General features: G+C 38.9%; 50 protein-coding genes. 41 read left to right on the forward strand and 9 right to left on the reverse strand.

What is annotated here, in order from left to right:
- Positions 1-476: ISL3 family transposase (locus tag ADH02_RS07415; protein ID WP_048781743.1), on the reverse strand; the 476-nt coding region annotated here is incomplete at its 3' end.
- A 129-nt stretch (positions 477-605) separates the two neighbouring features.
- Positions 606-1,349 carry a gamma-glutamyl-gamma-aminobutyrate hydrolase family protein gene (locus ADH02_RS07420; RefSeq protein ID WP_048783892.1) on the reverse strand — a complete coding sequence of 248 codons (744 nt, stop codon included), beginning with the start codon at positions 1,347-1,349 and terminating at the stop codon, positions 606-608.
- A gap of 157 nt (positions 1,350-1,506) precedes the next feature.
- Here ADH02_RS07420 and sufC point away from each other — a divergent pair, with 157 nt between their 5' ends.
- From sufC to pip, 18 genes are all read left to right on the forward strand, one after another.
- Entirely contained in the window at positions 1,507-2,277 is a 771-nt protein-coding gene (gene sufC / locus ADH02_RS07425) for a Fe-S cluster assembly ATPase SufC (RefSeq protein WP_048783816.1), read from the forward strand.
- A 10-nt stretch (positions 2,278-2,287) separates the two neighbouring features.
- Positions 2,288-3,580: a Fe-S cluster assembly protein SufD gene (gene sufD, locus ADH02_RS07430; protein ID WP_048783818.1), complete on the forward strand. Its 1,293-nt coding sequence runs from the start codon at positions 2,288-2,290 to the stop codon at positions 3,578-3,580.
- Complete coding sequence (locus ADH02_RS07435; RefSeq protein WP_048783820.1) at positions 3,573-4,805, forward strand: cysteine desulfurase; 1,233 nt, start codon at positions 3,573-3,575, stop codon at positions 4,803-4,805. The genes sufD and ADH02_RS07435 overlap by 8 nt, the downstream gene beginning before the upstream one ends.
- Positions 4,792-5,232: a Fe-S cluster assembly sulfur transfer protein SufU gene (gene sufU, locus ADH02_RS07440; protein WP_048783822.1), complete on the forward strand. Its 441-nt coding sequence runs from the start codon at positions 4,792-4,794 to the stop codon at positions 5,230-5,232. Before ADH02_RS07435 ends, sufU begins: the two co-directional genes overlap by 14 nt.
- A 15-nt stretch (positions 5,233-5,247) precedes the next feature.
- The gene (sufB, locus tag ADH02_RS07445; protein ID WP_048783824.1) at positions 5,248-6,642 is read left to right on the forward strand and encodes a Fe-S cluster assembly protein SufB; all 1,395 of its coding nucleotides are present in this window, start codon (positions 5,248-5,250) and stop codon (positions 6,640-6,642) included.
- 221 nt (positions 6,643-6,863) lie between these two features.
- Positions 6,864-7,010 (forward strand): hypothetical protein, encoded by a 147-nt coding sequence (locus ADH02_RS09555; protein WP_160312872.1) that lies wholly within the window; start codon positions 6,864-6,866, stop codon positions 7,008-7,010.
- Positions 7,011-7,351: 341 nt separating this feature from the next.
- The gene (locus ADH02_RS07450) at positions 7,352-7,549 is read left to right on the forward strand and encodes a hypothetical protein (protein ID WP_048783826.1); all 198 of its coding nucleotides are present in this window, start codon (positions 7,352-7,354) and stop codon (positions 7,547-7,549) included.
- An 18-nt stretch (positions 7,550-7,567) separates the two neighbouring features.
- Entirely contained in the window at positions 7,568-7,750 is a 183-nt protein-coding gene (locus ADH02_RS07455; RefSeq protein WP_048783828.1) for a hypothetical protein, read from the forward strand.
- Between the two features lie 50 nt (positions 7,751-7,800).
- Complete coding sequence (locus ADH02_RS09560; protein ID WP_160312873.1) at positions 7,801-7,968, forward strand: hypothetical protein; 168 nt, start codon at positions 7,801-7,803, stop codon at positions 7,966-7,968.
- 562 nt (positions 7,969-8,530) lie between these two features.
- Positions 8,531-8,689 carry a hypothetical protein gene (locus ADH02_RS09600; RefSeq protein WP_192831710.1) on the forward strand — a complete coding sequence of 53 codons (159 nt, stop codon included), beginning with the start codon at positions 8,531-8,533 and terminating at the stop codon, positions 8,687-8,689.
- 108 nt (positions 8,690-8,797) lie between these two features.
- The gene (locus ADH02_RS09605) at positions 8,798-8,968 is read left to right on the forward strand and encodes a hypothetical protein (protein ID WP_192831711.1); all 171 of its coding nucleotides are present in this window, start codon (positions 8,798-8,800) and stop codon (positions 8,966-8,968) included.
- Positions 8,969-9,117: 149 nt separating this feature from the next.
- Positions 9,118-9,351, forward strand: a complete 234-nt coding sequence (locus ADH02_RS07460; protein ID WP_048783830.1) for a hypothetical protein — start codon at positions 9,118-9,120, stop codon at positions 9,349-9,351.
- A gap of 73 nt (positions 9,352-9,424) precedes the next feature.
- Positions 9,425-9,616, forward strand: coding sequence for a DNA-binding protein (locus ADH02_RS07465; RefSeq protein ID WP_048783832.1), 192 nt, complete (start codon positions 9,425-9,427; stop codon positions 9,614-9,616).
- A 538-nt stretch (positions 9,617-10,154) separates the two neighbouring features.
- On the forward strand, positions 10,155-10,550 hold the full coding sequence (locus ADH02_RS07470) for a hypothetical protein (protein ID WP_048783834.1): 396 nt from the start codon (positions 10,155-10,157) through the stop codon (positions 10,548-10,550).
- A 17-nt stretch (positions 10,551-10,567) separates the two neighbouring features.
- Positions 10,568-11,461: an SPFH domain-containing protein gene (locus ADH02_RS07475; protein WP_048783836.1), complete on the forward strand. Its 894-nt coding sequence runs from the start codon at positions 10,568-10,570 to the stop codon at positions 11,459-11,461.
- Between the two features lie 2 nt (positions 11,462-11,463).
- Positions 11,464-12,561: a hypothetical protein gene (locus ADH02_RS07480; RefSeq protein ID WP_048783839.1), complete on the forward strand. Its 1,098-nt coding sequence runs from the start codon at positions 11,464-11,466 to the stop codon at positions 12,559-12,561.
- Between the two features lie 116 nt (positions 12,562-12,677).
- Positions 12,678-13,271: a uracil-DNA glycosylase family protein gene (locus ADH02_RS07485; RefSeq protein ID WP_048783894.1), complete on the forward strand. Its 594-nt coding sequence runs from the start codon at positions 12,678-12,680 to the stop codon at positions 13,269-13,271.
- Positions 13,268-14,224, forward strand: coding sequence for a prolyl aminopeptidase (gene pip, locus ADH02_RS07490; RefSeq protein WP_048783840.1), 957 nt, complete (start codon positions 13,268-13,270; stop codon positions 14,222-14,224). Before ADH02_RS07485 ends, pip begins: the two co-directional genes overlap by 4 nt.
- 43 nt (positions 14,225-14,267) lie before the next feature.
- On the opposite strand, the gene nrdI is transcribed toward pip, so the two are convergent.
- Positions 14,268-14,723, reverse strand: coding sequence for a class Ib ribonucleoside-diphosphate reductase assembly flavoprotein NrdI (gene nrdI, locus ADH02_RS07495; RefSeq protein ID WP_048783841.1), 456 nt, complete (start codon positions 14,721-14,723; stop codon positions 14,268-14,270).
- Positions 14,724-14,861: 138 nt separating this feature from the next.
- Here nrdI and ADH02_RS07500 point away from each other — a divergent pair, with 138 nt between their 5' ends.
- Positions 14,862-16,436 carry a peptide chain release factor 3 gene (locus ADH02_RS07500; RefSeq protein WP_048783847.1) on the forward strand — a complete coding sequence of 525 codons (1,575 nt, stop codon included), beginning with the start codon at positions 14,862-14,864 and terminating at the stop codon, positions 16,434-16,436.
- A gap of 60 nt (positions 16,437-16,496) precedes the next feature.
- Here ADH02_RS07500 and ADH02_RS07505 read toward each other — a convergent pair whose 3' ends face one another.
- Complete coding sequence (locus tag ADH02_RS07505) at positions 16,497-17,339, reverse strand: DegV family protein (RefSeq protein WP_048783849.1); 843 nt, start codon at positions 17,337-17,339, stop codon at positions 16,497-16,499.
- A gap of 153 nt (positions 17,340-17,492) precedes the next feature.
- On the opposite strand from ADH02_RS07505, the gene ADH02_RS07510 reads away from it, so the two are divergent.
- From ADH02_RS07510 to rpsO, 5 genes are all read left to right on the forward strand, one after another.
- Positions 17,493-19,070, forward strand: coding sequence for a helicase HerA-like domain-containing protein (locus tag ADH02_RS07510; RefSeq protein ID WP_048783850.1), 1,578 nt, complete (start codon positions 17,493-17,495; stop codon positions 19,068-19,070).
- 15 nt (positions 19,071-19,085) lie between these two features.
- Positions 19,086-19,640: a DJ-1 family glyoxalase III gene (locus tag ADH02_RS07515; protein ID WP_048783852.1), complete on the forward strand. Its 555-nt coding sequence runs from the start codon at positions 19,086-19,088 to the stop codon at positions 19,638-19,640.
- 163 nt (positions 19,641-19,803) lie between these two features.
- Positions 19,804-20,238: a Fur family transcriptional regulator gene (locus tag ADH02_RS07520; protein WP_048783855.1), complete on the forward strand. Its 435-nt coding sequence runs from the start codon at positions 19,804-19,806 to the stop codon at positions 20,236-20,238.
- Between the two features lie 24 nt (positions 20,239-20,262).
- Positions 20,263-21,864, forward strand: coding sequence for a polysaccharide deacetylase family protein (locus ADH02_RS07525; protein ID WP_048783857.1), 1,602 nt, complete (start codon positions 20,263-20,265; stop codon positions 21,862-21,864).
- Between the two features lie 133 nt (positions 21,865-21,997).
- On the forward strand, positions 21,998-22,267 hold the full coding sequence (rpsO, locus tag ADH02_RS07530) for a 30S ribosomal protein S15 (RefSeq protein ID WP_005606669.1): 270 nt from the start codon (positions 21,998-22,000) through the stop codon (positions 22,265-22,267).
- A gap of 169 nt (positions 22,268-22,436) precedes the next feature.
- Here rpsO and ADH02_RS07535 read toward each other — a convergent pair whose 3' ends face one another.
- The 4 genes from ADH02_RS07535 to ADH02_RS07550 form a co-directional block, all read right to left on the reverse strand.
- Positions 22,437-23,420, reverse strand: coding sequence for a LacI family DNA-binding transcriptional regulator (locus ADH02_RS07535; RefSeq protein WP_048783859.1), 984 nt, complete (start codon positions 23,418-23,420; stop codon positions 22,437-22,439).
- Between the two features lie 90 nt (positions 23,421-23,510).
- Positions 23,511-24,386 (reverse strand): carbohydrate ABC transporter permease, encoded by an 876-nt coding sequence (locus ADH02_RS07540; RefSeq protein WP_048783861.1) that lies wholly within the window; start codon positions 24,384-24,386, stop codon positions 23,511-23,513.
- Positions 24,386-25,312: a carbohydrate ABC transporter permease gene (locus ADH02_RS07545; protein ID WP_048783863.1), complete on the reverse strand. Its 927-nt coding sequence runs from the start codon at positions 25,310-25,312 to the stop codon at positions 24,386-24,388. The genes ADH02_RS07540 and ADH02_RS07545 overlap by 1 nt, the downstream gene beginning before the upstream one ends.
- Before the next feature lie 120 nt (positions 25,313-25,432).
- Complete coding sequence (locus ADH02_RS07550) at positions 25,433-26,731, reverse strand: ABC transporter substrate-binding protein (protein WP_048783865.1); 1,299 nt, start codon at positions 26,729-26,731, stop codon at positions 25,433-25,435.
- Positions 26,732-27,069: 338 nt separating this feature from the next.
- On the opposite strand from ADH02_RS07550, the gene malQ reads away from it, so the two are divergent.
- The 7 genes from malQ to cls all read left to right on the forward strand — a co-directional run bounded on the left by malQ (position 27,070) and on the right by cls (position 38,740).
- Positions 27,070-28,611, forward strand: coding sequence for a 4-alpha-glucanotransferase (gene malQ / locus ADH02_RS07555; RefSeq protein WP_048783867.1), 1,542 nt, complete (start codon positions 27,070-27,072; stop codon positions 28,609-28,611).
- 28 nt (positions 28,612-28,639) lie between these two features.
- Complete coding sequence (gene glgP / locus ADH02_RS07560) at positions 28,640-30,901, forward strand: glycogen/starch/alpha-glucan family phosphorylase (protein ID WP_048783869.1); 2,262 nt, start codon at positions 28,640-28,642, stop codon at positions 30,899-30,901.
- A 30-nt stretch (positions 30,902-30,931) separates the two neighbouring features.
- The gene (gtfA, locus tag ADH02_RS07565) at positions 30,932-32,374 is read left to right on the forward strand and encodes a sucrose phosphorylase (RefSeq protein WP_048783897.1); all 1,443 of its coding nucleotides are present in this window, start codon (positions 30,932-30,934) and stop codon (positions 32,372-32,374) included.
- 239 nt (positions 32,375-32,613) lie between these two features.
- Complete coding sequence (pnp, locus tag ADH02_RS07570; protein WP_048710775.1) at positions 32,614-34,725, forward strand: polyribonucleotide nucleotidyltransferase; 2,112 nt, start codon at positions 32,614-32,616, stop codon at positions 34,723-34,725.
- Positions 34,726-34,913: 188 nt separating this feature from the next.
- Complete coding sequence (locus ADH02_RS07575; protein WP_048783871.1) at positions 34,914-36,587, forward strand: ribonuclease J; 1,674 nt, start codon at positions 34,914-34,916, stop codon at positions 36,585-36,587.
- 20 nt (positions 36,588-36,607) lie between these two features.
- A complete protein-coding gene (locus ADH02_RS07580) occupies positions 36,608-37,213 on the forward strand; it encodes an energy-coupled thiamine transporter ThiT (RefSeq protein ID WP_048783873.1) in 606 nt (201 codons plus the stop codon).
- A 66-nt stretch (positions 37,214-37,279) separates the two neighbouring features.
- On the forward strand, positions 37,280-38,740 hold the full coding sequence (gene cls, locus ADH02_RS07585) for a cardiolipin synthase (RefSeq protein ID WP_048783876.1): 1,461 nt from the start codon (positions 37,280-37,282) through the stop codon (positions 38,738-38,740).
- A gap of 302 nt (positions 38,741-39,042) precedes the next feature.
- Here cls and ADH02_RS07590 read toward each other — a convergent pair whose 3' ends face one another.
- Entirely contained in the window at positions 39,043-39,387 is a 345-nt protein-coding gene (locus ADH02_RS07590; protein ID WP_048783877.1) for a hypothetical protein, read from the reverse strand.
- Between the two features lie 230 nt (positions 39,388-39,617).
- Between ADH02_RS07590 and ADH02_RS07595 the strand changes: the two genes are divergently transcribed.
- The 10 genes from ADH02_RS07595 to ADH02_RS07640 form a co-directional block, all read left to right on the forward strand.
- Complete coding sequence (locus ADH02_RS07595; protein ID WP_048783878.1) at positions 39,618-39,944, forward strand: hypothetical protein; 327 nt, start codon at positions 39,618-39,620, stop codon at positions 39,942-39,944.
- Positions 39,931-41,895 (forward strand): V-type ATP synthase subunit I, encoded by a 1,965-nt coding sequence (locus ADH02_RS07600; protein WP_048783880.1) that lies wholly within the window; start codon positions 39,931-39,933, stop codon positions 41,893-41,895. The genes ADH02_RS07595 and ADH02_RS07600 overlap by 14 nt, the downstream gene beginning before the upstream one ends.
- Positions 41,896-41,912: 17 nt before the next feature.
- Positions 41,913-42,395 carry a V-type ATP synthase subunit K gene (locus ADH02_RS07605; protein WP_005605008.1) on the forward strand — a complete coding sequence of 161 codons (483 nt, stop codon included), beginning with the start codon at positions 41,913-41,915 and terminating at the stop codon, positions 42,393-42,395.
- A 14-nt stretch (positions 42,396-42,409) separates the two neighbouring features.
- Complete coding sequence (locus ADH02_RS07610) at positions 42,410-42,994, forward strand: hypothetical protein (RefSeq protein ID WP_048783883.1); 585 nt, start codon at positions 42,410-42,412, stop codon at positions 42,992-42,994.
- 11 nt (positions 42,995-43,005) lie between these two features.
- The gene (locus ADH02_RS07615) at positions 43,006-44,007 is read left to right on the forward strand and encodes a V-type ATPase subunit (protein ID WP_048783885.1); all 1,002 of its coding nucleotides are present in this window, start codon (positions 43,006-43,008) and stop codon (positions 44,005-44,007) included.
- Positions 43,997-44,308, forward strand: a complete 312-nt coding sequence (locus tag ADH02_RS07620; protein ID WP_048783887.1) for a V-type ATP synthase subunit F — start codon at positions 43,997-43,999, stop codon at positions 44,306-44,308. The genes ADH02_RS07615 and ADH02_RS07620 overlap by 11 nt, the downstream gene beginning before the upstream one ends.
- Positions 44,309-44,342: 34 nt before the next feature.
- Positions 44,343-46,124, forward strand: a complete 1,782-nt coding sequence (locus ADH02_RS07625; protein WP_048783888.1) for a V-type ATP synthase subunit A — start codon at positions 44,343-44,345, stop codon at positions 46,122-46,124.
- Positions 46,117-47,493, forward strand: coding sequence for a V-type ATP synthase subunit B (locus ADH02_RS07630; RefSeq protein ID WP_048783889.1), 1,377 nt, complete (start codon positions 46,117-46,119; stop codon positions 47,491-47,493). Before ADH02_RS07625 ends, ADH02_RS07630 begins: the two co-directional genes overlap by 8 nt.
- Positions 47,494-47,498: 5 nt before the next feature.
- Positions 47,499-48,131, forward strand: coding sequence for a V-type ATP synthase subunit D (locus ADH02_RS07635; RefSeq protein ID WP_048783890.1), 633 nt, complete (start codon positions 47,499-47,501; stop codon positions 48,129-48,131).
- A 193-nt stretch (positions 48,132-48,324) separates the two neighbouring features.
- Positions 48,325-53,533 (forward strand): SpGH101 family endo-alpha-N-acetylgalactosaminidase (locus tag ADH02_RS07640; RefSeq protein WP_048783891.1); only part of this gene is annotated, 5,209 nt, incomplete at its 3' end.

A 53,533-nucleotide genomic window follows, 5' to 3' on the forward strand; every position in this document is an offset into this window, starting at 1 on the left:
TGTAATGGTTTAATGGTCAATAATCGTGCTGTATCATCTATGATACGTCTTACAGTATGAACTGAAACATTTGTTTCTTTTGCAATATATGTTTCAGATACTGTTTCACTTATTTTTGCCTTAATTTCATTTTTTAAACGTTTCGAAATATGACAATGTTTTTCTACGATTCTACTAGTGTCTGCGGTAAATGAAGAGCCGCATTCTTTACAGAGAAATCTCTGCTTGCGTAGATTTAAGTAGGCCGGTAGGCCTGAAACAGAACAGAGAGTGATACGAGAAGTTTTCGTGCCATTTTTGACGATATTATTATTTTGGCTAACACATCCACAAACGGTACAAAATTCTGGTTTATGCGTATATGTAGCTGAATAAAATAAAGATTTTCTCTTTTTAAATATCTTCTCTTGAACTGTATTATCCCAGATAATGTTTTTATCTTTGATTTGTAGCGTAGCTTCTAGTATATTGTTCATATGGTCATCATCCTTTTGTATTAGGTTTAGGCGCTTTTAATATAATGGATGTTGGCCTTTTTGTATACACTAAAATAGGGTTGATGGAAAATTTCCATCAACCCTAAAAATTATAGAACCGTTTTTTTATTATGCATTTTGTATTGAGCGATTCACGCGTTCTACAAAGTTATCAAATAACCCTTGCATCACATTGCTATCTTCAATTAAGAGTTCAGGATGCCATTGAACGGCAACCACGCTTTGGTCTTTAGATTTAGACTCGAACGCTTCGATGATACCATCCGTACTCCAAGCAACAGGAACAAAATCTGCAGCTAATTGTTTAACCGCTTGATGGTGATAAGAGTTCACAGGAGTGGTTGTTCCTAGTACACGAGAAAGCTCGCTACCACTTGCGATTTGAACCGTATGCGTTGGTTGGCTTGGCATTGTTTTTTGTGTATGTTTCACAGAAATATTTTCATATTGTGATTCGATGTCTTGGTAGAGTGTTCCGCCAAGAGCGACGTTTAGAATTTGTAATCCGCGACACACTGCAAAGATTGGTTTGTGTTGTCTATAAGCTTCTTTAATGAGCTCAATTTCAAACGCATCACGAGCAGGATAAGTACGTGCCAAATTAAGATGTGGTTCTTCGCCATATAATAATGGAGAAACGTCTTGTCCACCCGCTAGTAGAAGTCCATCAACCCGAGAGATGAATTCTTTTGCAAATTCTGGGTTACTGATGGGAATGATGACAGGAATCGCTTTTGCCTTTTCAAGACCACGAACAAAACCATTTGGTGCATACGATAAAATGTAGCGATCTTCTTCCGTGTTATCTTGGCGATGATTTCCTGCAATACCAATAAGTGGATAAGTTTGCATGTGCATCAGCCTTTCTTTTAAAAATATGTTCCATCATACCTCATTTTCATGAAAATGAAAAGCATTATTACACGATTTCAAAGCGCGGCTATTTGCGAATCGTTCTCAATTAGGATAAAATATAACAGAATAGAATGATTATAAAGGAGAATGAATCGTGGCAACTTTAGAGATTAAAAATCTACATGTATCGATCGAAGACAAAGAAATTTTGAAGGGCGTTAATTTGACGATTAACACTGGAGAAATTCATGCAGTGATGGGACCAAACGGAACTGGGAAATCAACACTTTCTGCAGCGATTATGGGTCACCCAAGCTATGAAGTAACAGAAGGAGAAATCCTATTAGACGGCGAAAACGTCTTAGAAATGGAAGTAGACGAACGAGCTCGTGCAGGTCTATTTTTAGCGATGCAATATCCAAGTGAAATCGTTGGGGTGACAAACGCAGAATTTATGCGTTCAGCTATCAACGCTCGTCGTGAGGAAGGCGACAAAATGGGAGTTCGTGAGTTCATCAAGAAGTTAGATGAAAAAATGGCTTTATTAGATATGCCAGAAGAAATGGCAGAACGTTACTTAAACGAAGGCTTCTCAGGCGGGGAGAAAAAACGTAACGAGATTCTTCAATTATTAATGATTGAACCTACATTCGCGATTCTAGATGAAATCGACTCAGGATTAGATATCGACGCACTAAAAGTTGTTTCTCGTGGAGTAAACGCAATGCGTGGAGATAACTTCGGATCATTAATTATTACGCACTACCAACGTCTTTTAAACTACATTGAACCAGATGTGGTGCATATTATGATGGACGGACGTGTCGTGATGACAGGAGATGCTTCTCTTGCTCGTCGCTTAGAAGCTGAAGGATACAAAGGAATCAGTGAAGAATTAGGAATCAAGATTGAACATCAAGAGTAGGAGTGAGATTGTGGCAGAGACAAAATTAACCATAACACCAGAAGAAATCACCGCATTCTCTCTTACAAAGAATGAACCAGAGTGGTTTCTACAAACACGATTAAAAGGGTTAGAACTGGCTAAAACGCTAGAATTACCTTTTATCGAACGGGTGAAATTCCACCGTTGGAACTTATTCCAATCAGCAATCGGTGAAGGGACTTCAATGATTGAAGAACTTCCAAAAGTGATTCCAACAGCAGCCGGAAGTGCGAAAATTGTACAACTCGGTGCGGTATCTTACTGGGAAGAAATGAATGTTGAAACAGCATTGAAGGACGTTCTCGTGATGGATTTATTCGATGCCCTGGAACAATATCCAGAGCTCGTGAAACCTTACTATATGACAAAAGCAGTGCCAGTTGATGAAGATAGTTTAACGGCTTATCACGCTGCGATGGTCAACTCAGGGGTATTTATTTATATTCCAAAAAATGTAGACGTAAAAGATATTATTGAATCTCATTTTGTTCAAAATAATTTAGTGGACGAAGCATTCGTGAAACACGTGTTAATCGTGGCAGACGAAAACAGCTCAGTCTCATATGTAGAACGCTTTGAAAGTGTTGGTGACAAAAAGAATACAGCTAATATCGTTGTAGAAGTCATCGCGAAACAAGGTGCGAAAGTTCAATTTGCGGCTGTGGATACTTTAGGTCAATCAACAGATGCATATGTGAACCGTCGTGGCTACCTTGAAAAAGATGCAACGATTAACTGGGCACTTGGCATTATGAATGACGGAAATGTGATTGCAGACTTTGACTCTGAATTACGCGGAGACGGTTCTCATTCTCAAGTGAACGTTATCGGTATTTCAACAGGACGCCAAGTACAAGGAATCGATACACGTGTGACAAACTATGCGCCACATTCAGTAGGCCATATCTTGCAACACGGTGTTATTTTAGATAAATCAACCTTAACGTTTAACGGAATTGGACATATTATTAAAGGTGCGAAATTCGCAGACGCGCAACAAGAAAGTCGTGTATTGATGCTTTCAGAAGGCGGACGTGGAGACGCGAACCCAATTCTATTAATCGATGAAAATGAAGTAACGGCTGGACACGCAGCGAGCGTGGGGCAAGTGGATGATGAACAATTATTCTACTTAACTAGCCGTGGAATCTCAGAAGCAGAGGCAAAACGACTTGTGATTCGAGGATTCTTAGGAGCCGTAATTCGTTCAATTCCTTCAAGCACTCTTCAAAAAGAACTTGTAGATATGATTGAACAAAAGTTGGTTGCTAGCTATGATTAGTAAAACGATTCGAGAAGACTTTCCGATTTTAAAGCGTGAAGTTAACGATGAAGTGCTTGTCTATTTAGACAATGCTGCGACAACTCAAAAGCCACTTCCAGTCGTAGAAGCCGTTGAGAAATTTTACGCGACCCACAATGCTAATATTCATCGTGGGGTACATACATTAGCACAAGAAGCAACAGACTTATACGAAGCGGCTCGAGCTAAAGTGGCGAAATTTATCCATGCAGCCAGCACAAAAGAAGTGCTCTTTACACGTGGAACGACAACCAGCTTAAACTGGGTGGCACAAGGATTTGCTCCAGGACGCTTGCAAAAAGGGGACGAAATTTGGATTAGCCATGCCGAACACCATTCAAACGTGGTGCCTTGGCAACAAGTAGCCAAACAAACAGGAGCCGTCTTACGTTATTTTTCATTAACGAAAGAAGGCGAATTAGACCTCGAAGCATCAGGAAAATCTTTGACTGAGAAGGCAAAAATCGTATCGATTAACCACGCCTCAAACGTTCTTGGAACGGTAACGGATGTGAAACGCGTAGCCGAAATGGTGCACGCAGTAGGAGGCGTCCTTGTTGTGGATGGTGCTCAAGCAGCGCCGCATCAAAAGGTGGACGTCCAAGCGTTAGACTGTGACTTCTATGCTTTTAGCGGACATAAGATGCTGGCTCCAACAGGAATTGGCGTATTATATGGAAAAGAAGCTCTTCTTCAAGAGATGAATCCAGTCGAATTCGGCGGAGAAATGATTGATTTTGTGTATGACCAGGAGAGTACATGGAATGAATTACCGTGGAAATTCGAAGCAGGTACTCCAAATATTGCAGGAGCCATTGGATTGGCCGCTGCCATTGATTATTTAGAAGAAATCGGCATGGAGAATATCCATCAGCATGAACAAGAAATTGTTGCATATCTTTTACCGAAGATGCAAGAGATGGAAGGTGTGACAGTCTACGGGCCAAGTGACCCAGCACAGCATTCTGGAGTTATTAGTTTTACGATTGATGGCATCCATCCACACGACATTGCAACAGCGCTCGATATGGAAGGATTTGCGGTTCGTGCAGGACATCATTGCGCGCAACCTTTGATGCGATGGCTCGATGTACCAGCAACATGCCGTGCAAGTTTTTATATTTATAACACGCTTCAAGAAGCAGAACAGTTTTTAGAAGCATTAGAAAAAGTAAAGGAGTTTTTCCAATATGGCCTTATCTAAATTAGATCAGCTTTATCGTCAGGTGATTCTGGATCATTCGTCTCATCCGCACCATAAAGGATTGGTAGATGATGCGAGCATTCCAACGATTGAATTTAATAATCCAACGTGTGGAGATGTGTTGCAGTTGCAGCTCGTTGTAAATGACAACGGCGTGATCGAAGATGTTCACTTTGACGGACACGGCTGTACGATTAGTATGGCGAGTGCCAGCATGATGAGTGATGCGATTATTGGAAAGACGGTTGACGAAGCGGTCGCTCTAGCAGAAGATTTCTCAAGTCTAGTGCAGGGTGAAACCGTGGATGAAGAACCTTTAGGGGATGCGGCGTTACTGGCCGGTGTTCAAAAATTCCCAGCGCGTATTAAATGCGCCACTCTTGCGTGGAAAGCATTAGAACGTGCCGTAGAAAATGAGAAAGCATAAGAAAGTGGTGACAAAATGAGTGGAGTTCCTGAATTAGCTGATTACAAATATGGCTTTCATGAGGATGTAACACCTGTTTATGAAACAGGAATGGGATTAAGCGAGGAAGTCGTTCGTACGATTTCACAAGTGAAAAACGAGCCACAATGGATGCTTGATTTCCGATTAAAATCATTGAAGGCATTCGAAAATATGCCAATGCAAACATGGGGTGCGGATCTATCAGATATTGATTTTGATGCGATTACGTACTTCAAACGTGCCAGCGATAAGCCAGCGCGTTCTTGGGATGATGTTCCTGAGAAGATTAAAGATACTTTCGAGAAAATCGGAATTCCAGAAGCAGAGCGTGCGTATTTAGCCGGAGCTTCTGCGCAATTCGAGTCTGAAGTGGTTTACCATAATATGAAAGAAGAGTTCGATAAACTCGGAATCATCTTTACAGATACAGACTCAGCGTTAAAAGAATATCCTGAACTATTCAAAAAGTATTTTGCAAAATTAGTACCACCAACAGACAATAAATTAGCTGCGTTAAACTCAGCAGTATGGTCAGGTGGAACGTTCATCTATGTACCAAAAGGCGTGAAATGTGATGTGCCGCTTCAAACGTACTTCCGTATCAACGACCAAAACATGGGACAATTCGAACGTACGCTTATCATCGTAGACGAAGGAGCCAGTGTACACTATGTAGAAGGATGTACAGCGCCAACGTACTCTTCAAACAGCTTGCATGCAGCGATTGTAGAAATCTTCGTTGAAGAGGGTGGCTACTGCCGTTATACAACGATTCAAAACTGGTCGGATAACGTGTATAACTTAGTAACGAAACGTGCCAAAGCTGCTGCTCACGGAACCGTTGAATGGATTGATGGAAACCTTGGAGCGAAGACAACGATGAAATATCCTTCAGTCTATCTAGAAGGACCATACGCAAAAGGTACAATGTTATCCATCGCATTTGCCGGAGAAGGTCAACACCAAGATACAGGTGCGAAGATGATTCATAACGCGCCACACACCTCAAGTTCAATCGTTTCAAAATCGATTGCTAAAGATGGTGGAGCGGTGAACTACCGTGGTCAAGTAACATTTGGGAAGAAATCAGATTATTCAATTTCTCATATCGAATGTGACACGATTATTATGGATGATAAGTCGAAATCAGACACGATTCCATTTAACGAAATTCATAATGACAAAGTAGCACTCGAGCATGAAGCGAAAGTGTCAAAAATCTCAGAAGAGCAGTTGTTCTACTTGATGAGTCGCGGAATTAGCGAGTCAGAAGCAACGGAGATGATCGTTATGGGATTCGTTGAACCATTTACAAAAGAACTTCCAATGGAATACGCTGTTGAACTAAACCGTTTAATCGCGTACGAGATGGAAGGGAGCGTAGGTTAAAGATGCAAATAGCCAAGAAACACTGTTTTATAAGGTTTTTTGGCTATTTATATTCATAATTCTATTGAATATAATCTTTAGTAATTATATGATTGTAGTAGTTCAATGATAAATAAAAATCGAGGTATATGTTCTTGTTTAGTGAAGCATAAACATTTTGAAGAATCAGTAAAGTTTTGTATAATTATGGTGTAAAATCTAAAGTAAGGTAGGTGTGGAATTTGGAATATTTTGTGTTAAACGATGACAATAAACGAGAACCAAAAGAGTTGTTCAAAGAGCTTTCTGAAAAATGCAAGGAAGAGAAAATCAAAAAAGAAAAAATCAAAGAAGAAAATAAACAAACTCCAGCACCTAGCGAAAGCTAAGTGCTTTTTTGGTTTAATAAGAATAAGATATAATTCAAGAAGTTTTTGATTATGACCTCTTAACTGAAAAAGGATATTTCAGTTTAAGGGAAGCGGTTGAGAATTTTGGAAACACATCTTTCTACCATCACGTAAAGGTTAACCGTTTTGAAGATGAACTAAAGAAACTAAGCATTTAATATATGTGTTGGCAAAACTATATAGATTGTTCTATATAGTTTTTTTGATTTTTAAGTAGATATGATAATCATATTGATAAATATAACAATAAAAAGTACAATAATGTTAAAGAATTTATAGATGATGTCGGTCGTTTAGGGATATTTATGGAGGTGTTATAATTGTCATTAACTTATGAAAAAATTTGCAATAGACTTGGTTTTGATTTAGATACGTATTTCGATGAAAAAGATAAAAAAGATGAGAAAAAAGAATGGACAGAAGATGATAATGATGACTTGTATCCATTTAATATCATGACCCCAGAAGAAAAAGATTTTTATGCAGAGTATCGTATGAAAAAACTTGGATTAGTTTAAATATCGAGGAATATGTTTATGCTTGACGAAGAATATGTAAAACGGGAAAAACGAGCAGCTAAAGGATATAAGGAATATTTAGCCAAACGCCCAGAATTCAAAAAAGAGATGGAAAAGCTTCGACATTCGTGGCTAAATAATGAAATCACGCCCGAAGAATTTAGAAAAAGAGCTCTTGAAATCGGTAAAAAATATAGATAAGAAGCTATAAGGAAGAAATAACAAAGTTCTGAAGTATTGGAGGAAATGCTATGTCCCTAATAAAAGGAATCCCAGATGTTGAAATGTTGGATTTCTCAAAAATGTCTGATGAACAATTGTTGGAAATTAGAATAAATATTGATTTAACATCTAGGGAAGAAACAAACGTATTTTTGAAAGAATTAAAGAAAAGAAATCTTGAATACCGTAAAAATTAAGCATCTAAGAAGTAGTTAGGTGTTTTTTTCATTATTACTGGGAAGGTGGATTCTAGATATGGACTCAAATTTATATTTATTCAATTAAACATCTTTAAGGCGAACGAAAAGAGTAATATGGAACTTTGATAAAATATAATAGGTACAGGAGGAAGAGAGGCAACATAGATACATCTATAAAACAGAAAAATATTTTTTTATTATTAAATAACGGTTCTAACCAGAAACAGGAACAGCAACAAGCTCCATACATAAAGTGGGAGCGGACCCGATCCCGACCCTTTGCCGACCTCCCAGGCAGTATTGTACATATTCTCGTGGGAAATTCATTCGAAGGATATAAGTGGGAATAGTAAAGGGATTTAAAAGGTATAGAGCTACAAATATATCCGTTATAAAAAGAGGAAACTCGGTTGTAAATGTATAAAAAAAGAAAAGTTAGCTTAGGCGCCGGATAAAAATCCTTTTGGTGCCAAACCAACTTTTCTTTTAATTAAATTTATCATATAAACTATTATTTCATCAATAAAAAAGTAGAATTTAAATTTAAGAGGTGGTGTGAATGAAAGTTAAATATAAAGGCGAGTCAACATCCTATGGATTAGAACAAGACGAAATTTATGAAGTAATATCTATCGAAAACGATTTTTACAGGATTGTTGACAAATCAAATGAAGATTATTTATATTCTAAAGACTATTTTGAAATAGTTGAGGAATAACTAATCCTTTAATAGTTAAATAAAAGAAGAACGTAAGATAGATAAATTAACCAAAAGAGGTTGTATATTAACGGAATATACCGTGTACTACTAGGGAGGGGGAATAAAATGAAAGTAGTATATTTAGGTCCTACAGAGTCTCATACTCTTGAACATGGAAGAGTATATGAAGTATTGTCCGAGGAAGATGGATGGTATAGAATAATAGATAAATCAGGAGAAGATTATCTTTATCCTAAAGATGATTTTATAATACTAGAGGACTCACATAAAATTTGATGAGTATCTGTGTTGTAAAATAGAAAATTTAACTATAAAAACAGGTAGTGCACTAACTGAATATGCCGAAAAATTTCAAAAAAGTAGAAATTAAGAATAGAATTGAAAGGTAAAGTGTTTGAAAGGAGTTTGAATGAAAGGATAGATTTATGGATAATAAAGTGTATGATCGTTTGAAATATTTTTCAGATACGCTTTTGGAACGATATGAAAAACAATTCAACATTTCTTTAGAAAATGCTATTTTCTTTAACCCTGTAAACATAGAACAACATCCAGAAGAAGTAGAAGAAGCTATTAAGCAATTAGAAGATTCTATAAAAACAGGAGTTCCATTAAATGAAGATGATATCCAATGGTATAATGCTGATGTTATTTATTAAAACTAACAAATTCTTGTTTTTAGAAAAAATAATAGATGAGCGGTTAGAAAATGATATGAGATAGGAGCTAAAGATGAAAGTAGATACAAAACAGATTGAATGGTTATTAAATAATGTAACTCAATATAGAATAAATAAAGATACAAGGGTTAATTTATCTATTTTAGGCAGATTAGTAAGAGGTGAGCGTAAAATAGAAAATTTAACTATAAAAACAGGTAGTGTACTAACAGAATATGCCGAAAAACTTCAAAAGCAGGAGTAACTCCTGCTTTTTGACTGTCCTTGAAGTTTTAATAATGAAAAAAATCAATTTAAATGTATTTTTCATCCTTACCGTGAGGGTGGAAAGTTGACCATCAATAGGATACTTTATAGCTAATTACAATCAATAAGTTAAACTATAAAAAGCTATAAGCTAGCGTTTGTTAAGTGCTGTAAATTACTATAAAATATTTATTTTTAATGGAAGGTAGCGTCGGATAGATGCTGCTAATAGTCAAGAAACACCGGTTATATCAGGTTTCTTGGCTTTTTTAGTAGAAATTTACAGATAAATAACAAGGAGAGTTTAATATGCGAAGAGTGTAAATTATAATATATTTTTTTAATTTTATATTTTCTTAATATTATCTGCCCAGAATTTTGGATATTTTCATATAAAATAATCCTTGTTATATCAATGTTTTCGAGCAAAAATGCACTTTAGGTGAAATTTTACATTTTACGAGATATTACACTTGTATTATATTCAGAACGTGTTATAATATGGTCATAAGAGATATAAAGAAAGGAGAATGGGTATGAGAAAACAACCATGGTCGAACGAAAATAAGACTGAACGGATTAACTTTACGATTGAGCCTTCTTTGAAAGAAGCGTTTTTGAAGATTATCTCAACAGACGTATCAACTTATTTTCGGTCGATCATCGAAAATGAAGTAGAAAGTCATCAGAAAAAAGTTGAAAACTGGCCTGACGCGATTAAAACATTATTGCATGGACAGTTTAAGGCGTTCTCCGAACAAGTCTTCGGAACGTTTAATTACCGAGGACGGAACTACCCATACAAAATCTTGGATGTTATGTCAGTCGAAGAAGGACAACCACTTGAAGTCATTGACTACGAGGATGGGTTGGTATATGTAAAAGTGATTGAGGAAATCAATCCAGAAAAATTAGTATATGTAACTATTTAGAAAGAAGGAAATTTAAAATGCCAGTAACAATCTTAATTATCGCCGTAGTATTAATCTTATTAATTATTGCTTTCAAATCAATTCGTATCGTTCAACAAGGACACAAAGCAGCTGTTCAATCATTCGGACGTTATGTTGGAGAATTAGGACCAGGGTTACACTTTGTAACACCAATCATTCGTAACATTGCTTACGTTGTGGATATGCGTCAACGTTCATTAGACTTAGATCCTCAAGAAATCATCACAAAAGACAACGTTAACTTAACAATTGACGCTTCAGCTAAATACCACGTTGATAATCTTGAAGAATACTTATATGGAAACACAAACCCAGAAGGATTATTACTTTTAGATATCCAAAACGAATTACGTGACATTATTGGTACAATGACAATGGCTGAAATCCTTGGTGGTACTAACAAAATCAACACTGATTTAAACCAACGTGTATTCGGTAAAACAGACTCTTATGGGGTTACAATCGACCGTGTAAACATCGGTGAAGTAATTCCTCCACAAAGCATCGTTGAAGCGATGAACAAACAAATCACTGCTGACCGTGAACGTGATGCTGCGTTAATCGCTGCTGACGCTCGTCAAAAAACAGTTGAAATGGATACAAGAACTCAAAACAACAAATTATTAGCAGATGCTCGTGCACATGCTGAAAAAATCGCAATTGACACTCAAGCAACTGTTGCTCAATTAACAGCTATCAACAATGCATTAAACGAATCTAACTTAAATGCTGCTGCGTTAGAATACTTAGCAATCGACGCTAAAAAAGCTCTTGCTGAAGGTCCAAACAATACAGTTGTATTAATGGATGGTCAAAACAACGCAAAAATCGCTGAAAACATTGCTTCATTAGCATCAGGACGTAAAGTTTGGGACGAAGCAGGTAAATAATCATGAAACAACAAGCTAACAAATCTTTCTTTGGGTTGAAATGGCTTGCGGTACTGATTGCCACATTATTGTTAGTAGGAACCTTTGCACGTGTTTCAACAGTCAATGCTGAAACACAACTAAAAGACATCACAAAGATGAAGATATTAGGTTCCTATAATGAAAAAATCGACTTTGTGGATGGGGAAGATTATAATCAGACAGTTACCATTAAGTTGACTTATAATAACCCTCAATATTCTGAGGTTAAAGTTCCAGTTCAAATCAAAAACCTTCCAACAGGGAAGGGTGGGATTCGACTTTCCGTATATCGAGATACGGATAATAGCCTCTGGTTACTAACATTTGTTGAGACCGCTATAGACCACAATGTTATCGATTATCAACAAATCCCTATTGAAGATGGAAAAGTGACGAAAGTGCTTCAATACACAGCTACTGACGAGAATCGAACAAAATTTCTAGAAGACTTAGCAAATGCCAAAGAAAAAGGGGAAACTACTACGGCTGAGCAAGCTTCGAACTCAAACGAAAAGAGTTCAAACTCGAGTGACTCGAAAGGGAACGCAAAAGGCTCTGAAAGCAAAGATATCTTTGATAAGATTGATAACTTCTTTGATCAACTGGATACGGACAAAATTGGGGAAGGTGTCGGTAAAGGAGTATTCTATATCGTCATTATTCTTGTAGTGTTCTTTGGAATTAAAGGAAAACAAAATAAGGCGCGCAAGAATAATCGGAGAGCTCGAACTGGAAATACGCGTTCTGCTCAAAGAGTTGCCGCTAATGCTCCTGCAACTAGAGCACAAGGCACAAGCACTCCAGTAGTCGCTACAGAAGCTGTACCGCAACGTGTATATCGTCCGCGAAATAAAGTTTCAGATCCAAAACTTCGCTCACAAGCGAAAAAACAAGCAACAAAACAAGCGCTACAATCGGCTTCAAGTCGTTCAAATACTTCAAGAGAAATGTATGTTGATACCCGTGCTACAAGACCGGTTTCATACCGTCCAGCATCAAAAGAAAAATCACATACATTACCACGAGTGCTTTCAAGCAAAACACTCCCTCGTACTTTGAAAACACCGCGCTTAAAATAAAATAGTGGAAGCACCTAATCTCACATGTGAGGTTAGGTGTTTTTTTGCATAAAGTCGTCAAGCATTTGCACAAGTTGCACTATCGGAGTATGCTTAGTGAGAAGGGTGGAATGAACATGACGAAATTAGAGGAATTAATCAAAAAAATTGAGGCTGATCCTCAAAATGCAGAGTATACAAAAGAAGGCATAGCGCCTTTATTTTCTGCACCACGTAAAGCAAAGATTCTGATTGTAGGGCAAGCGCCTGGAATTAAAGCGCAAGAGAGTCGCTTATTTTGGAATGACCAAAGTGGCGATAACTTAAGAAGCTGGATGGGAGTAACTCGTGATTTCTTCTATCAATCCGATTTATTTGCGGTTGTTCCGATGGATTATTATTATCCAGGAAAAGGCAAATCTGGCGACCTTCCACCACGCAAGGGTTTTGCTGAGAAATGGCACGAAGAAACGCTAGCCTTAATGCCGGATATTGAACTGATTGTTTTAGTTGGAAAATATGCGCAAGATTATTATTTAAAAGATACGAAGAAGAAAAATTTAACGGAAACGGTGAAGGCGTATAAAGAGTACTTACCAAAAATGTTTCCACTCGTACATCCATCGCCCTTAAACCGCAGATGGATGGCAAAAAATCCGTGGTTTGAAAAAGAAGTCTTACCTGAATTTCAAAAGAGAGTACAAGAAGTGATTAAAGGAGCCAAGAAATGAGAACAGAATTATATCCAGAAATCGAAATCTACAAGGAACACATGATTCCAGTGAGCGACTTGCATACGATATATGTAGAAGAGTCAGGAAATCCTCTAGGTCTTCCTGTTGTCGTCTTACACGGCGGACCAGGAGGGGCATCCTCTCCTGCGAATCGTCAATTCTTTGATCCAGAATTTTATCGCATCATCCAATTCGACCAACGTGGATGCGGAAAAAGTACGCCGTTTGCGTCTCTTGAAGAAAATACGACGCATGATTTAGTGGCTGATATGGAGAAAATTCGTACAGCACTAGGGATTGAAAAATGGCTTGTCTTTGGTGGTAGCTGGGGGACAACGCTAGCCTTACATTACACGATTACACATCGTGAACGCGTCGTAGGATTAATGCTTCGTGGGATTTTCCTTGGTCGTCAAAGCGATGTGGATTGGTTATACCAAGATGGAGCATCACATTTTTATCCAGAGAACTTCGAGAAGTTTAAAGCGCCGATTCCAGTTGAGGAACAAGGAGAGTTAGTCAACGCGTACTACAAACGCTTGACGTCAGAAGATGAATCGATTTGCTTAGAAGCTGCGCGTGCGTGGGCAGAGTGGGAACATGGGCTCGTGAAGTTGATTCCGTATGATCCGATTGTCTGGGATGAAGCGGGGATTCGCGGAGCACTGACAATTGCGCGAATGGAATGTCATTTCTTCTACCATCATTGCTTTGTGGAAGACGATAATTACATCTTGAATCGTGCAGAGGCCTTCAAGGGGATTCCAATGCATATCGTACATGGTCGTTATGATGTGGATTGCTTACCGAGTGCTGCGTTTGAACTCGCTCAAGCAGTCGATGGCGCAGAACTCGTCTTTGCGCAAGCTGCAGGGCATACCGCGATGGAACCAGCAACCATTGAAGCGTTAGTTGGATTTAGTGAAAAATGCAAAATCTATTTTAAATAAAAAGAAAGGCTCGTAGAATGGATCTACGGGCCTATTTATGTGTTTAGATTTTTTCAAGAAGCATTGCGGCAATGCGCTCCACATCGCGGTTACTTCCACGTAGCTCAAATTCATCGAGCACTGGAAAGCCAAAGCGCTCAGAATATTGACGGGCGGTGAGGCAAAATTGCTTATTAAAGTTACGATTTCCGCTGCCAATGACACCAAAACAATGTGCGTAATTATGTTCATAGGCTAAGAAATCACCGAGTGGATTCGTTAAGACTTCAACGTCTCCGTTATCCACGCCATTTCCACCCTCTAAGTAAGTTGGAAGAAACGTAACGAATGGTTTGCCTACTTTGAAGTAGTCTTCTTGGCCTTTGACAAGGTCTTTCACATTCGTTAGTGTCACGTTTAAAGAGGGCTCCATAAAGCGTAATTGATCTCTTAAACGTGTGACAAAGTTATGTGTATTTCCTGTTAAGCTAATATAAATGATGGGTAATTCTTTCGACATTGAGCGACCTCCTGAAAGACATTTTACTGTCTATAAGTATACCGCACTTTCTCAAATCCTTCTAGAGGGTGTTTTTAAACTTTTAAAAATTGTGAAAATCAGCTATAATACTTGAGAATAAACACGAAGGAGATACTCATGTCACACTTAAAAGAAGAAGTTCAATCTCGCAAGACCTTTGCGATTATTTCCCACCCGGATGCTGGGAAAACAACGATTACAGAACAATTACTCTTATACGGGGGTGCGATTCGTCAAGCCGGTACCGTAAAAGGGAAGAAAACAGGGAAGTTTGCAAAATCTGACTGGATGGAAATCGAGAAGCAACGTGGGATTTCTGTTACGAGTTCAGTAATGCAAGTGGAATACGATGGAAACCATATTAATATCGTGGACACACCAGGGCACGAGGACTTCTCAGAAGATACGTACCGTACATTAATGGCCGTGGATAGTGCCGTGATGGTCATCGACAGTGCTAAAGGGATTGAGCCGCAAACGAAGAAATTATTCGAAGTTTGTAGTATGCGTGGAATCCCAATCTTTACATTCATTAACAAATTAGACCGTGATGGACGTGAACCATTAGAATTAATCGCGGAACTTGAAGAAGTATTAGGCATTGACGCGTATCCAATGAACTGGCCAATGGGGATGGGGAAAACATTCCTTGGATTATATGATATTTACAACAAACGTGTAGAATTGATGCATCCAGAAGAAAACGAGGATAATGACTTCTTACCATTGAACGAAGATGGCGAAGTGGACGGCGATTATGCGTTCAAACAATCTACGCTTTATAGCCAAGCTATCGAGGACGCACAACTCTTATTAGAAGCAGGAAATGCGTTTGATGAAGAGAAGATTGCGGCTGGTAAATTAACGCCTGTATTCTTCGGTTCAGCCTTAACAGGATTCGGGGTTCAAACATTCTTAGATGCATTCGTTGACTTTGCGCCAAGTCCATCTGCTAAGAAAACTGAATCAGGAGAACTCATTGACCCACTACAAGAACAATTCACAGGATTCATCTTCAAGATTCAAGCAAACATGAACCCAGCGCATCGCGACCGTATCGCATTTGTACGTATCTGTTCAGGAGAATTTACTCCAGGGATGGATATTACTGTGAACCGTTCGCAAAAGAAAATGAAATTATCACATACAACACAGTTTATGGCCGATAGCCGTGAAACGGTGAAAGCTGCCGTTGCAGGGGATATCATCGGACTTTACGATACAGGGAACTTCCAAATCGGAGATACGATTTACTCAGGGAAGAACGCTGTTCAGTTCGAACCACTACCACAATTTACGCCTGAACTCTTTAATAAAGTTTCTGCGAAAAACGTGATGAAACAAAAATCATTCCATAAAGGAATCGAGCAGTTAGTACAAGAAGGAGCCATCCAATTGTACAAGACGTACCATACAGGAGAATATATCCTTGGTGCCGTTGGTCAACTTCAATTCGAAGTGTTTCAATACCGCTTGTTAAATGAATATAATGCAGAGGTAGTTATGACTCCAATTGGAAGTAAGATTGCTCGTTGGATTGACGAAGAACAACTGGATCCAAATATGTCATCAAGCCGTAACTTATTATGTCGCGATAGATTTGACCAACCAGTCTTCTTATTCGAAAACCAATTTGCATTAAACTGGTTCAAAGATAAACATCCAGAAGTCGAATTAAAAGCATTATTCTAATCAAAACAACAAAAGCCTCTCTAATCCAAGTGATTAGAGAGGCTTTTCGTATTTTTTTAATTAAGCTTCGTATCCCATTAAGATTCCGCCTTGTTCCGCATAGTAGCTGCAGACACCGCTTGTATGGATGCTTGATACATCCGCCTCTGGGAATTCGCTATGAACGGCTGCTTGAATTAAGCCGCAGATTTCTGGGTTACTGCAGTGGCTAATGACCACGCGGCCACCTTTATAGCCATTTTTCTTCATTTCAGCCCAAACTGCTTGAACAGCTTTCTTTTGACCTTTTGCTTTGTGAAGAAGGTTTAAGGTTCCTTCTGGAGATGCGTTACCGACTAAGCGGATATTAAGCATTCCAATGACAGCACCGACTAATTTATTTAAACGACCATTTTTCACTAAGTTATCGACACGAGCTAGTGCGAATAATAGTTTTGTACTTGCTAAATAATCTTTTAACGCAGATACGACTTCTTCAAAAGAGAGGCCTTGTGCGATGAGTTCATTGGCTTTTTGTACGAAAAGAACCATTTCACCGCTGGCTGAAAGACTATCGAACACTTCGATATTTGTTTCAGGTGCTTCTTCTAAAAGCATGTTTTTTGCGAGTTGCGCACTGTTTTGGCTTCCTGATAAGCCACCCGTAATCGTAATGACGATGACATTTTCTGCATCTTTGTAAGCTTCAAGGAATGCATCTGGGCTAGGGCAAGCTGAAGCTGTTTGGTCTTTTGTTTGATACATTTCAATCATCATAGCATCGATATCTAAAGAGGCATCATCTGTATAGTGTTTGTCACCTACTTGAACTGTTAGCGGTACGTTAATGTACTGTGTATCTGGAGCAAGATTCTCGATTTTGCGTAAATCACAACCTGAATCTGCAATAATTTTCCATTTCATAATGGGTTCTCCTTTGAATTATATTTCTATTCTAAATAAATATACTTTGAATATCAAAACAAGTCAAATAATCTAGATTTTTCCTTTCATTTTAGTAGCATTTTAGCGCTTTCTGTAATATTGTAGAAGTGTAAAAATAAAAGGAGGAGTTTTATGACTCAAACTATTTCTTTCGGATATGGTTCAAAACCAGCTCAATTTATGGCGAATAAACTAAACCGTCACGGTGTCATTGCAGGGGCCACAGGTACAGGTAAAACTGTAACGTTAAAAGTATTAGCGGAGCAATTAAGTGAAGCAGGAGTTCCTGTATTCTTATCAGATATTAAAGGGGACTTAGCAAGCCTTGCTGAAAAAGGCGAAGTAACTGAGAAAATTGCAGAACGTTTGGCAAAAGTTCATGTAGAAGACTTCGAACCAAGCTCATATCCTGTTGCTTTCTGGGATGTCTTTGGGGAAAACGGAATTAACATCCGTACTACAATCTCAGAAATGGGACCAATTTTATTAGCTCAATTATTAGGTTTAAACGAAACTCAAGAAGGTATTTTAAACATTGCGTTTAAAGTAGCCGACGACCAAGGATTATTATTAATCGACATTAAAGACTTACGTGCAATGTTAAATTACGTAGGCGCACACGCTGGGGAATTACGTAACTTATACGGTAATATCGCACAACAATCAATCGGTTCTATTTTACGTAGCTTACTAGTATTAGAACAACAAGGTGGAGACAAATTCTTCGGCGAACCCGCATTTGAAATCAATGATTTATTCAAACAAGATCAAAATGGTCGCGGAGTTATCAATATTTTAGCGTCTGAAAAATTATTCCAAACACCAAAATTATACGCAACATTCTTATTATGGTTCTTATCAGAATTATACGAAAACTTACCAGAAGTTGGGGACTTAGATAAACCAAAATTAGTCTTCTTCTTCGATGAAGCTCACGTATTATTTGGACAAAGCAATGCGGCGGTTCAAGAGAAAATCGAATTAATCGTTCGTCTTATCCGTTCTAAAGGAATTAGTATTTTCTTTGTAACACAAAATCCAACTGATATTCCAAATGCCATCGCGAGCCAATTAGGGAACCGCGTGCAACACGGATTACGCGCATTCACTCCAGCTGAACAAAAGAACGTAAAAGCAGTGGCAGAAACGTTCCGTCAAGAAGATGGACAAGATTTAGTAACGGTGATTACAAATCTTAAAGTAGGGGATGCAGTTGTTTCAACACTTCAAGAAGATGGTTCTCCAAGCTTTGCAGAAGTAGTTTCGATTTACCCTCCTAAGAGTAAATTAGAAGCAGGCGATCCGCTTGTTCGTCAACAACTTATCAACCAATCAGCATTCTACGATAAATACGCAGAAATGTTTGACCGTGAATCTGCTCATGAACAATTAGCTGCTTTAGATGAACAATTCAAACAAGAGCAAGAAGCAGAATTAGCGCAAAAAGAAGCAGAAAAACAAGCAGAATTAGAGCGTAAAGAGGCTGAAAAACAAGAAGCTCTTGCACAAAAAGAAGCTGAAAGACAAGCAAAATTAGAAGAAAAAGAACGCGAACGTGAACAAAAAGAATTGGAACGTCAAGCGCGTCAAGCCGCTACAAAACGCGGAGATTCAGCAATGGACCGCTTCACTAAGAACGTTATGTCAAGTGTGGGTCGTGAAGTTGGCCGCGTAATTACACGTGGAGTTATGGGCTTATTCAAAAAATAAGAGGAGGCCAAAAGAATGGCAAATGTCGTTGTATTTTTCGCGCAAGGATTTGAAGAAATCGAAGGCCTTGCAACGGTTGATATTTTAAGAAGAGCCGATCATACGGTGCATACAGTAGGGCTTGGAAGTGAAGTCATCACTGGAAGTCATCATATTCCGGTAAAAATGGATGATGTCCTTGATACATTTTACTGGGCAGATATCGATGCACTCGTGCTTCCAGGGGGGCTTCCAGGAGCAACTCATTTAAGAGACGATGAATTCCTTATTAAGAAACTAAAAGAGTATTTTAAAAAAGGAAAAATCATCGCTGCGATTTGTGCAGCGCCAATTGCGTTACATCGTGCAGGTCTACTAAAGGACAAGAAGTTTACTTGCTACCCTGGAGTAGAAAAAGACATCAATCAAGGAACGTATACAGGAAAGCTTGTGGAAACAGATGGAAAACTCATTACGGGATGTGGACCAGCTGCAACATTTGAATTTGCCTATACGATTGCTGAAGCGTTGGGTACAAATACCAGTGCTCTTCGCGAAGGAATGCAATATAACAAACTTCTCAAAAAATAAAATCTGGGAAACAGACTCGTCTCGATAGGGGCGGGTCTTCTTTTGTTACAAAAATGTTACAATATTACAAATTCGTTAACTCAAACACTTGCATTTTACCCGGAAATTTGAGAAAATAATTAGTGACCATATAAAACTAAGTACATAGAAATCAGGTAATAGTATGCATAAAGATGAATTAAAGGAAGTTGTTGGTCAACTTCGTAAAAAAGGAGTCAGAATTACTCCTCAACGTGTTGCAATGCTTGAGTTTTTAGCAAGTGTACACACGCATCCAACGGCTGAAGAAATCTTCAAGGCGTTGACAAAAGATGATCCACAAGTCAGTGTGGCAACTGTATATAATAATTTAAATCTATTTATTAAAGAAGGCGTCGTAAAAGAATTGACGTATGGGGATAGCGCGAGTCGCTATGACTTTGATTTAGGACAACATTATCACGCCGTATGCGACGTGTGTGGGAAAGTGGTGGACCTTTATTACCCAGTACTCGAAGACGTTGAAAAAGCTGCAGAACAGCTAACAGGATTTAAAGTAAGAGGGCATCGTATGGAAGTGTATGGAGTGTGCCCAGAGTGCCAAAAGAAGCAAAAATAGTATTCGATTAAGGGGTATAGGAGTATGGAGAAGGTCATTCAACGAAGATCCAAAAGTGGCAAAAATGAACACTCAAAAAAGGAAAATAAATATACTCAAGCTCCAGAAGACTTCGAAGAAACAGAAGTTGTAGACGAGGAAACTCTGGAGGAGCTGGAAGAAAAAGAACTCTTTGGTGGGAAAAAGCCTAAAAAGAAAAGACCTAAGAAAAAAATGAATAAAACGATTTTCTGGGTTATTGGGATTTTAACTTTTCTTATTTTGGTTTTCGAATTATTAACGATTCATAGCATTATGGCAAACCAGTTCAATGAAGAAGAATACAAGCGCATTATTCAAGTGGAACAAGAGGATGCCAAGAAATACAACGAGAATTTAACCGTTAAAGATGACACTCAAGGCAAAGTAGAAGTGCAGGAGTTAATTCCAACAGATGATTCTGGAAATCCGATTGAGGCCATTGCGACTCAAATGGACGCATTGAAACAAGAAGTTCTTGAAAAGTATGCAGGCGCTACTAAGAAGACACTTATCTTCTTCAAGGCGTATCAAACAAAAATCATCTCAAACGTGAACGATATTCACTACTATGTGTCTGTTTATCAACAAAAAGACAGTGGTTTTGAACAATTAGAGTTTAAAGAGCTCTCACATCAATTAGTATTTGCGGATACATTACAGCCGTTTGAGATTGCAAAATTATTCAGCAATGAACTAGCAGTGTCTAACTTCTTTGTAAAGAAGGCACTTGATGAGTCTAAAGCCAATGGGTTAACAGATGAGCAAACTGCTAAAGTTACTGCGCAATTTATGGACGGAAACTGGAAGAAGTTAGATGCTTCGATTATCCAAAATGGTATCCGTGTAAAATATAAAGACGCTAATGACCAAGATGCAGAATGGTCAGTACCATTTACTGAGTTATTTGCATTCATGAACGAAAACATGATTCCTGAAACGGAAAAAGATAATTACGAAGCGTACCTAGCGACTGTAAAAGATAAACTAGGGAAGAAGAGAATTGCACTATCCTTTGACGATGGCCCACGTGCAGAAACAACACCAAAAGTGTTAGAAATCTTGAAGAAATATAACGCTCATGCAACGTTCTATATCGTAGGAAGCCACGTAGAGGGCAATGAAGCTCTCGTGCAACAAGTTGTAGCAGAAGGCCATGAACTTGGAGACCACAGCTACAGCCATCCGTTATTGACGAAGAAATCAGCTGATGAAGTGTATAAAGAAGTTCATACGACTTCTGATTTAATCGCGAAAGCAAGCGGAGGTTTGCGACCAATGAGTTTACGTCCGCCGTATGGTGGGTTTAATAAGATGGTATCAGAACAAGCTGGTATCGCGATTGTAAACTGGTCAATTGATTCCCTAGACTGGAAATATAGAGATGCTGCGAAAACAATCGAGCGCGTTAAAGAAACGGCTCATAATGGCGGAATTTTATTAATGCACGATATTCATGAAGAGTCTGTTGAAGCTCTTCCAGCTGTTATTGAATATTTACAAGCGGAAGGGTATGAATTAGTGACGGTCACTGAGTTAATGGGAGATCAACCATTAAAATCAAATTACGTTTACTTTGACCGTGTAGAGAATAAACAAGTGCAGTAAGAACACTTGCATTTTTACTCAAAATAAGGTACATTAATTAAGTGCTTAAAGCACAGACCTTTTACAGAGTTTTGCGAATCACCAACGCTTTACTCAGTACAAGGCATAAATTAAAAGAAAGAGGTGTTTAGAAATGGCTATTTCTAAAGAAAAGAAAAACGAAATCATCAAAGAGTATGCGTTACACGAAGGAGACACTGGTTCACCAGAAGTACAAATCGCTGTATTAACATACGAAATCAACCACTTAAATGATCACATCCGTGTTCATAAAAAAGACTTCCACTCAAACCGTGGATTAATGAAAAAAGTTGGTCACCGTCGTAACTTGTTAGCATACTTACGTAACAAAGATGTTCAACGTTACCGTGAACTAATCAACCGTTTAGGATTACGTCGTTAATTTTAAGCCAATTGAGAACTCCCAGGCATTCGTTCTTGGGAGTTTTTTGTTGCTGTGAAACTTTGTAGTGGTTAAACGATATAGCATATAAACTATATTGCGACAGGAAGAAACATACAAAAAGGGCACAAGATCCAATCGTGGAGTCTTGTGCCTTCTTTTATTTGAATTATAGTTCTTTAATCGAGTGTGAAACGATTTGACGGTAACACATCATATTCTTGCTATTATTCGATTTAATCACATTGCGTAAGATTTTAAATGCGGAACGTCCTAATTCGAGCGTATGCACGTCTACATAAGCATCGATTTGAACAGAAGGGCGTACAGAGTCGAATGTAATAATCGGCATCTGAATGTGCTTCTCATTCAAATAACGCGCGGCTCCTTCTGCAAAGAGGGAGTCGGCTGTCACGAGTCCATCAATCGTTCCGGCTTCTAGAAGCTCTTTAATCGTCTCGTAACCACGCTCAATCGTAAATTCATCTACTTGAGCAATGAGTTTCTCGTTAACGGTAAGTTCGTATTCTTTTAAGGCTTTGATATAACCCTCGAGACGTTCTCTGGATACGAAAAGTTGGTCACGACCACCGATAAAAGCAATCGATTTGGCGCCTTTATTGATGATGTATTCAGTAGCATCAAGTCCCGCTTTTTCATTGTTATTATCGACAAATGAAATCAGAGGGGAAAGTGTCTTACCGATAATCACCGCTGGGAATTCTTGTTCAATCGCAAAGTTCACAAGAGGGTCTTCTAATTCCCCGTATAGGAAGATTAGACCGTCCACGCGTCGTCCTAAAATCGTATCCTTTAGAATAGCTAAACGCTGATGGTTATCTTGTCCTGTGCATAATTGGATTGAGTACTGATGGTCCGCTGCAATTTGCGCAATCCCTCGAATGACTTCCGGGAAGAAGGAGTTTTGATAAAACGCATCAGAGTCTAATGGAAGAACTACACCAATGACATTCGTTTTATTACTTGCTAAGCTACGTGCATTGACGTTTGGATGATAGTTTAAGGATTCCATCGCCTGACGCACTTTCTTTTTAGTTGCGTCGCTGATGCTTGATTTATCTTGCAACACGCGCGTCACTGTTGAAGGGGAAACCCCTGCAAGCTTGGCTACGTCTTTAATGGTGGATGCCATCTGTATTCCTCCTTTCTTGTAATAAATGATTTCTAAAAGAAAACACTGGATACGAACTTACAAAAATCCATATCCAGTGCCAAAATGGTTCTAAGATTTAATCGCTCCGTCAACCATACCTTTCATGATATGTTTTTGTGCGAGAATGAATAGGATAATAACTGGTAACATAATGAGTAATGTTGAAGTTAAGATCATATCCCATTGTTTTGTAAATGAACCGGCGAAGTTTGAAACCGCGATTGGTAATGTTTGAATCGCATTTCCTTTACCGAGTAATAGAAGTGGTAATAGGAAGTCGTTCCAAATCCAAATTCCGTTCAAGATTAAGATTGTAACGTAGATTGGTTTTAAGATTGGAAGAACTACGTAGAAGAATGTTTGCATTTTGTTACATCCGTCTAATTCAGCAGCTTCTTCGATTTCTAAAGGAACCCCTTTAATGAATCCGTGGAACATGAACACTGAAAGTGACATACCAAAACCAGTGTACGCTAGGATAATCCCTGGGTAAGAACGTAATAAGCTGAATCCGAAGATTGGCATTGTAATTGCGTCACTCATGATTTTGAACCAAGTTACTAATGGATACATTACAACTTGGAAAGGAATTACCATTGAAGCAACGAAGATGAAGAAAATCACTAATGAAGATTTAGAACGGTAACGAACTAATCCCCATGCAGCAAGAGCAGAGAATAAAGTGATTGTAAATAATGAAATCACAGTAATAATTGTTGATGCTAAGAATGATGAAGGATAGTTAATCGATGGGTTTTTCCAAATTGTAACAATGTTTGTCCAAAGTTGTCCGAAGCTTGCAGGTAATGCAAGAGGGTCAGCTAAGATATCAGCAGAACTTTTCGCAGAGTTAATCACTAAAAGAACGATTGGACTCAAGAAAAGTAAGAATAGGAGAAGTCCTAAAATTTCGAGAAGTAAGATTCCGAATTTTTGTTTTTTCATTATAAGTCAATCTCCTTTCGTTTAGTGATAGATGTTTGGATTAAGCTGATCACTACTAAGATGAAGAATAAGATAACGGCACGAGCTTGTCCTTGAGCCATTAAGTTGTCTCCCGAAGCAGTGTTGTAGATATTCATTGTAATGAACTCTGTACTTTGAATCGCTTTATCATGCCATAGTAGTGATGGTCCACCACCTGTTAATGAGAAGTTTACATCGAAAATCTTGAATGAGTTAGTGATTGTCAAGAAGAGTGACACAGTGAACGCTGGCATTACCATTGGGATGATAATGTGACGTAGACGTTGCCATGCATTAGCACCGTCAAGTGAAGCAGATTCTACAAGACTTGAAGGTACGTTTTGTAATGCAGCAAAGTAAATCATCATGATATAACCTGCATATTGCCATGTGTTAGTGATAATTAAAGCAGCAACGGCTAATTTCACATCTCCAAGGAATAGGTTATTAATTAAAAAGTCGCTTCCGATCATTTGACCTAAAGCAGGGAATACTGAGTTATAAATGAATTGCCAAATGTAACCTAGTACAAGACCCCCGATTAAGTTTGGAATAAAGAATCCAGCACGGAAGATGTCTTTAAGCTTAATTTTACTTGAAACAAGTAGAGCTAAGCCGAATGATACAACGTTAATCACGATTACGTTAAATAATGCGAAGATTACTGTGATCATTAAAGAGTATTGAAAACGTGTGTCCGCTAAACTGTCTGTAAAGTTTTTAAGTCCCACAAATTGTAAGTTAGTTTGTGTAACGCTCTTCCAGTCAGTTAATGAGTAGTAGAACCCTAAGAAGAAAGGCACGATAATAACAAGTGCAAAGATGATAAATGCAGGTAACACTAAGCGGTAAAAATTGCGTTTTGCACGAGCTTCTCTGCTTAAAGCTTTCTTATTCTTAGACATATAAGAGTTCCTCCTTTATTTAGATTGAAGCGGTGAGGGTAGTCACCGATTTGGTTCTATTGTAGCACATAACCCACAGTCACTAAAAGTGGCTGTGGGCCAATGCAACAATATTAATGATTATTTTTTAAGTAAGCTAGGAACTTCTTTGATTTGGTTGATAATCAATTCTTGGAATTTAGCTTTGTCGATTTGACCTTGAGCATATTGTCCATAGATTGGTCCTAATTTGTTCATTAAGAAGTTGTCAGGCATGAAGTATGGGTTATCAAATGAGTAAACAGGTTTCTTCGCGCTAATCCATTCAGCTAAGAAGCGAGATAATGGAGCTGATGGTTTCTCAGTTGTGTTAGAGAATGGAGAAATCATGTTAGCTTTGTTTACGATGTAGTCTTGACCTTCTTTAGTATCAACTAAGTCATTGAAGAACTTGTTGATGTATTCTAAAGCTTTAGTGTCTTTGTTAACTACGTAGTAAGATGGAGCACCGATGAATAATCCGTCAGCGTTTTTATCTTTACCAAGAGTTTGATAAGGGATGAATCCCATTTCGAAGTTAGCGTTTAATTGTTTTAGGTTAGGGTCTTTCCAGTTACCTTGGTGTAGGAAAGCAGCTTTACCTGAAGCGAACGCTGAGTCCATATCTTCTTGTGTGCCAACTGTTAAGAGTTTTTTCTCTGTGTGATTGAATAATAATTCAACCCAGTTAGCGTAGTTTTCTAAACGTGTTTTGTCCATTTCACCTTTAAGAACTTGTTCAGTTACTGAACGGTCGCCGTTTGGAAGACCAGAACTTAAGTAAGCACCGAAGTCGTGGATACCCATGATCCAAGTTTCGCCTTCTTTAGTAGCAGTAGCAACAACAGTAGTTAATCCTAACTCAGATTTTTTGCTTTCTAAAGTGTCCATTGCTTTTTGAACAGCTTCAAATGAAGTTAGAGTAGATGGGTCGATACCAGCTTTAGTTAAGATTTCTTTGTTGTAAGCTAATCCGTATCCTTCTACAGATACTGGGAATCCGTATACGTCGTTTCCTTGTTTGAATTCGAATTCTGTTTTGTCAATCCAGTCACCTTTTAATGGTTGGATGCTATCTTTCCACATGTCGTAACCAGATTGACCTTCGATTACGAATACGTCGGGAGCTGTACCAGCTGTGAATTCTGTTTTTAATTGGTCAGAGATTTTACATGAACCAGAACATGTTTTAATGTTAACTGTTACTCCGTTCTTTTCTCCCCATTCTTTAGCGTAAGCTGTTAAAGCTTCTTGAATTTCACTCTTGTTACTATATAAAGTGAATTCTTTTTTGCTCTCAGAGCTTCCTCCTTTAGAAGAGTCTTGTTTTGCTCCACATCCAGCTAATGCTAAACCAGCTAAACCAAGAGCTAATGATTTTGTAAACCATTTGTTTGCCATAATATTTTTCCTCCTTAAGTTTCGTTATAGATTACGCAAACGATTTCTTAACTGAATTCAGTATACCGCTTTCACGAAACGTTTGCAAGTATTTTTATCAAAAAAAATTTTACTTCTTAAAAATGCGGATTTAAAGCGATTTTCTTAGGTTATTAATATTTGAATAGTGCTAAAAACACGATAAAACCGCCGTTATATCTAAATAGAATAAAAAAGTTAAAAAATATTACTTGAGTTATTAAACAAAATATTCTAATATTAAGGCAAACGGTTGCGCAATGTTTGCGCATTCAATGACTAGTAGAAATATCTATTATATAGAAAAGAGGGATTTATGAATGAGCAATAGAGAATCAGGTGTGTTAATGCATATCTCATCATTACCAGGTAACTATGGTATTGGTTCTTTTGGAAAATCAGCATATGACTTTGTAGATTTTCTTGTTCGTACAAAACAAACCTATTGGCAAATACTTCCATTAGGAACAACAAGTTATGGAGATTCTCCATATCAATCATTTTCTGCGTTTGCAGGAAATACAAACTTTATTGATTTCGACATTTTAATAGAAGAAGGTTTAATTAATAAAGAAGACGTCCTTACCAATTGGGGCGAAGATGAAACAACGGTTGACTACGCATTATTATATGAAAAACGTCGTCGAGTTTTAGAAAAGGCAGTAGCTGCTTTCCTTTCAAAAGGTAAAACTCCTGCATACGAGAAATTCGTAGAGGAGAAAGCAGAGTGGTTAGAACCATTTGCAGAATACATGGCGATTAAAGAATCTTTCGATATGAAACCATGGACAGCGTGGAGAGACGAAGCTATCAAACGTCGTCAACCAGATGAGTTAGCCGAGTACCGCGCGCGCCTTGCGGATAAGTTAGAATATCACCGTGTAACTCAATTCTTATTTGATGAACAATGGCATGCTCTTAAAAAATATGCCAATGACAACTTCATTCAAATTATTGGTGATATGCCAATTTATGTGGCAGCAGACAGCGTAGAGATGTGGGCAACACCACATTACTTCAAAACAGATGAAGAAGGGAATCCGCTTTGTGTAGCTGGATGTCCTGCGGATGACTTTTCTCCGCTAGGTCAATTATGGGGGAACCCAATTTATAATTGGGAAGCAATGAAAGAAGATGGATACACTTGGTGGAGCAAACGACTACAAGCAAGCTTTGAGTTGTTTGATGTAGTTCGTATTGACCACTTCAGAGGTTTCTCAGCTTACTGGGAAATTCCAGCAACAGCAGAAAACGCAACTGTCGGGAAATGGGTTAAGGGTCCAGGGTATGATTTATTTAAAGCGGTGAAAGAGCAACTCGGTGAATTGCCAATTATCGCTGAAGACTTAGGTTTCATGGATGAAGATGTTATCAACCTTCGTGAAGCTACTGGATTCCCAGGAATGAAAATCTTGGAATTCGGATTTATGGGTGAAGATCCTAAGAGTGGAGATTTACCTCATCATTATCCAGTCAATGCGGTTGCCTATACAGGAACGCATGATAATGATACAGTATTAGGGTGGTATAACTCGTCTACAGAAGAAACTCGAGAATTCTGTAATCGTTACTTAAACCGCCGCGACGAAGAACCAATTAGCTTTGCGTTACTTCGCGGACTATATGGTTCTGTCAGCCGTATGACAGTTGCGACTATGCAAGATTTACTACAATTAGATGAAACAGCTCGTATGAACATTCCAAGTACACTAGGTGGGAACTGGGTATGGAGAATGACGCAGGAGCAGTTAACGGAATCAGTAGAAGAGTTCTTACTCGGAATTACTGAATTGTATGATCGTGCAAATCCACATCACGAAGTAGTGGAAGTTGAAGAGGAGTTAGTCGAGGAAGAAAAATAACCTCGAGCACACCAAAAAGGAGAGAACAATGAAAGACTTTAAACAATATGTAGAAGGAAACTTAGGCAAATCATTAAAAGACTGCTCAAAAGAAGAAGTTTATTTAGCCTTATTACAATTTACAAAAGAAAAAAGTGCAGCCCTACCACAAAATAATGGTAAGAAAAAAGTGTATTACATTTCTGCAGAGTTCTTAATCGGTAAATTATTATCAAACAACTTAATTAACTTAGGCCTTTACGATGAAGTAAAAGAAGTGCTTGCTGAAGCAGGGCATACATTAGCTGAAATCGAAGAAATCGAATTAGAACCATCTTTAGGAAATGGTGGTCTAGGTCGTCTAGCAGCATGTTTCCTTGATTCTATCGCAACTCTTGGTTTAACAGGAGACGGCGTTGGTTTGAACTACCATTATGGTTTATTCGAACAAAAATTCAAAAACAACCAACAAGATGCAGTGCCAAACGTTTGGTTAACACCTGAAAGCTGGTTAGTTCCAACTGAAACTTCTTATAAAGTACCTTTTGCAGACTATACATTAACATCAAAAATGTTTGATATTGATGTATTAGGATATGAACAATCTACTAAAAACAAATTACACTTATTCGATGTTGAATCAATCGATGAGTCTTTAGTTTCAAGTGATTCAATCTCATTTGATAAAACACAAATCGCTAAAAACTTAACATTATTCTTATATCCAGATGATAGCGATGAGCAAGGTGAATTATTACGTATTTACCAACAATACTTCATGGTAAGTAACGGTGCTCAATTATTAATCGACGAAGCACTTGCTAAAGGAAGTAACTTACACGACTTAGCAGAATATGCAACTGTTCAAATTAACGATACGCACCCATCAATGGTGATTCCTGAATTAATTCGTTTACTTGGGGAACGTGGAATTGAATTCGATGAAGCGGTGGAAATCGTATCTGCAATGACAGCTTACACAAACCACACAATCTTATCAGAAGCATTAGAAAAATGGCCTTTAGCATACTTAGAAAAAGTAGTGCCACATTTAGTGCCAATTATTAAAGAATTAGACGCTCGCGTAAAAGCAAAATATGAAGATCCATCAGTAGCAATCATCGACGAACATGGCCGTGTTCACATGGCGCATATGGATATTCACTACGGATATAGCGTAAATGGTGTTGCGGCACTTCATACGGATATCTTAAAAGAAAGTGAATTGAAGAATTTCTATGAAATTTATCCAGAGAAGTTCAACAACAAAACAAACGGGATTACATTCCGTCGTTGGTTAATTCATGCCAACCCAGAACTTGCTAAATTATTAGATGAAACAATCGGTACAGAGTGGCGCAAAGATGCTTCTAAATTAGAAGCGTTGAAAGCTTTCCGTCATGATGCGGTTGTTCGCGAAAAATTAGACAAGATTAAACTTGATAACAAGAAACGTTTAAGTGTTTACCTACAAGAAAAACAAGGTATCACAGTGAATGAAAATTCTATTTTTGATATCCAAATCAAACGTATGCACGAATACAAACGTCAACAAATGAACGCTTTATATGTGATTCATAAATATTTAGATATCAAGAACGGAAACATTCCAGCTAGACCAATTACAATTATCTTCGGTGGTAAAGCTGCTCCTGCATATGTCATTGCACAAGACGTGATTCATTTAATTCTTTCATTATCTGAATTAATCGCTAATGACCCAGAAGTAAGTCCATACTTACAAGTCGTAATGGTTGAAAACTACAACGTAACGGCTGCAACGCACTTAATTCCAGCATGTAATATTTCTGAACAAATTTCTCTTGCTTCAAAAGAAGCTAGCGGAACAGGAAATATGAAATTCATGCTAAACGGGGCATTAACTCTTGGTACAGAAGATGGTGCGAACGTGGAAATCCACGAACTTGTGGGCGACGACAATATCTATATCTTCGGTGAGAAGAGTGATGAAGTCATTGCGCACTATGAAAAAGGCGATTATAACGCTGGCGAATTTGCTAAGAGAGACGCAATCCGTCCTTTAGTAGAATTCGTGAAGAGTGACGCTTTACTTGCAGTCGGAAATAAAGAACGTCTAGAACGTCTATACCACGAATTAACAACTAAAGACTGGTTCATGACATTATTAGACTTAGAAGATTACATTGAAACAAAAGAACGTATGTATCGCGATTTCGAAAACAGAGACGAATGGAATGCTAAAGTGGTGACAAACATCGCAATGGCTGGTTTCTTCTCAAGTGACCGTACAATCGAAGACTACAACCGTGACATTTGGAAATTAAACTAATCGATTGAATGAAGGGACACGGTGAACTCCATGCAAATTAAAAACGAAGCCATGCTGATTACTTACTCAGATAGCATGGGAAGCAATATGAAGGACTTAAAAGGCGTTTTAGATAAATATTTCCAAGGCGCCATTGGTGGGGTCCATTTATTACCATTTTTCCCATCTACAGGGGATAGAGGATTCGCTCCAAGCGACTATACCCGTGTGGATCCCGCTCTTGGAACGTGGGAAGATGTGGATGCTCTAGGGGAACAATATTATTTAATGTTCGACTTCATGATTAACCATATTTCTCGTGAGTCTAAGTTTTTCCAAGATTTTAAAGAAAATCACGAGAACTCACCTTACAAAGATATGTTTATCCGTATTCATGAGTTTTTCCCAGAAGGTCGTCCAAACCAAGCGGATATCGACTTGATTTATAAACGTAAAGATAAAGCGCCATTCCAGGCGGTTCATTTTGCCGATGGAACTACTGAAGAAGTATGGAACACATTCGGGGAAGAACAAATCGACCTTGATGTTCGTAAAGAAATCGTGAAAGAGTTTATTCGTGAAACGATTAAAGACATGGCAAGTCATGGCTGCTCATTGATTCGTTTAGACGCATTTGCGTATGCAGTGAAGAAACTTGATACAAACGACTTCTTCGTAGAACCAGATATTTGGGACTTACTCAATGAAGTGCGTGACGAAGCAGCGAAATACCAAGTAGAATTGCTTCCTGAAATTCATGAGCACTATTCCATTCAAATGAAGATTGCAGATCATGATTACTTCGTATATGACTTTGCATTACCAATGGTAGTCTTATATTCACTATACTCAGGTAAATCAAATCGTTTAGCAAACTGGTTACAAATGAGTCCAATGAAGCAATTTACAACACTTGATACGCATGACGGAATCGGTGTCGTGGATGCTAGAGACTTATTAACAGATAAAGAGCTAGATTACACTTCAAATAAATTATATGAAGTAGGTGCCAACGTAAAACGTATCTACTCAAGTGAAAAATACAATAACTTAGATATCTATCAAATCAACAGTACTTACTACAGTGCCTTAGGAAATGATGATGCAAGTTACTTATTATCACGTGTGTTACAATGCTTTGCACCTGGTATTCCGCAAGTATATTATGTTGGATTACTTGCTGGGGAAAATGACATCGAGTTATTAGAATCTTCAAAAGAAGGACGTAACATCAACCGTCATTACTACACATTAGAGGAAATCGACCGTGAAGTAAAACGTCCAGTCGTGAAAAAACTAATCAACTTATTGCGCTTCAGAAATACATCAAAAGCGTTTGATTTAGAAGGTTCTTTTGAAGTAAAAACACCAAGTGAAAACACCATCGTGATTACACGTAAGGACGCTTCAGGTGCTTCAGAAGCACGCTTAGAAGCAAACCTAGAAACAAAAGAGTTCACTATTTTCGAACAAGGAAATGTTGTGACATTATAAAATTCAACAAAAAAGACGAGTGGTTTTCTTCGCCATATGGGGAGAAAGGCCACGCGTCTTTTTTTATCGCAAAAGAATAGTACTTAATGGGCAGATATGGTAAAATGACTCTGTATGACAAACTTTGTATCTTCTAGAGTCATCTTACTTTAGAAATAAAAGCGGTTGAACCCGTCGAACGTTTTTATTTCTAAAAGTAGGTCTGGAAGATACGCAAATAAGAGAAAAGGAGATTAGTTATGTCAGAAAAGAAAGTTTTTAGCTACAACTGGGGCGGACGTCAATTAACAGTTGAAATCGGCCAATTAGCAAAACAAGCCAATGGTGCTGTGTTAGTACGTTACGGTGATACTGTTGTGTTAACAGCGGCTGTTGGTACAAAACAAGCAAAAGATACAGATTTCTTCCCGTTAACGGTTAACTACGAAGAAAAAATGTATGCAGCAGGTAAAATTCCTGGAGGCTTCATCAAACGTGAAGGCCGTCCAAGTGAACATGCTACTCTTACAGCGCGTTTAATCGACCGTCCAATCCGTCCAATGTTTGCGGAAGGTTTCCGTAACGAAGTACAAATCACAAATACTGTAATGTCAGTAGATCCTAACTGCCCACCAGAAATGGCAGCAATGTTTGGTTCTTCATTAGCATTATGTATTTCAGATATTCCATTTGATGGACCAATCGCTGGGGTAGACGTAGGTCGTGTCAACGGCGAATACGTCATTAACCCAACTACAGAACAAAAAGAAAACTCAGATATCGAATTATCTGTAGCTGGTACTGCAACTGCCATCAACATGGTAGAAAGTTCAGCTAAAGAAGTGAACGAAGAAGATATGCTTGGTGCATTATTATTCGGTCACGAAGAAATTAAAAAATTAGTAGCTTTCCAAGAAGAAATCGTTCGCGAAGTTGGTAAAGAAAAAATGGAAGTAACTTTACTTTCATTCGACCCAGCTATCGAAGCACAAGTAAAAGATTTATTCAGCGAAGCAATGGTTCACGCGATTCAAACAGAAGAAAAATTAGCGCGTGAAGCAAACATCGAAAAAGTAAAAGAAACAGCTATCGAGCACTTCGAAGCCGTATTAGAAGAAAATGACGAAAAAGCAGGACTTCTAAAACAAGTTTCTCAATTAGTTGATAACTTAGAAAAAGACGAAGTACGTCGTTTAATCACTGAAGAAAAAGTACGTCCTGATGGTCGTAAGATCGATGAAATTCGTCCATTATCTTCAGAAATTGACTTATTACCACGTGTTCACGGTTCAGGTTTATTCACACGTGGACAAACGCAAGCATTAACTTCAGCAACACTTGCACCTCTTGGAGAATACCAAGTGATTGATGGTTTAGGAATCGAAGAAGGTAAACGATTCATTCACCACTACAACTTCCCACAATTCTCTGTAGGTTCAGTTGGTCGTGCTGGTAGCCCAGGTCGTCGTGAAATTGGTCACGGTGCGCTAGGGGAACGTGCATTGAAACAAGTGATTCCAAGTCCAGAAGACTTCCCTTACACAATCCGTCTTGTATCAGAAGTATTAGAATCAAACGGTTCTTCTTCTCAAGCAAGTATTTGTGCGGGAACATTAGCATTGATGGCTGCTGGTGTGCCAATTAAAGCACCTGTAGCAGGTATCGCAATGGGTCTTATTTCTGACGGTACAAACTACACAGTCTTAACAGATATCCAAGGGTTAGAAGACCACTTAGGAGACATGGACTTTAAAGTAGCCGGAACAAAAGACGGAATTACAGCTCTTCAAATGGATATTAAGATTCAAGGGATTACAGAACAAATCTTACGTGAAGCCCTAACGCAAGCGAAGAAAGCACGTTTTGAAATTCTTGAAGAATTAACATCAACAATTGCTGAACCGCGTAAAGAGTTAAGCCCATATGCACCTAAGATTGAAATGATTTCTATCCACCCTGATAAGATTAAAGTAGTTATCGGACGTGGTGGGGAAACAATCAACTCTATCATCGACGAAACAGGCGTTAAAATCGATATCGACCAAGAAGGTCACGTATCAATCGCTTCTACAGATGCTGCTATGATTCAACGTGCAAAAGAAATCATCGAAGATTTAACACGTGAAATCGAAGTAGGTCAAGTATACGAAGGAACTGTACGCCGTATCGAAAAATTCGGTGCGTTCGTAGAAATCGCTAAAGGAAAAGATGGATTAGTTCACATCTCTGAATTAGCACACGAACGCGTTGGTAAAGTAGAAGATGTACTTGCTTTAGGCGACAAAGTGACTGTTAAAGTTATCGAAATCGACGGACAAGGACGTATCAACTTATCACGTAAAGCATTATTACCAAAAGAAGATAAAGAATAATCTTTCAATTCTAGCCTCTGCATTTTGCAGGGGCTTTTTTCTTTCTTCAAAAGTACAACAATAGAGCACTTCTTAGATTCTTTGATATTCGCAAAAAAACGACAAATATGATATTCTTATAGAGTATATAGGGTGGAGAAATCTGCCCAGAGGAATCAATTTAAATAATAGAAAATGAGAGGTAAACCATGAGTTCAATTAAAATCATCGCACTTGGTGGTGTGAGAGAAAACGGTAAGAGCTTATATGCCGTTGAAGTGGAAGAAGAGATCTTCGTTTTAGATTGCGGTCTTGTCTATCCAGAAGATGAACTATTAGGGATTGATGTTGTCATTCCTGATTTCACATACTTAGAAGAAAATAGAGACCGTATCGCTGGGGTCTTCTTAACGCACGGACATGCCGATGCAGTAGGAGCCTTGCCTTATTTCTTACAAAACATTGATGCACCGGTATTCGGCTCAAAATTAACGATTGCTCTTGCAAAATACTATGTAGAGTCTTCAAACGTTGTTAAAGGATTTGACGACTATCATGAAGTAACAGAAAATACAGAGATTGATTTTCCAACAGCAACTGTGAAGTTCTTTAAAACAACGCACACAATTCCAGATTCATTAGCGATTGTGATTAAAACTAGCGAAGGAAATATTGTGTACACTGGAGACTTCAAGTTCGACCAAAGTGCTGCAGTGGAATATCAAACAAACTTTGGACGAATCGCCGATGTTGGTGAAGATTATGTATTAGCGCTTCTTAGCGATTCAAGTGACGCAGAAAGCACAGTCGAAAACGTCAGCGACCGTAAAGTAGCCGAAACGATGTTAGAGACATTCATGAATGCGGAAGGCCGTATTATCGTTGCCTGCGTTGCAAGTAATATTTTACGTATTCAACAAGTCATTAATGCTGCTTACGAGTCAGGCCGCAAGATTTTCCTAACAGGATCTGAGCTTGAAGAAATCGTCAATATCGCATTAAGCTTGAATAAATTAACTGTTCCAGATAAAGAGTTAATCGTAAACTTCAATCAAATGAAGAAATTAGCCGATGATGAATTAGTCATCCTTGAAACTGGAAATGCTGGAGAGCCGATTAAAGCCTTGCAAAAGATGGCGCTTGGACGTCATCGTCAAGTGAACTTACACGAAGGCGACTTAGTATATATCGCAACAACTCCATCTGTAGCAATGGAAACACAAATCGCTCGCACAAAAGACTTAATCTACCGTGCGGATGCGGAAGTGTTCGAAATGGCTAACAGCAAGAAATCAAGTGGACACGCAACTCCAAACGACTTGAAGTTGATGATGAATTTACTTCAACCAACATTCTTCATCCCAGTTCAAGGCGAATATCGTAGCCTTTTAGCGCATGCAGAACTCGCCAATGAATTAGGCATTCCATATAAAAACATCTTCATTCCTGGTAAAGGGGATGTCGTGGAAATCGAAAACGGCCGCATGAGCGTTACAGGACAAGTTCCAGCAGGAAATGTCTTAGTAGACGGAATCGGTGTTGGAGATATCGGAAATATCGTTCTAAAAGACCGTAAGATTCTTTCTGAAGACGGGGTGTTCGTTGCAGTTGTGACAATTTCAAGACGTCTAGGAAAAATCCTTAGCGGACCACAAATTATTTCACGCGGATTCGTGTATATGAAGACAAGTGAAGAACTCTTAACAGAAGCGCAAAAGATTGTGACAGATGTTGTTGAAGAAAACTTAGCAAGTGATGATTTCGAATGGCCACGCCTAAAACAAGAAGTCAGAGACGCGTTAAGTCGTTACTTATTCGATAAAACAAAACGTCGCCCAGTCATCTTACCGATGATTATGGAAGCTTCGAACTATAAGAAATAATTGAATTTAAGGAGATTAGAATGAATTCAAAAGCAGTTAAAATCTTACTTGAAGTACTTGGAGCCGTTGTGGTAAGTGCGGTATTATCGTATGTCCCACAAGAGGCACTTCCATTTGTCGTAGACCTTGCGATTATCCCATTAATCTTCGTGGCGTTACGTCGCGGTTTAGTGTGGGGATGCATTGCAAGCGTGTTGTTCGGTGTCATTCATATGTTTATTCATCCAAGTGGAGCAGGATACTTTATGGTTCCTTTCCACGATTCAGTGATGGCATACGGATTCGTGGGCGTTGCAGGATTCTTTGCACGTAACACCGTTCGTACAGCCTTCAATGCGCGTACATCATCAACAACATTAAACGTTGTAACAGCAAGCATTATCGCAACTTTTGTGAGCTATGGGTTACATGCAATTGGTACAGCCATCGGTGCACCATCTCTATTCTCAGCTGAGAAAGTGGCTTTAGCACAAGGGTTCTTCGGCTTTGGAATGAACTTTGTTGTGACATTAGTTGTGACACTCGTACTTTTAGTAACACCAATTTACGTGAAACGTTCGTTATATATTCCAAAAGGAACACGTTTCTTATCACGTCGCGAACAATCACATTTATTAAACGATTAATAGTAAAAAAGAGAAATGCCCTGATTCGTCGCGGTCTTTTTTCTTTCAATTTTGAGAGGAGAGCCAATGGCATTTATTAGTTCGATTCTTTATATCATCATTTTACTCAATACCATTGCTGCCATTATCACGGTGTTTCGTGAGCCTCGTGAAATTGCTGCGACATGGGGATGGCTGATTGTCCTTGTGATGCTTCCAGTCATCGGATTTATCATCTACTTCTTCTTTGGTAGACGTATTCGTAAAAAACGCATCTTTAATTTGCGTGCGCAAGAAACAGTTGGTCTTCAAGAATTAGTCGAGCAGCAACAACGAGACTTGGCCTATACGAAGGAAAAAATCGGGCCTGCGAAATTTCGCTTTAAGAACCCGTACCAAGAAGAATTAGCATCCTTCTTCCTGGAAGCCGATGATGCGATTATTACCGAGAATAATGATGTAGAGATTTTTGTGGACGGACAAGAGAAGTTTGACCGTCTAAAAGAAGATATTAAAAACGCCAAACATCATATTCACTTGCTGTATTACATCTTCAACCAAGATGAAATTGGCGAAGAAATTATGCAACTCTTAATCGATAAGGCGCAAGAGGGCGTCGAAGTCCTTGTTATTTATGATGCCCTAGGGTCACGTATGACACGCAATTCTTTCTGGAATAAATTGCATGAAGCAGGCGGTCAGTCTGTTGCCTTCTTCGGGTACACACTTGGGTTTATCAACTGGCGTATTAACTACCGTAACCACCGTAAGATTGTGGTCATCGACGGTGAAATCGGCTATGTTGGCGGCTTTAATGTCGGTGATGAATATTTAGGCAAAGGCCCGCTTGGTGCTTGGCGTGATACGCATATTCGCATTGCCGGAGATGCGGTCTATTCATTGCAATCGCGATTCTTAGTCGATTGGAATGCCGCGGTTAAAGAGGAAAAAAGACGTGAATTTATTCCGGAGTATTTTCCGTTAACTGAAACCAAGGGAGAAAATACGATGCAAATCGTCTCAACTGGTCCAGATAGCGATGTTCAGAAAATCAAGTTTGGCCTTGTGAAGATGATTTTAATGGCGAAGAAATCAGTGTGGATTCAAACTCCATACTTTATCCCGGATGAGAGTATTCAAGAGGCGCTGTCAATTGCCGCGATGTCTGGAGTGGACGTGCGCGTCATGATTCCATGTAAGCCGGACCATCCAGTTGTTTACCGTGCAACAGAATACTATTCTAGCCAATTACTCAAGACAGGCGTGAAAATCTATGTGTATCAAAAAGGGTTCCTTCATGCCAAAACGATGGTCGTCGATGGTGAAATGGCAACCGTTGGAACGTCCAACTTTGACATGAGAAGCTTCCGATTAAACTTCGAAGTGAATGCCTTCGTTTATAACGAACAGTTCGCTAAAAAAGTCGAAGAGGAATTCCTGCACGACTTGAAAAACTGTACCATCGCGAACGAAAAATATTTCGAAAAACAAGATCGCTGGAAGAAATTTAAACAGAAATTCGCAAGATTTTTTGCTCCAATCTTATAGGATGCGAGACATCGCGCCCAGAAATGGAACGTTGGACTCGAACGCCGGAAGGAACGTGTAACGTTCTGCGGACGTTTGAGGAAACGCACGCCATTTCTGCGATGGCGAGCTCAACTAAAATCAACAAACCACAGCAAAAAATGCACTCACAATAGCGTTTGTGAGTGCATTTTTTATATTGTCTTAATCGAAAAAGTCCAAATATGGACATGTCCATATTTGGACTTTTTAGCCTTGGCTAGATTCAATTTTAAAAATAAACATTACCATATTTGGTAATTACCAAATATGGTAATGGCGGATTAATCTAACTCCATGCAAGCGACGATTTGTTCCACATTCAAGATGTGAGTGATGTTTGATCCTTGTTCTAGGAACACAAAGTGATTATTCATTTGGATAGGGCTCTTAATCGTACCGTTCTTTGTGAATGTTACTAGATTTCCAGCGTTATCGTATTTCTCGAAGTGGAGTACGATTGGTTTCTTGAAGTAGAAACTATGGTGAATTTGTTCAACCACGTCGATTAGGGGCATTACAGTTGGTTTAAAGAACACATCTTTTTCTTCATATTCTTCTTGAGAGACTTGTAGTTTATTAATGAATGGTTTGATAAATGATGTAAATGTTGATTTGCGTTGTTCCATTTTCGATACCTCCGAACATTTGTTTGCATATTTATTATACGAACAAATGTTCTAAAATGCAATAGAAAAGAAAAAGTTTTTCAAAAAAAGATGTGTTTCTTCCTATTTATAAAGTTTGAGTTTGCCCGAGATTATGGGAAATTATCGTTTGAATGAATGCAAAATAAAGTTTATAATAGTTAAGAAAAGCATTTTACTATTCGTGAAAGCGAATGGATTGGAGGTGTCACATGAGTCAAGAGATTCTAAATTCTGTTTTGGCCATTGAGTCTGAAGCAAAAGCGTTGAAGGAAAAGTTCGATGAACAATTATCCCAAACGAATGCTGCAACAGATCAACGAGTGAACGAAGCTAAATCGAATATGGAACATTCGTTAGAAGTCTACAAAGCTGAGTTGAAAGAAAAAAATCAACAAAAGAAAGCAGAGTTCGAAGCGAAAGTGAAAGAAGACGAATTAGCGGAAATTGCTGCGCTGAAAGAACGTTTCAATCATCTGAAACAGGATTTAGTTCAGGATACTGTGAAGGAGGTGTTGAAGAGATATGGCAATAGCTAAAATGAATAAGGTGATGTTGATTGCCCCAACGGACAAACAAAATGACCTATTGGATGCTATTCAAGAATTACAATCTTTAGAAGTAACCTCGCTAGAACAGGCGAAAGAACTATTTACCGAAAATTCCATCGCTTTACAAGAAGCTGATGCAGAGGAAATGAACGCTCTTCAACAGAAATTCGAAGGGATTCATGCGGCTATTACTTTTGTCGAAAAAAATCAAAAGCAACCGTCATTAATTCAAAAGTTAAAAACGCCAAGAGAGCAATTTGCACTTTCTGAATTACAAAAAGAAGTACAAAACTGGGACACTGATGCATTAGTGGAACATGTTGAAAGTATTCGTAACACGCTTCGTAAAAAGGATGACGAATTAAAAGAACTTCGTGAGAAAGAGACCTTGCTTCGTAAGTGGAGTGCACTGGATTTCTATCCGAAAGATATCTTTAAACATCCATATACGAAAACGAAAATGGGGACGATTCCTCAAGCGACGGATAATGCGTACTTGGACGGATTAAAAGAGAGTGAATTGATTTCCGTTCACGAAGTGTATCACACACGTGAAGAAATCGGAGTATTGGTGACATATCCACGAAAAGCACAACAAGCTGCCAAAGAAGAGTTAGCGAAAGCACACTTCAGTATTGTATGGTATGCGTTTGAAGAAGCTCCTTCTGTTGAGTTGGAGAAAAATCTTAAAGCGCAACAAGCAGTTGTGGATGCTAAGAAGAAAGTGTTAGAGGACTTACAAGAAGAAAAAGACCTTCTTCGCAAGTTACAACTTTCTGCGGAAGTGACCTATAACGAATTACAAAAAGAACAAGCCAAAAATGAATTGGTGAATGGTCAACATGTATTCGTGCTTCAAGGGTGGTTAACTACAAAAGCAGTCGATGACGTTGAAGTTCAACTCAAAGAAAAGTTAGGGGAAGGCGAATATGTCTTCTTACCACTAGAGATTGCTGAAGAGGAATACGAAGAAGTGCCAACGGTTTTAGAAAACAATGCCTTCTTACAACCATTCGAAAATCTAACAGAAATGTATGGATTACCAAAATACGGAGAATTAGACCCAACGCCTTATACAGCACCATTCTATCTCGTCTTCTTCGGGATGATGGCAGCGGACTTAGGATACGGAGCGCTTCTCTGGTTGGGAACATTCATCATGTTGAAGTTCTTCCATTTTGATAAAGGAATGAACCGCAACTTGAAGTTCTTCCACTTACTAAGCTACCCAGTAATGATCTGGGGGATTATATTTGGATCAGCATTCGGTGCGGATTTACCATTCCAGCCACTATCACTTTCAAAAGACCTCATTACGATTATGATCTTATCGATTATCTTCGGGGTTATTCAAATTATGGTCGGCTTATCACTTGGGGCTTACTCAAATCTAAAGAAAAAAGCTTATGTTGATGCCTATACGAGTCATCTAGGATGGTTAGCGATTATTACGGGAATCATTCTTTATGTCTTAGGCTCAATGGTACTCAATATTTCTTGGATTGCGACAATCGGTTCATCGATTGCGATTATTGCAGCCGTTGCGATTGTAGTCGTAACTGTCCTATCGAGCGAAAACAAGTGGGGCGGTTTAGCGAGCGGTCTATATACCTTGTACGGAATTAGTGGATACGTAGCAGACGTCGTGAGTTACACACGTTTAATGGCGCTAGCTGTATCAGGGGGAAGTATCGCGAGTGCGTTCAATATGTTGGTAGGATTCCTTCCACCAATTGCACGTTTCACAGCAGGTATCTTCTTAATCGTAGCCTTACAAGGGTTGAATATTTTCCTTTCATTCCTTGGAGCTTACGTTCACGGCTTACGTCTACAGTTCGTTGAATTCTTTGGTAAATTCTACGACGGCGGCGGACGCGCATTAAAACCGTTCAAAACATATGAAAAATACGTTGATATTAAACAACAGAAATCAGAATAAATGGAGGAAATATAATTATGACAAACTGGTTAACATTTTTCGCTGAAAATGGTGGAGGGCAAATCTTTGCTGCTCTAGGGATGGCAATTGCCATTATCTTCTCAGGGATTGGATCATCAAAAGGGGTAGGGATTGCCGGTGAAGCAGCAGCTGCCTTAATTAAAGAACAACCTGAAAAATTCGTTCAAGCATTAATCTTACAACTATTACCTGGTACACAAGGGATCTACGGATTCATCGTTGCCTTCTTCATCATGATTAACATGTCAGCTTCAATGACTTTAGCAGCTGGTTTATACTTATTCATGGCAGCTTTACCAATCGCATTCACTGGTTTATTCTCAGGGATTGCCCAAGGTAAAGTAGCAGCAGCAGGTGTACAAATCTTAGCGAAAAAACCTGAAGAATCTACTAAAGGGATTATCTTTGCCGCAATGGTTGAAACTTACGCAATCTTAGGATTACTTGCTTCTATCTTAATTATCATTAACAAAGGTTAAGAGGAGGGGTATTCTTGAAAGATTTAGAGCAACTAAAACAACTTATTCTAGCGGATTTAGAAAAAGAATCAAAGCAGCGAATTGAGGTTGCTACTAAAGAACAAGAAGAACGCATCAATCAAATGAATGCACAATATTCGCAACAAGAAATGGCGAAGAAAACTGCATTAAAACAAGAAGCAAAATCACAATACGAAAAAGAGCAACAGACTATTTTGAACGCAAGTAAAAAAGAAGTCTTGCGCGTCAAACGTGAACTTCTTGAAAGTGTATTTGAGGACGTTCTACAAGTAATGTCTACCTGGAGCGGGGAAACATTACGTCTCTTTATCGAGTCAGCTATTCGCAAATTACCAAAACAACAACCAACAACACTTACTTTTGGAGAGGAAACTGTTTCTCGTTTGAGCGATGAAGACAAACATGCATTAACTTCGCAATTTGCCTTTGTTAACATCGACGAAGCAACCCTTCCAAAGAAAGCTGGATTTGTGTTGAAACAAGAAGGTATCGAATATAACTATTTATTCGAAGCATTAATTGAAGATTTAAAAGAAGAATATTCACCTATCTTAGCTAGAAAAGCATTCATTGGGTAAGGAGGGATGGAATGAATGATTTAGCCTATTCAGGAGTGAATACGACCGTTCGTATTCTTGAACAGCAATTACTGTCCAAGGAACAATTGAATGGGATTCTCGTATCTAAATCCTTACAACAAGCATTAGAAGCCTTGCAAAAGACAAGTTATGAGGTAGATGTACAAGAAGTTCTCGAATCAAGACAGTTCGACCCAGTCCTAGATGCCCATTTGAAACGCAACTATGATGAGGTATTAGAACTCATTCCAGATGCATCACTCCTTGATGTATTCTCGATTCGTTACACTTACCATAATTTAAAAGTTCTTCTAAAATCGAAGTTCTCTGGAAAAGACTTAAAACATTTATGTGTTCCGTTAGGACGTTATTCCTTCGATACATTAAATCAATTAGTCGAAACTCAAGATTCACTTGATGTACCAGATATCATGATTGAAGGGGTTCGTGAAGCATATGCCGATTTTGAAAACTTTGGTCGCCTAGAAGCAGCCGATGTATTTATGGATCGCTACTATTTCAAACATCTTCGACTCATCGACCGTACAATGAATCAAGAGGTCATCCATCAAATCGTGAACATTATGATTGATATGGGAAACATCACAACGTTAATTCGTGCCACAAAGCAAAAACAATCACGCTCATTCTTAATTGGGGTATTGTCTAGCGAAGGTACTGTAGATAAGACATTATTAATCGACGAAGTGCTTGAAAAGGGCACAGAGGCTCTTGTTGACCTTTATCGTCATGTTCCATACTATGACAAGTTTGTTGCGATTTTAGAACAGGAAGAACATCCAGTCTTTGCATTGGAATTATTAAAAGAAGAATTGATTCATCACATTCTAGAAGAAGCGACTTTTGAACCATTTGGACCCTTGCCAAGTCTTGCGTATATTCATGCGCTTGAGATGGAAGTTAAAAACCTTCGTCTATTACTTGTAGGTGTGGACAATGAGTTTACAGAAGAACAATTAAGAGAAAGGATGCGACCAGTTTATGTCTCATAAAATTGCCGTAGTTGGCGACAAAGATTCCATCCTTCCTTTTAAAATTTTAGGATTTAACGTGTTCCCTTGCCACGAAGCGCAAACGGCACGCAAGATGATTGATGAACTTGCTGAAGATGAAGTCGGCATCATTTATGTAACGGAAGCTATTGCTAGTCAAATTCCGGAAACGATTCGTCGTTATGATGCAGAAATTTCACCAGCCATCATCCTCATTCCGAACCATAAAGGGTCTTTAGGAATTGGAAAATCAAGAATTCAAGAAAATGTAGAAAAAGCGGTTGGACAAAACATCTTATAACCAACCAATACACGAAACTAAGGGAGGTACCTCAGTGAAGATCGGAAGAATCGTAAAAGTATCAGGTCCTCTTGTGACTGCTGAAGGAATGGAAGATGCGAATATTCAAGATATTTGTCGTGTAGGTCATCTAGGCCTTATCGGTGAAATCATCGAAATGCGTAAAGATATTGCATCCATTCAAGTATATGAAGAAACTTCAGGAATTGGACCAGGAGAACCCGTCGAAACAACAGGGGAAGCTTTATCTGTTGAATTGGCGCCAGGGATTGTATCTCAAATGTTTGATGGGATTCAACGTCCCCTCAATAAATTTAAAGAAGTATCACAAAGTGACTTCTTAGTCCGCGGAACAAACGTGGATCCTCTTGACCGTGAAAAAGAGTGGGAATTCGTTCCTACTGCTACTGTGGGTCAAGAAGTAGAAGCCGGAGACATTATCGGTTATGTACAAGAAACTAAAGTTGTACAACATAAAATCATGGTGCCTTACGGTGTGAAAGGTAAATTAGTAAAAGTGGAAGCTGGAAACTTCAAAATCGAAGATACAGTGTACCAAATTGAAACAGAATCAGGCGTACGTGATTTCAACTTAATCCAACGTTGGCCGGTACGTCGTGGTCGTCCATATAAAGTAAAGAAAAACACTGAAGTTCCAATGTTAACAGGACAACGTGTTATCGATACTTTCTTCCCAGTAACAAAAGGGGGAGCAGCAGCTGTACCAGGACCATTCGGAGCTGGTAAAACAGTGGTGCAACACCAAATCGCAAAATGGGCTGACGTGGATATCGTAGTATACGTAGGTTGTGGGGAACGTGGAAACGAAATGACAGACGTATTGAATGAATTCCCTGAATTGATTGACCCAACAACAGGTGAATCAATCATGGAACGTACCATCTTAATCGCCAACACTTCAAACATGCCAGTAGCTGCTCGTGAAGCGTCTATTTACACAGGTATCACAATTGCGGAATACTTCCGTGATATGGGATATAACGTAGCCATCATGGCGGACTCTACATCACGTTGGGCAGAAGCGCTTCGTGAAATGTCTGGACGTTTAGAAGAAATGCCAGGGGACGAAGGGTACCCAGCTTACTTAGGAAGCCGTATCGCAGAATACTACGAACGTGCAGGACGTGTTGAAACATTAGGTAGCGAAGGTCGTGAAGGGACCATTACAGCTATCGGTGCCGTATCACCTCCAGGGGGAGACACATCAGAACCAGTAACACAAAATACATTACGTGTTGCGAAAGTATTCTGGGGATTAGATGCAACATTGGCGCAAAAACGTCACTTCCCATCTATGAACTGGTTAACTTCTTACTCATTGTATGACCCAGAAGTTGGTAAATACATGGATGAGAATGTGCATTCGAACTGGTCTGAATTTGTTCAACATGCAATGAACACATTACAAGAAGAAGCAAGCTTAGAAGAAATCGTTCGTTTAGTTGGTCTTGAATCATTATCTGAACGTGACCGTTTAACAATGACAATCGCGAAATCTCTTCGTGAAGACTTCTTACAACAAAACGCGTTTGACGATGTCGATACATTTACATCACGCGAAAAACAATATCGTATGTTAGAGCTCATCTTAACGTTCGAAAAAGAAGCGCGTAATGCGATGAAACTTGGTTCTTACTATGCGGAAATTATGGATGGAACAGAAGAAGTACGTGACCGTATTGCTCGTTCTAAATATATTCCAGAAGCTGAGATTGCACGCTTTGAAGAAATTAAAGCTCAAATCAAAGCAGATATCGAAAAAACAATTCAACATGGAGGGATGACACATGCTTAAAGAGTATCGTACGATTAGTGAAGTTGTTGGCCCTTTAATGATGGTTGAACAAGTCGAAGGCGTTAAATATGATGAGTTGGTTGAAATCCAATTACAAAATGGTGAATTACGTCATGGACAAGTATTGGAAGTAAACGAAGATAAAGCAATGGTTCAGATTTTCGAAGGACCAAGCGGAATCAACATTCGTGATACAAAAGTACGTTTCCGTGGTAAACCATTATCATTAAACGTATCTGAAGACATGATTGGTCGTATTTTTGATGGAATGGGGAACGTGATGGATAATGGTCCTGAAATCCTTCCAGAAGCGACTTTAGACGTAAACGGACAAGCGATTAACCCAGTTTCTCGTGACTATCCGGATGAATTTATCCAAACAGGGATTTCTGCGATTGACCACTTGAACACTCTTGTTCGTGGACAAAAATTACCAGTATTCTCTGGTTCAGGGCTTCCTCACAAAGAGTTAGCAGCCCAAATCGCACGTCAAGCGACTGTATTAAATAGCGACGAAAAATTCGCGGTAGTATTTGCTGCAATGGGGATTACCTTCGACGAAGCGGAATACTTCATGGAAGACTTCCGTAAAACAGGAGCGATTGACCGTTCAGTAATGTTCCTTAACTTAGCGAGCGACCCAGCTATCGAACGTATTGCGACACCAAAAATCGCATTAACAACAGCTGAGTACTTAGCGTTTGAAAAAGGAATGCACGTACTTGTTATCATGACAGACATGACAAACTACTGTGAAGCGCTTCGTGAAATTTCAGCGGCTCGTCGTGAAGTTCCAGGACGTCGTGGATATCCAGGTTACTTATATACAAACCTTTCAACAATCTACGAACGTGCAGGACGTATCGTTGGTAAGCCAGGATCGGTAACTCAAATCCCAATCCTTTCAATGCCTGAAGATGATATCACTCACCCAATTCCTGACTTAACAGGATACATCACAGAAGGACAAATCATTTTGGACCGTGCTCTTGATAAACAAGGGATTCAACCTCCAATTAACGTATTGCCTTCATTATCTCGTCTAAAAGATAAAGGTTCAGGTGAAGGAAAGACTCGTAAGGACCACGCACCAACGATGAACCAATTATTCGCGGCTTATGCAACTGGTAAACAAGCCAAAGAACTTGCGGTTGTATTAGGGGAATCTGCATTATCAAAAACTGATAAGAAATATGTAGAGTTCACAGAACGTTTTGAACGTGAATATGTTGGACAAGGCTTCTATACGAACCGTTCTATCCAAGAAACACTAGACCTTGGATGGGAACTCTTATCAATCCTTCCACGTACGGAATTGAAACGTATTAAGGATGAGTTATTAGATGAATACCTTCCGGAAGGGGAGTGATTCTTTTGACACGATTGAATGTCAAACCAACCCGTATGGAGTTGACGAAGTTAAAGCATCGTCTTGTCGTGTCAAAAAGGGGGCATAAACTCCTAAAGGATAAACAAGATGAGTTAATGCGTCAGTTCATCGAATTAATTCGTAAAAACAATGCGTTGCGTGAGGCGGTTGAAACGCGTCTCGTTGAAGGGATGAAGAGCTTCGTTCTAGCCAAAGCAACATTAGAAGAAGCGTTCATCGAAGAATTAGTGGCGATTCCACCACAAAGCGTAACCTTGGATTTACAAGAAAAGAACATTATGAGTGTGTATGTTCCGGAAATGCATTTCACGGTGAAAAATGAAAACGAAGAGAGTGACTTCAAATATGGTTACTTGAACTCGAACAGTGAAATTGACGACTCTGTAGAACAAATCTCAGATGTGTTAAATGATCTACTAGAGTTGACAGAGATTGAAAAGACTTGCCAATTACTAGCAGATGAAATTGAAAAAACAAGACGTCGTGTAAACGCGCTTGAATATCGATTGATCCCGCAATTAGAAGAAACGATTTACTTTATCGAAATGAAACTTGAAGAAAACGAGCGCGCAAGTATTACTCGTATTATGAAAGTGAAAGATATGGGACAAAAATAAAGAACAGAAGACTCCTAGCAGGTGATGCTAGGAGTTTTTTTGATTTAATTCCATTAATTCTTTGAAGAAAATATGAAAGCGCTTGAAATTGAGCAAAATAGTATAAGTAAAGAGCAAAAAAGTCTAAGTCGGTCTATCTGGAAAGTGCTAAAATTAATTATGGAAACGTTTTTACAAATCAAGGAGGGGTATTATGTATAATCGTCAAAATATGGAGAAGAGACAGCGCTTCTCTATTAGAAAGCTCACAGTTGGGACATGTTCAGTCATCATCGGGGCTTTCTTTTTTGGCACGCTTCAACCAGTTTCTGCAACTGAAGCTGCTGCAACAGAGGTAGTAGCGACGGCCGTAGAAAACACGCCAGCTAGTGAGGTGGCGGCCACTGCTGAAGAGAAACCAGCAGTAGAATCTGGTGCTACAGCAACTGAGGCTACGCCAAAAGAAGAAAAAGAAGCAGTTTCTAATGAAGCTGCAAACACGGTGGCAACTGATAAAGTAGAAGAAAAAGCTACTGAAGCAGCTGCTACAGAACCAGCGGAGGCTAAACCAGCGGAGGCTAAACCAGCGGAGGCTAAACCAACAGAAGCTAAACCAGCGGAGGCTAAACCAGCAGAAGCTAAACCAGCTGAGGCAGCGACTGGTGAAACTCGTGAAGCAACAGCCGAAGTGAAAAAAGAGTGGGACTCAGTAAGCCGTGTGAAAGGAACTGTTGAAGTCGTTGAAGAAGGCGGAGTACGCTACAACAAATTAACTTCAACAACAGCTAACAACAATGGAGCAGACGAAGCACTATTTGAAAAAGCTGGTTTACAAGCGGATGCGGAAGGAAATGTAAGCGTTGACTTAACGTTTAAAGCAAATTCACTTCCTGCAGAAACTCGTTTTGGGGTTTATGTAAAATATAAAGATAATGACAACAACATCTTTGTAGGATATGACAAGGGCGGTTGGTTCTGGCAATACAAAGGACCAGGTGTAAACACTTGGTATAGCAAGACTCGTGTGGAAGCACCAAATGTGGGTGAAGAAAACCACCTATCTATCGTGTACAAGAAAGATGGTCAATTAAACGCTACAAATAATGGACAAGCTTTATTTAGTACAGAAGTCGTTCCAGAAGCTGTCAAGAACGCTTTAGCTGATGTGAATAAAGTTTACCTTAAAGCTGGAACATATTATAAAGAATTATCATCTGTATCGATCAAAGCGGACAACCAAGATAACATTAAACCAGAAGAAGAAACTCCGGCTGTGGATGATGGTTTCCGTCGTAACGACCAAGATGTACATTACGAAACACTACAATCAGAACAATTAAAAGCCATCATCGACACGGCGTTTCCACGTGTTAAAGAATATGAATTAGATGGAAAAACGTTAACAGGTCAAGTTCAAAAATTAGATAAAATGTCAATTAACGGTGTGTTAGTCACTCCAGAAGTTCAATACCGTAAGATTGATGACACTACTGCAGAATATGTAATGACAGTTAGAAACGATGATGAATTCATCAACGCTGAAATCACTGTGAAATTACAATTAGTCGGCAACGAAATGCATTTCGATGTGACAAAAGTAGTGAATAAAAACAATGTTGAAATGGGTAAACCAGTCGACAATGTGAGAAAATTAATCCAAACAATTGAATTCCCAGGGAACACATTAGTTTCTGTAGGTTCTAATAAACAAAATGCGAAGTTTGATGGGGCCCAAATGTCAACAAACACACATAGAGCAGGGGACTATCATTTAGACTTGAAGACAGGGAAGATGAATGATTACGCTTATGGCTTCATGTATGGTTTTGTTTCTTCAAATGAATTAGCAGCTTCTGTGTGGAGTAACTCTCAATTTACTTACCAAGGAAATGACTTTGCACGTTTAACTACTGCGTTACAACGTGTAGAAGGTGTAAACTACTTAGGTATCCAAAGCTCACCTTACTGGTACCAACGTGCTTATAAGAACTTAGTATTCCCAGAATACACATTAGAATTACCAAGTTCTAAAGTAGTCATCACAAAAGACTTAAACAAAGATAATGTGGTGGACTGGCAAGATGGTGCGATTGCATATCGTAATATCATGAACAATCCAAAAGGAGCAGAATCTGTTCCAGATTTAGTAGCGTATCGTATTGCGATGAACTTCGCATCTCAAGCGCAAAACCCATTCTTAATGACATTAGATGGTATTAAGAAGATTAACTTACACACAGATGGTTTAGGCCAATCAATCCTACTTAAAGGATATGGTAGTGAAGGTCACGACTCAGGTCACTTAAACTATGCAGATATCGGTAAGAGAATCGGTGGCGTTGAAGACTTCAAGAAATTATTAGCAAGAGCAAAAGAATACGGCGCTAAAATCGGTATTCACGTCAATGCTTCTGAAACATATCCTGAATCTAAATACTTCAGCGAAGCGATTTTACGTAGAAACTCTGACGGAACATATATGTACGGTTGGAACTGGTTAGACCAAGGTATCAACATCGATGCAGAATATGACTTAGCACATGGACGTTTGGATCGTTGGAAAGAATTACGAGAAAAACTAGGTGCTGACTTAGACTTCATTTATGTGGATGTCTGGGGTAACGGACAATCAGGAGATAACACTGCTTGGCCAACTCACGTACTTGCAAAAGAATTAAACTCTCAAGGCTGGCGTATGGCAATCGAGTGGGGCTTCGGTGCGGAATATGACTCAACATTCCAACACTGGGCAGCTGACTTAACTTACGGTGGATATACACTTAAAGGTATCAACTCAAATATCACTCGATTCATTCGTAACCACCAAAAAGACTCATGGGTGGGTGACTATCCAAGCTACGGTGGTGCCGCTAACTATCCATTACTTGGTGGATATAACATGAAAGACTTCGAAGGATGGCAAGGTCGAAGCGACTACGAAGGATACATTCGTAACCTCTTCGAAAACAACATCATGACGAAGTACTTCCAACACTACAAAGTATCTAAATGGGTAAACGGTAACCCAGTTGCAATGAGTGACAATGGTCAAAATTACAAGTGGACTCCAGAAATGGAAATTCATTTAACAAATGACAATGGGGACGAAGTGAAGATTGTTCGTCAATCAAACGACCCTAACAGCCCAGACTACCGTAAACGTGTGACAACATTAAACGGTCGTGTGATCGAAAATGGCGGAAGCTACTTAGTACCATGGAACTGGGATGAAAATGGTAAAGCTTTAACAGGCGACAAAGAAAAGATGTACTTCTTCACAACTGAAGGTGGAACAACTGAATGGACTCTTCCTGAAGATTGGACAGGAGATAAAGTATACCTTTACCGTCTAACAGACCAAGGTAAGAAAGATGTTGTAGAATTAACAGTCGGCGCAGACCGTAAAATTCAAATTACTGGCGATGCGAACCAACCATATGTACTTTACAAAGCTCCTCAAGGCAAGAAGACAATGGTATGGAGTGAAGGACTACACATCTATGACCAAGGTTTCAACAGCGGAACATTAGATCATTGGGAAAAAACTGGTGACAGCGAACATGCTGAAATCGTGAAATCTCAAGGGGCTAACGAAATGTTACGTATTCAAGGAAACACTGAACGTGTGACATTGAAACAACGCTTAACAGACTTGAAACCAAATACAAGATATGCTGTTTATGTAGGTGTAGATAACCGAAGCGATGCACGTGCAGATATCACAATCCGTGTAGGCGACAAAGTGATTTCTAACTACACAAACAAATCAATCGCGAAGAACTATGTACAAGCACATGCGCATAACACACTTCCTAAGAATGCAACAGTGGACAACACAAGTTACTTCCAAAATATGTATGTATACTTCACAACAGGCGAAGATGTTTCTAATGTGACATTAGAACTTGGACGTGATGCAGATGCAGCAGCAACTTACTTCGATGAAATTCGTGTATTTGAAAACCAATCTGTAATGTACAACGAAAAACATGACACAGGAAATGGTAAATTCAAACAAGACTTTGAAGAAGTGCCTCAAGGTATCTTCCCATTCGTAGTCGGAAACGTTGAAGGAGTACAAGATAACCGTACTCACTTATCTGAAAAACACGAACCATATACTCAACGTGGCTGGAACGGTAAGAAAGTCAACGATGTTATCGAAGGCAACTGGTCATTGAAGACAAACGGTTTATCAGGCTATGACAAACTCGTTTACCAAACAATTCCACAAAACTTCCGCTTCGAAGAAGGCAAGACTTATAAAGTAACCTTCGATTATGAAGCAGGATCACATGGAGCATACTCATTCGTTATCGGTAATGGCGAAAATACTCGTCGTAGTAAATTAACGAAATACGATTTAGAAAACACTTGGGAAAATTCATCAACTCCTAAGAAAGTAAGTTTCTATGTAACAGGTGAAAAAGGTGGAAACACTTGGATTGGTATTTACTCAAATGCCCGTGGTGCAGATACTAAAGGAGATTCAAACAATAACGAAATCAACTTTAAAGGTTATAAAGACTTCATGTTAGATAACCTTGAAATTGAAGAAATCAAGTTAACAGGTAAGATGCTTGTGGATGAAGCGTTCGATAAGAACACTCCAATTGTAAACGGCAACTACAAACAAGATTCATTAAATGCTTATAAAGACGCTGTAGCAGCTTTATTAGAAGCAGACGAAAACATTAGTGTAGATGATGCTAAAGCCCTTGTAGAACGTGTGAACGCAGCAAAAGAAGCTCTTGAAGTGAAACGTAGCTCTACAGATTGGGATGATGTCAGCGATGTGGATGCACCACATGAAAGTGATGAAGAAAGTCCATGGTATGCATTTGATAACAATACAAACTCAATCTGGCATACGCCTTATGGAGTGGACAGCTTAGGTAAACCATTAACTGTAAACTTCACTAAACCTATGGAATCTACTCGCTTTGAATATGTTCCTCGTCAACAAGGACCAAACGGACGTGTCATGAGTGGTAGCCTAACAGTATTTGATGAAAACGACCAAGAGCATCACTTTAACTTTACTGGTTGGGAGAATAATGCGAAGACAAAAGTAATTAACTTCGATGCTCCAATTAAAGTGAAGAAAGCTATCTTCATTGGTAATGAAACATACGGTGATCCTGGACATATTTCAGCAGCAGAATTACGCTTCGTTCTTCCAGTTGAAGATGACAAACCATTAGACGAAGCAGCATACAACGCTGAAGTAGAACGTGTTCGTAAGATTGAACGCCAAGATGCTAAAGAATACTTAGCAGCTGTAGAAGCATACAAGAATGGTCTAGCAGAACATAACTTATTAACTCCGAACGGACTTAATAAATTGGTAGAAGGATTGAAAGAAATTAAGGAAACTGAAGAGCCAACTCCGAACCCAGAGCCAACTCCAAATCCAGAGCCAA

Origin of the sequence: Streptococcus sp. 263_SSPC, assembly GCF_001071995.1 — a bacterium.
Taxonomy (GTDB): Bacteria; Bacillota; Bacilli; order Lactobacillales; family Aerococcaceae; genus Granulicatella.

Excerpts from the sequence above, each read along its gene's own strand:
- ADH02_RS07435 (WP_048783820.1), top strand. The coding sequence starts at position 3,573 with ATGATTAGTAAAACGATTCGAGAAGACTTTCCGATTTTAAAGCGTGAA.
- ADH02_RS07460 (WP_048783830.1), top strand. The coding sequence starts at position 9,118 with ATGGATAATAAAGTGTATGATCGTTTGAAATATTTTTCAGATACGCTT.
- ADH02_RS07620 (WP_048783887.1), top strand. The coding sequence starts at position 43,997 with ATGTCTCATAAAATTGCCGTAGTTGGCGACAAAGATTCCATCCTTCCT.
- gtfA (WP_048783897.1), top strand. The coding sequence starts at position 30,932 with ATGCAAATTAAAAACGAAGCCATGCTGATTACTTACTCAGATAGCATG.
- glgP (WP_048783869.1), top strand. The coding sequence starts at position 28,640 with ATGAAAGACTTTAAACAATATGTAGAAGGAAACTTAGGCAAATCATTA.
- ADH02_RS07630 (WP_048783889.1), top strand. The coding sequence starts at position 46,117 with ATGCTTAAAGAGTATCGTACGATTAGTGAAGTTGTTGGCCCTTTAATG.
- rpsO (WP_005606669.1), top strand. The coding sequence starts at position 21,998 with ATGGCTATTTCTAAAGAAAAGAAAAACGAAATCATCAAAGAGTATGCG.
- ADH02_RS07420 (WP_048783892.1), bottom strand. The coding sequence starts at position 1,349 with ATGCAAACTTATCCACTTATTGGTATTGCAGGAAATCATCGCCAAGAT.
- ADH02_RS07605 (WP_005605008.1), top strand. The coding sequence starts at position 41,913 with ATGACAAACTGGTTAACATTTTTCGCTGAAAATGGTGGAGGGCAAATC.
- ADH02_RS07600 (WP_048783880.1), top strand. The coding sequence starts at position 39,931 with ATGGCAATAGCTAAAATGAATAAGGTGATGTTGATTGCCCCAACGGAC.
- ADH02_RS07615 (WP_048783885.1), top strand. The coding sequence starts at position 43,006 with ATGAATGATTTAGCCTATTCAGGAGTGAATACGACCGTTCGTATTCTT.
- ADH02_RS07550 (WP_048783865.1), bottom strand. The coding sequence starts at position 26,731 with ATGGCAAACAAATGGTTTACAAAATCATTAGCTCTTGGTTTAGCTGGT.
- ADH02_RS09600 (WP_192831710.1), top strand. The coding sequence starts at position 8,531 with ATGAAAGTTAAATATAAAGGCGAGTCAACATCCTATGGATTAGAACAA.
- ADH02_RS07500 (WP_048783847.1), top strand. The coding sequence starts at position 14,862 with ATGTCACACTTAAAAGAAGAAGTTCAATCTCGCAAGACCTTTGCGATT.
- cls (WP_048783876.1), top strand. The coding sequence starts at position 37,280 with ATGGCATTTATTAGTTCGATTCTTTATATCATCATTTTACTCAATACC.
- ADH02_RS07525 (WP_048783857.1), top strand. The coding sequence starts at position 20,263 with ATGGAGAAGGTCATTCAACGAAGATCCAAAAGTGGCAAAAATGAACAC.
- malQ (WP_048783867.1), top strand. The coding sequence starts at position 27,070 with ATGAGCAATAGAGAATCAGGTGTGTTAATGCATATCTCATCATTACCA.
- ADH02_RS09605 (WP_192831711.1), top strand. The coding sequence starts at position 8,798 with ATGAAAGTAGTATATTTAGGTCCTACAGAGTCTCATACTCTTGAACAT.
- ADH02_RS07515 (WP_048783852.1), top strand. The coding sequence starts at position 19,086 with ATGGCAAATGTCGTTGTATTTTTCGCGCAAGGATTTGAAGAAATCGAA.
- ADH02_RS07470 (WP_048783834.1), top strand. The coding sequence starts at position 10,155 with ATGAGAAAACAACCATGGTCGAACGAAAATAAGACTGAACGGATTAAC.
- ADH02_RS07580 (WP_048783873.1), top strand. The coding sequence starts at position 36,608 with ATGAATTCAAAAGCAGTTAAAATCTTACTTGAAGTACTTGGAGCCGTT.
- sufU (WP_048783822.1), top strand. The coding sequence starts at position 4,792 with ATGGCCTTATCTAAATTAGATCAGCTTTATCGTCAGGTGATTCTGGAT.
- ADH02_RS07540 (WP_048783861.1), bottom strand. The coding sequence starts at position 24,386 with ATGAAAAAACAAAAATTCGGAATCTTACTTCTCGAAATTTTAGGACTT.
- ADH02_RS07520 (WP_048783855.1), top strand. The coding sequence starts at position 19,804 with ATGCATAAAGATGAATTAAAGGAAGTTGTTGGTCAACTTCGTAAAAAA.
- ADH02_RS07475 (WP_048783836.1), top strand. The coding sequence starts at position 10,568 with ATGCCAGTAACAATCTTAATTATCGCCGTAGTATTAATCTTATTAATT.
- pnp (WP_048710775.1), top strand. The coding sequence starts at position 32,614 with ATGTCAGAAAAGAAAGTTTTTAGCTACAACTGGGGCGGACGTCAATTA.
- sufB (WP_048783824.1), top strand. The coding sequence starts at position 5,248 with ATGAGTGGAGTTCCTGAATTAGCTGATTACAAATATGGCTTTCATGAG.
- ADH02_RS07480 (WP_048783839.1), top strand. The coding sequence starts at position 11,464 with ATGAAACAACAAGCTAACAAATCTTTCTTTGGGTTGAAATGGCTTGCG.
- ADH02_RS07545 (WP_048783863.1), bottom strand. The coding sequence starts at position 25,312 with ATGTCTAAGAATAAGAAAGCTTTAAGCAGAGAAGCTCGTGCAAAACGC.
- ADH02_RS07485 (WP_048783894.1), top strand. The coding sequence starts at position 12,678 with ATGACGAAATTAGAGGAATTAATCAAAAAAATTGAGGCTGATCCTCAA.
- ADH02_RS07505 (WP_048783849.1), bottom strand. The coding sequence starts at position 17,339 with ATGAAATGGAAAATTATTGCAGATTCAGGTTGTGATTTACGCAAAATC.
- ADH02_RS09560 (WP_160312873.1), top strand. The coding sequence starts at position 7,801 with ATGTCCCTAATAAAAGGAATCCCAGATGTTGAAATGTTGGATTTCTCA.
- ADH02_RS07510 (WP_048783850.1), top strand. The coding sequence starts at position 17,493 with ATGACTCAAACTATTTCTTTCGGATATGGTTCAAAACCAGCTCAATTT.
- nrdI (WP_048783841.1), bottom strand. The coding sequence starts at position 14,723 with ATGTCGAAAGAATTACCCATCATTTATATTAGCTTAACAGGAAATACA.
- ADH02_RS07535 (WP_048783859.1), bottom strand. The coding sequence starts at position 23,420 with ATGGCATCCACCATTAAAGACGTAGCCAAGCTTGCAGGGGTTTCCCCT.
- ADH02_RS07465 (WP_048783832.1), top strand. The coding sequence starts at position 9,425 with ATGAAAGTAGATACAAAACAGATTGAATGGTTATTAAATAATGTAACT.
- ADH02_RS07595 (WP_048783878.1), top strand. The coding sequence starts at position 39,618 with ATGAGTCAAGAGATTCTAAATTCTGTTTTGGCCATTGAGTCTGAAGCA.
- pip (WP_048783840.1), top strand. The coding sequence starts at position 13,268 with ATGAGAACAGAATTATATCCAGAAATCGAAATCTACAAGGAACACATG.
- ADH02_RS07590 (WP_048783877.1), bottom strand. The coding sequence starts at position 39,387 with ATGGAACAACGCAAATCAACATTTACATCATTTATCAAACCATTCATT.
- ADH02_RS07455 (WP_048783828.1), top strand. The coding sequence starts at position 7,568 with ATGCTTGACGAAGAATATGTAAAACGGGAAAAACGAGCAGCTAAAGGA.
- ADH02_RS07575 (WP_048783871.1), top strand. The coding sequence starts at position 34,914 with ATGAGTTCAATTAAAATCATCGCACTTGGTGGTGTGAGAGAAAACGGT.